A 57,671-nucleotide genomic window follows, 5' to 3' on the forward strand; every position below is an offset into this window, starting at 1 on the left:
TCGCAAACAAATTGCACGATAAAGTCTACAGGAATGAAAAAGTTCGGATCCCTCCCGGACCCAAAACATAAATTTCATTTTCAGTAAATCCCAATTTGTCAGCCTCATGAACTAATTTGACAACATAATCTTCAATAAAGGACTTTTTTCGTTTTTGAATAAGTTTTTCTCTTGCCCCTACAGCTGCAAACACACTAATTCCTCTCTTTGGTTTATAATTGATTTTAGGAAGTATATTTTTACAAATAATCTTCTAAGATAGCCACTCTAAATTTTTCTTGACAAAAAAATTATTTATGCTATAATCTGCATTTATGATATAATAGGATTCTCCTGGCCGGGGGAATCCTATTTTTTTGCAATGAAGGAGTGAATTTGTATGCAAGAAGGCAAGTCCAGCTTAACTTCATTAATTTCTGCTTTTGGTAGAGCCTATCACAGTCAGTTTGATACACCTAAAATCTTTGATGACTACATGGCGAAACGTTTAATTTCACAAAAAGAATGTAATGACATCAAAAAGAACATGGTTCAAGGCATACAGTTCTTCAACAAAGAAATCGCGGAAAAATATAAGGATAATACAGAAGAAATACTAAAATGGATTACACAAGTTCAACTATCACCAACGCCTTTGGCACGGGCGGCGTATTGCGAAAACGTATTACGTCATGAAGTTCGATTGGGGGTAAGGCAATATGTCATACTTGGTGCCGGATTCGATACGTTTTGTTTTCGGCATCCGGAATTGGAAAACATATTGGAAATATTTGAAATTGATTACCCTGCAACACAGGAGTTTAAAAAGAAAAGATTAGAGGAAGTGAATTTCAAAATACCGAGTAATCTTCATTTTGTCCCGATGGACTTCACCAAAACGTTTTCCTATCAAAAACTGATAAATGAGGGCTTTGATAACCAAAAAACGTTCTTTAGTCTGTTAGGCGTCTCCTATTATTTAACGAAAGAAGAATTTTCAAGTTTGATTGATCATTTATTTGCCAAAGTCCCGACAGGAAGTTCCATCGTCTTCGATTATGCTGACGAAAGGCTTTTTAAAGAAAAGGGAATGTCCAACAGAGTGGAAAACATGGTGAAAATGGCTGCAGCTGGCGGGGAGCCAATGAAATCGTGTTTTTCCTAATCTGAAGTCGAGAATCTGTTAGAGAAGTCAGGTTTACTCATCTATGAACATTTAACGCCTGCTAAAATCAATGAGCTTTATTTTAGCAATCGTAAAGATTATCTAACCGCCTTTGAAACGATTCATTACATTCATGCTGTAAAGAAGTAAAACAAAAAAGTGAAGCATAAGACAGCTAGAAACCTTCTGAATGATCCATGGTCTTGTTCAGGATAATAAAACAGTATCCGTAGCAGTTGGTGCAGATGAATGGAAATGGAAATATTGCCTTTGTAGGAAACAAAATCAAACTTCCAAAACTGGGCCTTGTTCGATTGGCCAAAAGCCGATCTAAATTAAAATTCTCTTTGTACTTTTTTATAACTACTTAGGATGCGTAAGTTGAAATAAATACTACTAAATCATTTAGGTAAGAGGAAAATAATATATTGGATTGTATCTATACCTATCATTGGGTGCAATTTTATTTTAATGGAAGAATAGAAAATAAAAATGGAATCATAACTAAGGATGGATAAATAAACAAAAGGAGCGTCACCAATGAGCTGGTATGAAGAATTGAATACGTATTTTCCCGTCGATGAAATGAAATCGAAAAGGCAATTTGATGCTCTATTATCAGAAAAAGAAGAGATATACCGTAAAGACGAGGGACAATATCACGTTTTAATTTACGCAGAGTTCGAAACTTTTATATTTATCGATTTTGTATGGGTCTCAGAAAAATCAAGAGGCAAAGGGATTGGCCATCAATTAATGGCAAAGCTGAAAGCTAAAAATAAACCAATCATTTTAGAAGTGGAACCGATTGATGAAGACGAACGGGATACGGAAAAGAGACTTCGTTTTTATAAGCGGGAAGGATTTAAACATGTACTGCCCATTGTTTATAAACATCAAGATTTTATAAGAAATAAAGAGACCCAATTGGAAATATTGTACTGGGCAAATAGCGAGGTATCTGAAAGGGCCATTTTTGAAGATATGAAGAAAGTATACGAACAGATTCATTCTTATAAAGTGAAAGAAATATATGGATACACCCCAAAACCTACGAGCGACGTTGTACGCTTTGAAGAAAATCGGGGTTTGCAAAATATTCTCCTATAACTGTATATCTTGATCGCAATCAATGATGATCGGGGTTTGTTAGAAAATTTTGTACATAGAAGGTATTACTGTGTTCACTTTTTGCATAATCGCTATATTTTTAAAATCGGAATGACAGGATTTGAACCTGTGGACTCTTGGTCCCGAACCAAGCGCTCTACCAAGATGAGCCACATTCCTAGATGCCGTGGGTGGGAGTCGAACCCACACGAGATGTACTCTCACTAGATCCTGAATCTAGCGCGTCTGCCTTTCCGCCACCACGGCTTGTTTTCGCTTTATTATCATAACATAATCTCTATACATTTGAGTGAAAAACGACTCAGTTTATTAGAGGAATTTTTGGGATTTTTTCCCCAAAACCGTTTTCAGTTGGGCATCTACCTCCCCTCTATTCAAAGTAACATACCAAAGAGAGTGTTGAGCCAAAAGCTATTTTCAAATACGAAACACTTTGAGAGACATGTAGAGCAACCCTTCAGTTCATTGCTGAACAAAATCCATCCTTCAGAATTTAGTCATGAGAGGTTCATTTCTGTGAGATTGAATACAATGGAAAGAAAAACTTTTAGCACTAGCGGATATGTCAATTTTTAAATCGATAACCAACACCCCAAATCGTTTCGATAAATTGAGGATTGGAAGGGTCAATCTCAATTTTTTCTCTAATCTTCCTGATATGAACCGTAACGGTTGTCATGTCTCCAATCGAATCAAATCCCCAAATGCGTTCAAATAGATGTACTTTGCTGAATACGATGTTCGGGTTTGCCGCCAAAAATTGTAATAAATCGAATTCCTTTGCGGTAAATATTTTCTCTTCCCCTTTAATATACACCCGTCTTGAGTCACCTTGAATGAGGAGGCCCCCGATTTGAATGTCACTGCGTTGATGGCCGCGATTGATTAAACGGTTATATCTTGATATGTGGGCTTTTACTCTCGCCACTAACTCATTTGGATTAAATGGCTTTACGATGTAATCATCGGCACCCCGGTCAAATCCCCGAATCTTATCTATATCTTCTTTTCTGGCTGTTACCATTAGAATGGGTATATCCAATGTTTGCCGCAATTTTTTGCATAATTCAAATCCATCAATCCCGGGAAGCATTAAATCTAAAAGAATAAGATCATAGTTGTCAGTCATTGCGAGTTTTAATCCTTCTTCAGCAGTTGTTGCAATATCACTTTCAAAGCCATTTACTTCTAAATAATCTCGTTCCAATTCTGCAATGTTTTGTTCATCCTCAATGATTAATATCTTTTGCATTTATGTCACCTTTTTTAGATTGAAGTATATACTTGTGCCTTTTCCTAATTTACTATCAGCCCAAATGGTCCCGCCATGCTCTTCAATTATTTTCTTAACAATGGATAATCCAAGTCCACTGCCTCCGGTGGAAGAGTTTCTCGAAGAATCTGTACGATAAAAACTTTCAAAAATGAAAGGGATATCTTCTTTGCTTATGCCGCCTCCATTATCCTTCATTTCTACAATCACTTCAGTAGGACTAGATAATAACCGCACCTGGATTTTTTTGTGATTTTTATCCATATACTTCAAACTGTTTTGGAGAATATTTGTTACAACACGTTTCAATTTCTCCCTGTCAGCTTCGACGATATAGGAATCTTCCTTATTAGCTAAAAGGGTTGCCGTACCATTGTCTTTTTCTAAATTGAATGCTAATTCATCAACAAGATCAGCAAAAAAAGAATATAAATCTACTTTTTCAAAATGAAATGGCAGCCGCTGTAAATCCAGCTTGGAGTATAAAAATAATTCGTCTAGTAGGCGATCCATATCATTTGCTGTTTTATGAATCGTTTGCATATAACGTTCTAATTTTTCTGGGGTATTTGCCACTCCATCTTGAATCCCTCTAATATAACCTTTTATTGAAGTTAAAGGTGTTTTTAAATCATGCGAGATACTGGCAATCAGTTCTTGGCGGTTTTTTTCGTATTGTTGCTGAGCCGCCTTTGCGTCTTTAAATTTTAAACGCATCGCCTCAAATGTATTGCTAAGCTCGCCAAGTTCATCTTTTTTATTGGATTTTACGCTGTATTCTAAATCACCTTCACTGATTTTATTTGCCGCAAGGGATAGTTTTTTAATTGGGGTTATGATGCTTTTCGACATATAATAAGTCAGTAATCCATTTGTTATAACCAATATGAGTACCATTGCAACAAATCGAATACTAATAAACAGGGTTAACTCCGTACCTTGAGGGTTTCCTTTAAAAACGACGAACAGTAAGTACCCCAAAATGATTTCTACTAAAAAGAAACCTATAATCGGAATTACAATCATCCCTATATTAGATAAAATTAATCGCTTCCTTATTGACAATGTGATCACCTACATATTGTTTAAAAGTATTGGATAAAAGTTATTGCTTTATTATAATAAAAAGATGATGATCAGTTAAGAAATAAGACCGTCAAGAGTGCTTGACAGCCTTTATGATTAAATGATTTTGGAATTTTCTTATTGGTCCAGATTGGTACGACTATCGCACAGAGAAAAGCAGTGAAATAAGGAAGAAACTTAATGCCGATTGGTTCGTCAAATAAAAACATTCCAAATACGCCAATGAATCCAGATAATACAATTCCGAGAATAAAATCTCCAATGGCCCCCGTAAATACGGCTAAAACCAACTGCATATTTCAGTCCTCCCTTTCTGGTTTTTTCATGATCAAATGCCACGATTTTAAAACGATCGAATACGATAGAACAAATAACAGAATGCCTATAACAGGATGCAAAGCACCCGCCCAAGGTAGCATTACTTTAATATTTGCGGTATAGTACATAAAGAAAATGGAAACTAACACACCGAAGAGTTGCCAGTATGCCCATCTTGGCATAGCTCCGACAACAGCGAAAATGAACATTAAAACGGGTACATTAAACCCGAACAAATGGACAAATATCATGTGCTTCATCCAAGCCCCTGGGTTTAAGAAAATGGCCATTCCAGCAAAAAAAACTTGGGCTATGATGCATAGTGTAAAAATGATGGCTAATGCGAAATAAATGATTCTCCCGACACGAATTCTAGTATTGTTTACCTCCAAGTTCATTACCTCCTGTATTTTCAATATGAGTACATCATACGAGGCAATTCTAAATCTCTTCTTATGAAATTCTTAAATAATTATTAAATCAGAGGGTTGGATGCAGCTCACTATACCCAATAAGTACATCAGCTGGGAAAATCATTTTAACATTTATCCCGGTGCAACCGTCCGTAAGACTTCCATTAATGGAAATCTTGCCTCATCATTTTATAGAACCCTGTACACGATAATGCTATATAATAAAGAATATATTATTGTACAAGGATAGGTTGATAAAAGAAGGTGATTTTTGTGATAAAGCGAACTGATAAATGGACGGTCATTCGGAACTTTGCGATGACAGGGGTGCAGGATGCAGGAAGAATTGCACTTTTAGGTTTTCTCGCCGGGAGGCTTGACCGTATTTCTTTTGTTCGGTCGTTGGAGCATTCGAGAGTTGGAGTGAGAATGTCCACCAAACGATTTGGCTTATGGCCGAGAATCTCGTATATGGGATTCATTCATGATGTGCAGTTGCCCGATCCTTTTCTGTTTATCGCCGGGATGATAGACAGTGATGAAATGATTGATGTCCTTTTAGAATTTGACGGGGCTGACCAGGCAGAGTGGTTTCAGAAAGTATTAGTTGATTCAGCTGCAGACAAGCGTTTGCAACCTGAGGAACAGTTGGCGAACTTGCGCGATCAGATTGACCAAATCCTTGATATTTATTCTGATATCCAGCAGCAATTAAAAGAGGGGGCAGGTGAGCGGGAAAAAGACTTGAAGAAATTCCTGGAGATGGCTGAAAAAGACATGGCCCGCTTGAATAGAGAGATAAATCAAATAGAAAAAGGTGAAAATCCTTAAACAGAGAGGTAGTTATGAATAAAAAATAGACATGAACTAAAACAGGTTTAACATTCGAAAATCAATGTTTTTAACCTGTTTTTTTCTGTTTTTATGTCAAAGTTAGGAGAAAGGTTAAAGCCGCTTTATGTTAATGATTCGATTGTTTAAGGTTTGTTCCTGATGTGCTTTTGAGTCGCTTTTGAGCTGAGATGCGTTCCGCTGTAATGGGGATATGTTTCATTGCTTTGCCTAGACCGTAAAGAGGCATATTCCCATATACCGATTCGTAATTTCCCTTTTTCAGCTCATACGTTTCATGATAGATTCCGACCGCATTATTATTTCCGACTTTCTTATTAAAGTTCTTCCATGCAACCAAATGCTTTTCCCCCTTTGCATAAGCCAATAGATCAGCTATTGAGCGCCAGTATTGGATCATGACAGTTGTTCTAAGGCCAAAATAACTTTCCATCGATAAAAAGCCTAACTCTTCCTTTTTGGTATAAAGCTCCTTAATCATCCCAGGCATCGCGTTAAATACTGGTAGCCATTTGTGCACTGCATATCGTTTGTTAATCCGCATGCCGATAAGAAACACGACAATGTCTTCTTCATTCTCCGTTGTATAACGTCCGGTATAAATTTGTTTCGCCATATTTAATTTCCCCCTTTTAAAAACTGTTCCATTGTTGCGCCACACCATTCAATAGCAGCCTTTGTTATCCGTTTCCCATAATCTAAGGTGAACAGCCAATACGTAGCATCTTCTCTGTCATGCTTGTTGGTGGAAATTATCTGTTCAATACCGCTATACGTTTCGAAACGTTCTTCCAATTTTCGTTTGTAATCCCTAAGGTGCAATAATGTATTCTCCTTCGACCGGTGGCGTCCAAAAAATAATTTAAGCAAAATCTCATTCCGCTCGACAGGTATTTGCTCGACAGGCTTCTCCAACCATTCCTTTAAGGCAATGTTTCCTTTTTGTGTAAGGTGATACTCTTTTCGATCTGGCTTCCCTTCCTGAGAAGAAATATGGACTGTGGCTAACTCTTCCTCCACAATCAGTTTTAGTGTTGGATAAATCTGTCCATAACTAATTTTCCAGAAATGATTTAAACTTTGGTCGATTAGTTGCTTAATTGCATATCCTGATTTGCATTCTGTCGTTAAGATTCCAAGAATTGCATAGGTTGTATGATTATATTTTTTCAAAAGAATCACCCTATCTAATTGATATGTATCTTTTTGATATATAGTACCAAAAAATTCGGAAAATAACAAGGGAAACTTGATGAGTTTAAATACAGCGATTAAGATGGCAGTCTTCCTTCTAAATTGCAATTATGTAAAAAAACATTCGCTAATCCGCCCCTAATTTCGTCAAGATCCCTTTTTGTGGGCTCGTGGTCTTTTTCGTGTCCGATCCTTGTCTTGACTGTCTTTTTTTCCTAGTTATTTGGCGCTTCATTCCTCAAATGACGATTCATCAGTTATTATGACGAACACTTTTTAAAGGAAGACATGCAATTTCATCGTATTGGATATATACAATCATATAGTGGATAATAAACCAATTTCTTGTTCATTTTCTTAGTTTTTTTCGTGTTTATCAAAGAAAAAAATCGGGTATTACATCAAGGGTTATGATTACATAAGTAGGGGGAATGTGGTCATGGGGGATGGCTATCCTAGCCGCGAACAATATAAAAAACAAAGGTATCAAAGAAAAAGAATACTTGGAAAATTGGCCATTCACATTGTGATGGCATTTTTTATCTGCGTCATCTTACTTACGGGTGGCTTTGCGTATACTGCAATATCCTATGTAAAAGAAGCGCCGAAATTAAATCCCAAGCAGTTAATCGCTCCTCAGTCATCGACGATTTATGATATGAATAATAAGAAAGTAACCGATATCTCCGGAGAAGAATACCGTAAAACAGTCCCTTTGGAACAAGTGCCAAAAACAGTCCAGAATGCGTTTTTATCTGTTGAGGATGCGAGATTTTGGGAGCATCATGGCATTGATTTCAAACGGCTTGGCGGTGCGGTCGTGGCAAATCTTAGTGAAGGCTTCGGGGCGGAAGGAGGCAGCACGATCACACAACAGCTAGTCAAGCTCTCCTTTTTATCCCCTGAAAAAACCATAAAGCGAAAGGTACAGGAAGCGTATTTAGCATTAAAATTGGAGAGGCGATACTCGAAAGAAGAAATTTTAGAAATGTACATCAATAAAGTGTATCTTGGCGAAGGTGCGTATGGTGTCGCCACGGCAGCAGAAGTGTATTTCGGAAAGTCGGTGAAGGATCTAAACATCAGTGAGGCTGCATTACTGGCAGGGCTCCCGCAAAGGCCAAGCGGCTATAATCCATTCAAATATCCCGAACTGGCTGAGAAGAGAAGAAATACAGTTCTCTCTTTAATGGAACAGCATGGCTACATATCGGAAAAGGAAAAAATGGAAGCACAATCCATTCCTGTTGGCAAGCTGCTTACAAAACGAGGGGAAAAAACCAAATATAACAGCTTTACGGATCATGTTATCGAAGAGCTGAAAGAAAAAGGAATCGACGAGAAAGCACTTTATACACAAGGACTAAAAATCTACACAACGCTTGATCCAAAAGCACAGGAATTTACCGAAAAAGTATTAACGACAAACGAGTATATTGATTATCCTGATGATAAATTCAAAGCGGGTGTCGTCCTTTTAGATACAAAAACAGGGGAAGTACGGGCAATCGGCGGCAACCGTAATTCAGAGGAAAAAGAAATCCAAAGGGGTTTCAACTATGCCACGCAAGTAAAGCGCCAGCCGGGCTCTACAGCTAAGCCCATTATGGCCTATGGACCGGCGATTGAAAAGTTAAAATGGCCTACCTACAAACAAATAAAAGATGAACAAATTGTGATGAATGGTAAAGTTTTCAAAAACTGGAACAATCGTTACCACGGATACGTATCAATACGGACGGCTTTGCAATGGTCGTATAATATCCCGGCCATTAAAGCTATGCAGGAAGTAGGCGCTGAAGAGGCCAAGCAATTTGCCGGAAAGCTTGGCATTGAATTGGATGAAGTGTATCCACCGTATGCGATTGGTGGGTTTAGAGATGGGATCTCCCCTCTTCAACTGGCCGGAGCCTATGCAGCGTTTGGAAATGAGGGTGTTTTTAACGAACCTCATACTGTACGGAAGGTTGTCTACCCTGATGGCAAGGAAAAAAACCTCCAACCGAAACCTGTACAGGCAATGAGTGATTATACGGCTTATCTGATTACGGATATGCTCAAAACGGTTGTGACAAGTGGTACAGGGCAGATGGCAAACATTCCGGGGCTGCCCTTGGCCGGGAAAACGGGTACGAATCAGCTTCCGGAGGAGATTTCCGGACCGGGAGTAAAGGATGCCTGGTTCGCCGGATACACAACTCTCTACACCGCTGCGGTCTGGACAGGGTACGATCAAACGACACAGGAAACCTTCATCCACTCAAAGGATGATGACATCGCCAAATTAATTTTTAAACAAATCATGTCTCAAGTTTCCGAAGGCAAAGAAACTCCTGATTTTACGATGCCTTCTTCGGTTGTGAGGGTAAATCAAGTTGATTTGGCAGTCAGAGGGGCCGCACCGGAAAAGAATCCTGTAATAGAAAATAAGCCACATAAAAGAAATAATGTGGAAAACAATGTACAGAACAAAGAAGAGGTTGAAAAGAAGAAGGAAGATGCCAAGGAGGAAATGAAAGAACAAGAGAAAAAGCAAGAGCGACAGAACGAACCTGATCCAAAGCAGGAAAATAAAGACCAGAAAACACCTAATAATAACAATCCTGAAAATTCAGGTCGAGAAAAGCCGGGCCAGGACAATAAGCAGCCTGTAGAAGATAAGAAGGAAAATAAACCGAAAGACAACGGGAATAACAAGGATAATAAGGAAGAAAATAAAGAGAACGACAATAAGGGCAATAATGACAAAGGCAATTCAGGAAATCAGCCGCCAGGAAATAAGGAACCCCTTCCTTCCGGGGGAAATGGCGGATCTGGAGGCGGCGGTGAGAAAAAAGGTGAAGCACCCAGCCAACCTCCTCCGTCAAAAAAAGAAAGTGAAAGTCAGAATTAAAGCTTCCTCTGTTTAAAACTAAACTGCATGATGGAAGAGTTGGACTCTCCCTTTCAGTTTAGTTTTTTACTTTTTTTATTCAGAATCCAATTTCTTCAATTAAAAAAACTTGATATAAAAAGTTTGATCGCTGTTGGACGTGGACAAATGGGAGTTGGAACCGTACACCATATTGCGTGGCGAGCAAATAACGTCAAAGACCAACTCGATTGGAAAAAGTATCTTGAAGGTTATGGATTTGGGGTAACTCCTGTAGGGACAGAAATTATTTCCATGCCATTTATTTTAGAGAGCATGGGGAAATCCTGTTTGAGATTGCGACGGATCCTCCTGGGTTCGCGCATGATGAGTCACAAGAGACAATGGGACAAACGTTCATGTTGCCTGAGCAGTTTGAGCCTTATAGAAAACAGTTCGAAAAGACTTTGTTTCCAATTGAGGTAAGAGAATTGGATTAATTTCAAGAGAGGTGGTTTTCGTGCTTTCCGTTGATTCAATAAGACAAACAGAATGGAAAATCCTGAAAGGGGATAAATGATGAAACATCTATTTCACTTCATTCAGCAAAGTCTCTCACTTCTATAAGTTGTGAGTGAAATGCAAATTGGTATTCCATTCAGTGGGGGTTCAAACCCCGGCTAAATAAAGTTAAAGCTTCCGGCGGATGCCACAGATTTTTAGAGGAAATTTATCGAGCAAGGCTCGATAAAATCTGAGCGCAAATACGCCAAGGCGCATTTGATTCAGGGGCAAAATCCAACAAAGCCGACGTTGTTATTGCTCCACGGTACAGGTGGCAATGAATCAGACCTATTGCCTTTTGTGAACATAATCAATTATTGGACAATGGAATGCCCCGGTTTTTGATTGCTGAACAGATTGGATCATTTGTCCCAACTGCAATAAAAACGAACTTCCCCGAGAAAATCAGGTAAATCAATTCCTCTTCGCGGTACCATTGGATGATGTAGGATGGCACCCTTTAAGGCATCTTTAAAGTGAAATAATAAACTTGCAGCAATGTAGCCCCGTTTGAATAACCGATTTCCATCATATTATTCCGATCAAACTTATACTTTTCTGCTGCTTCATCAAGAAATTCATGTAACTCTTTTGTTCTAGTAATAAGGTAGGTGATGCTGTGACAAAGTGGTTGAACAACTCAAAATGCGAGGGGGCTACGAAACTTTATTTTACTTGCACTATTTGTATTGATATTTACTTTTCCAGAACTGGGTGCTTTAACAGATGGCAAAAATAAAGTGGTAGCGAGGCTGCATAAACTGGGGGACTGAGGACTGTAAAATCCCTTCAGGATAATGCGCTGAAGTCAAGACTGTCTAATGGTATCATAGGAGATACACATTAATGCAATACAAGAAAAGAACGAATGAAAGGGTGTGAACGGTTTATGTTCAAGCAATTGCAGGCATTTGCAAATCAAGAGAAAATGGTGGAGATCTATACCGATATTGAAGATGGCGAGAAATTTTCCGTTGCCAAAGTATTGGATGTTTCAGAAGACTATACCATTTTAGCCAATGTTTCACCAAATGGAATGAATGACGGTTTTTCTCTTATTAAAACAGATGATATTTATCAGCTAAATACAGAAACCCGATATATACAAAATATCGAAAAGTTATATAAAGCTAAAAACAAAACCATTTAAAAATCGATATAGACAATGAAGATTTATTGATTGGATTCCTGGAATTCGCCCAAAAAAACCGTTGCGCCACATTGGTGGAACTATTTGAAAGCAGCATTGTGCAAGGCTTTATAAAAGATATTTCAGAAGATATTGTTATCGTATCCAACCTGACCGATGATGGAGATCCTGATGGCGAATCGTTTTTTAAACTTGAAGACATTTCCTTTATTTCTTGTGACAATGAAGCATTAAATTGCCTTAAGATTCTATATGAAAATACCAATATGTGATTTCAAATACTCTTTAACTTAAATAAGTGCATTTCCTGGAAATAAGGGATGCTATTTTTTTTGAAGGGAAGTGTTTTGCCTATGAAATTTCGACAAAAAGATTTCAGTGAAGAACTGAAGGGAAAAATCCGAAATACGGAATTGGCATTAAAGAGCCATGTCGAAAAACTGCTAAGCAGCTACAAGCCCATTTTTGCCGAGAAAAATGTAGATTTTGATGCCGGATTCGATAGAGAGGGAAATGACCCATTTCAGCCAGGATACAGGTCTTCCGTTTCAATTGGAATATCTGAAAATGATGAACTGATTGATTTGCATCTTCTTAAGATATGGGAATGCGATCGTTATATAGTGGGAGTGCCTACTGCAAAAAATATCCCCGGCAGCAAGATCATTGGGGAACTATTGGATGAACCGTTGGAAGAAGTGAAAAAAGAACTAAAGGAATATATTGAGGAAGTATTATATAATCTAGATTAACTCTTGGGGGACAGGAATGATAGCATCTAAAAATTGGAGGTTCATAGATGTTTCCAATTGGAGAACAGCCTGATTTTATGAAAGATTTAGATCAAATTGACGTGATGCCAGAGGAGATTGCTTTACAGGGAAAAACTAAAAATCTTGAACGATTGAAGGATTTCCCAAATATTAAAAAATTATGGTTGTTTACGGTTAACCAAGCTGAGTTTGATCTTATTCTTAAGTATGTAAGACCGAAAGAAATTTACGTTTATGAAATGAAAGTAGAAGACCTATCCGCATTAGAACACTTATCAGATACAGAGCAAATTTATTTATGTTGGAATCCAAAAGCAACGAAGCTTTGGGATTTAACTAAAAATAGAAATTTAAAAAGCTTGTTAATAGAGGATTTTAAGAAATTAAATGACTTGGAAGCTTTGCAACATGGTCATGCACTCGAAGAATTAGCATTATCAGGCGGCATATCGAATCCTTTGAACATTGATACGCTTGCCCCCCTTAAGAATTTGGCTGCTCTTAAGAATTTAAACTTAACGAACATACGGATAAAAGATAATTCTTTAGAACCCTTGGCCAAATTAACTCATTTACTGAAGCTAACCATATCAAATCAGCTTCCAACCGAAGAATATGCAAGATTATCTGTTGCTCTTCCCCATACGGAATGTGAATATTTTAAGCCATATGTAAAACTAGATAGCCCGATAGATGGCAAAGATATCATGGTCGTTGGCAAACGCAAGCCTTTCCTAAATTCATCAACCGATCTAGAAAAGCTGAAAAAATATATAAAACAGTTTCGAGAATACCAAGAAAACTTTAAAAATCAGTACAAAAAATAAAGCAGCACCAAATATGATGCTACCGTAGTTGCTTCGGCTTCTTGATTTTCCCGGGAAGTTTCCATGAGATAAAAGCGACAACAAAGCAAAAGACAAAGGAAACGATCGCGACAATGTGAAAATGAGCATCATCGAGATGGCCTGTAAACGCCATGCCAAGAAAGCTGCCTGATAAAATCGATCCTAAATAGCGGCTTGTTTGAAATAGGCCTGACGCAGCTCCTGTGTCTTCTTCGTCCACATGCTCATAAAGGGCAGTCTGTGCAGAAATATTAGTGAAACCGTTGCTTATCCCAAGGACAATCATAATCATGATTAGCCAAATAAGAAGTGAGTTTTCATTGTAAGTTAATAATAGTCCTGTACCTATTAGAAGAATCACTGAGCCAATGACCATTGCTAATTTCGAACCATTCCGATCAATCATCCGGCCTGCAAGTGGTGTGACAAGAACACTGCACCCTGCAAGGGCAAGCATAATCAACCCGGCATGTTCTTCGCTGTAGCCGCGGACTTGCTGCAACAGTGTCGGAAGGCCAAAAAAGTAATTATAGTAAACAAAATTGATTAGCATAAATTGGAGGTAAACGCTCGTAACATTTATGTTTTTCTTTAAAGATACAACATCGATAAACGGTTCGGCTCGTCTCTTTTCAAAAGCATAGAAGATCACCCCTGCGACCAAAAAGAGCATAAGTGCCCACCAGCGAGTCTTTTCAGTAAACGAAAGCAAGAAAAGAATCAAACCCAATATTGAGATAATGAAAAGCATAATACCAACAAAATCAATACGTTTCCATTCGAAATTTACTTCGCCGTCTTTTGGCAAAATAAAGATAGCCAACAAAATGGCTGCGATAATAACAGGGAAATTGATCACAAAAATGGCGGGCCAATCCCATCCTGCTACGAGAAATCCGCCAATGGTTGGGCCAAAAGCAGCTGAAGTGGAAGAAAAAATCGTAACGATGGAAATGGCGCGAGCTTGTTTCTCGGTAATATGTGAGCGAATCATGCTCATTCCACTTGGAAAAAGTGTTGAACTGCCAATTGCCTGTAAAGCTCGACACCCGAGCAAAAATCCATAATTTGGGGAAAAAGGAGCTAAGGAACAGGATACGCCTACGAGAATAAGGCCAATTAGAAATAATCGCTTTGCCCCGAACATGTCGCTTAGTTTTCCCATGACCGGCTGCCCGGCTGCGCTCGCAAGATAAAAGATGGAAATAAGCCATGATGCATCAGCAAAAGTTAGGGAAAAATCACGTTGCATTTGAGTCAAGGCGACAGAAATCATTGATGAATTCAAAGGATTGAGCAGAATCCCCAATCCAACAGTTAAGATAAGCAGCCAAGCTTTTGGATATGTTTTAGTCATGTTAGTCACCCGGAAAAATGTTTTTCAATAAAACGAGACTTATCAGGAAACCCAGTGTCCGTTAGCGCCCGCTTAGACTTCTTAGATTACTCTCGAAATCTTGTACAGGGTGTCTTGCGGACGGTTGCGGCATGATAAATTATTTCAATAAAAACAATGATACCCTTTTGGAGCTTCCAGATCAAAGATTTCAATGTTTTACCAGAAAAGGACTTACCCGCGTTATATGAAACGGAAAGCGGGTAAGTCCTATTTTTAAGAGCTTTCTTCAGTATTATAAACTACTTCTTAACACTCCCATTTTTCTCGGCTGGTTCATCACTGCCTCTGTAGCGTTCGTATGGCAGAGGATTCCATGTCCGGTATTCCAGATTTTCGGCACGGAGTGTAGCTGGAATTTCTTCGAGAATTTTTCTCGCAACGGCGAGCTCACGCTGTGCTTCTTCTTTGTCCTGGTACATGAATTCATCGGACGCTTTTTCGGGCGCCTGCTGTACTTTCTCTTCCAAATCTTCAATCACCATTTTTTGTTGTGTTCTCATGGAATCACGGGCTTCCATTCTCCATTCAGGCTGAAGGTCGCGATCGGTATCGCCAATCGAGCTGAACTCTTCAAACACTTCACTGTAAACGCGATCTGCGTTAAGCCGAACGTCCATAATTGCGGCTTCTAGGTCACGTTTGTTCAATTCTTCAGGAGTTAATGGGACGTCGCGCTTCGGGCCGCCCAGCCTTGTTCTTTCCAAATAGAACGGGAATGTACCTTTAATGATTTTTCCGACAGGGGAAATTGCTTGGTTATTTTCATCGACGCCTTTCGGTTGGATTCCTTGCATGGCAATTCGTGCAGATTCTGGCCGTACGATTTCTTTTGGCGGCAAAATGCCATGGCGTAGCATTTCGCGGATATTCGTCCCTGAGATGTTGATTCGGAGTGAATCGCTATGCCGGCACGTTTGTACAGTTGCGAGGCTGTCACAACGCAGGCAGTAAAAGACTTCATGGAAGAGACGAATATCGATGCCGAGTTCTTCCTGTGAAAATTCATCAAAAATGGAGTGGCTGGCGTATTTATCATAATAGTCGCCGATTCCCGCATGATCTCGGCCGATGAGCGCATGCGTACAACCATAGTTTTTCATGATGAGGGCATGCAAAACGGCTTCGCGCGGCCCTGCAAAAATATAGGTGACTCTTAAAGGCGCGAGAATTGCCCGTTCTTTTGGATAATAGGTTTCCAAAACACTCCGGTAAGCAAGCATACGAAATTCATGGCGTGTATATTCACGCTTAGCCATCTCAACTAGAGGCTGAAGCAATAAGCCATCGATTTCTTCCAACGCATTTTTATGAATATATTCGTGGCCCCGATGCAATGGGTTTGCCCCAGTAATAAATCCAGCGGCAGAACGAAATTTCTTTTCTTCATAAAAGAGACGCCACGTGTCTTTCGGCTCCAGACGAAGTTTTTCAAAAGGTCCCCAATGAGCACGGCGCAATAACGTAAGGGGGCCACCAAGAGCATAATCTCCCATCCGCCGGTAAATCGCATCGACACCCGGATGGTTGCGGTCGGTCGTACCGAAGAGGTGGGAGGCGCGTTCTTCTTTATTATATGCAAAAATATCTTCAATTTTAAGAATAGCAACAGGCTCTTTCGTTTCATCAGCTAAAGCAACTTCATCTCCAATGGATAGTGATTGAACAATTTCCTTATTGCGTTCCCCAATTGGAGCAAAGCTTAATGGCACAGGCCAAACTAAGCCATTATCCAATCTGCCTTTTTTCAAGACGGATTTGTAGTCAATTTCATTCATAAACCCTTCGTTAGGTGATAAAACGCCAGTGGCAATCATTTCGATTGTGATCACTGCTTCTAAATCAACCATGATTATCGGCAGTTGCTTGGCTCTTGCCAGCTCCTCATCCCTCTCTTTTCCGGTTAACACCTTGTTTACAAGTTTACCGCCATGAGGCTGTTGTGGATAATTTGAAAACGTCGTTTGGTTCATTGATTTTCTCCCCTTTGTATGTTGGTATGTAACTCATATTTGTTGAGTCAACGATGGCCTTTCCTTAATGAATAGGTATGAAAAAAAGCAAGAGAATTGCATGCATATATTTTATGTTCAAAATTTTTTTGATTCACCACACGATAGAAAACGCTTTCGAAGGATTGAATGAGGTTTGCCCAAAGTGCAAGGAAAGGGTTTTGCCTATATTCAAAAAGCTTAAATTTTCCCTCCTTCCTTGAAAGGTAGTCGAAGACTTTAAATGTTTAATTTGATATTATCATTTTTACTATAGTCAGAAAAGATGAAAATTTCTAGAGATAATTTTATAAAAGAAATAGAATGACTAATTTGAAGGAAATATAACGGCTCTTGAAGAAGATATGATGGGCGAGCGATTAAACGAACTTTTTGAAAAAATAAAAGGTGATGAGAAGTGAAATTTTAGTTTTCTTGGGAGGGATAGTATGTACACATACGAATCGTTTGAAAAATTTGGGGTATTTACTTTGTTAAGGCCTGTTTTTGTGACGTTATTAATTGCTGCAGTCATTTTATTTTTAATACTCATTATCCCTAAAGCTAGAAGCAAATTTCTCAATGGTTTTAGCGTCATCAGCTTATCGCTCCTATCAATATTTGTATCTGCTCAAGTGCTTTTTTATGGTGGGATTGTTGTTGATGAGTTAGGATTGGGGGGAGATGCTGTTGCCACTTATATGTTCCTTGCGATTGTAGTTTTTAGTTTACTTAATCCACTTCTCTATTTTGGTAGGTTTAGAAATTGAAGTAACACACGATACTTAAGTTTAAGAAAATAAATAGATTTATTGACGTTGAAACGCTTCCCACCACTGGAAGCGTTTTTTTATGCTATAAAACAAATTTTTTTAAAAAATGAAATGAATTGGGGAATGAACCCGTTATACTTGATGAAGAAATGAACAAGCGAAAGAACATGTAGAATCGGCCAGTCAGGAGGTCAAAATGGAAGAGGAACGGCGTTGGATACAAGAAGTGCTGGCAGGCAATAAGCAAGCATATGCACATATCATTAATAAATACAAAAACCAGCTATATGCCACGATCTTGCGCATGACAAAACATCCCCAAGATGCACAGGATTTAGTTCAGGAAGCTTTTATTAAAGTGTATCAACAGCTAGGAAAATACGATGAAACGGGGAAGTTTTCCAGCTGGATATATCGGGTGGCAATCAATCATTGCATGGATGAATTTCGAAAGAAACGCTACAAAGTGAAACAGGTGGAAATAAACGAAGGCCATATTTTGCATTCGAATCATCCTGAAGTCATTTTCTTGAAAAAAGAGAAAAGCAGACAGCTGGAAAGGTTACTCTCCAGCTTACCACAAGAGGAGCGAATGATAATTCTACTGCGGTATGTCAATGAATTAAGCTACAGCGACATTAGTGAGCTAATTGATGTCCCTCTATCAACTGTGAGAAATAAGCTGCACAGGGCTAAGAAAAAAATGAGAGATGCAATAAATCGCGAAGGAGGGGATTTTCATGAACTGTCCAACGACAGATAAGCTTTCACAATATATTGATGAATTACTTAACGAAGAAGAATCAACCCAAATCAAGGACCATTTGAATGGTTGTGACGCTTGTACGCGTGTAGCCAATGCGTTTATAGAGGAAGAACGTTTTATAAAAGAAACATTGCAAACCCCTCCACTTCCTGATGACTTCACCTCTTTAGTGCTAGAGAAAGTCGAACCTTATGGACAAAACCATACCCCTCGGAAAAAGACGATATGGAAACGCAGCGTTCTGATAGCGGCAGGAGCTGCACTTGCAATTGGCTTCGGTGCAACGTTAAATCCAAGCTTTGCAAAGTGGGTAGGCGGTATGTTTTCAACAGAGCAGGTTGACGAAGGGCTGAGAATGGCTTCTGAAGCAGGTTTGGTTAAACAAGTCGATCTTGAGGCGGAGGATCGCGGGATTACGTTTCGAGTGGAAGATATGGTAGCCGATTCCTCAAGGGTAGCGTTATCTTATCAAATATTAAACAAAAATGGAAAACCGCAAGATACGTATCTCGATTTGCCGGAATCAAAGAATGAAATTTTTGCGGTTGATCAAGAGGGAAAAAGGTTAGATCGATTAAGTGTAGGGTGGCAAGAAGATAGTGATTATGGTTTATTAGAATTTTCATTGCGCGAATTTGAAGCATTGGAAAAAATGACGGTAAAGTTTAATTTGGTTGAGTTAAATGGGGTAAAGGGAAAATGGGAATTAGAGGTGCCTGTTGATTTAAAAGAAGCGTTTAAGTATACAACGAAGCTTCCGCTGCAAGGCAAAAGCACAGAACAGCACGGAGTAGCCATTGATATGAAGGAAGTTCGCTTCGCTCCTTCCTCCAATGAACTGATGTATGAAACTGCGTTTACGAAAGAAGAACAAGCGAAAGTCGAAAAGGATATTCAAAAACTGGGCGAGGAATATGGAAAAGAAATCGTTCATTCGTTTACAAATTATGGAACAGCTATTGAGTATCATTTAGAAAATGAAGCAAAGAAGGCTGTTTATTATCATCATCACAATACGTTTTTTACAGAGCATCCAAGCGATGTAGGATTGCTGCAAAGGAATGGGGAAGAGTCGAATCAAATGGGGCATATTGCATGGAATGAATCATTCATTCCGCAAAAAGAGGATAAAAAACTAACCTTTGTGCTAGACGGCGTATGTAAAACAGTGCCTTCCGACTTTTCAATCAAAATTAAGCCAAAAGAGTTAAAGAAAAATCCCGTTTCGTTTGAGTACGAAGGCAACTTCATAACGATTAAATCGGCAAAAAAACAAAATGAATTTTCACTTCGCAAGTCACTGATTCCTGTCGATAGAGAGACAACTTTTAAAATTAAAATGGAAGGCGGTAAAGAAATGCCAGCCTCCGATTTAGGCGATTGGGTGATCGTCGATGACGAAGGAAAGGCATATGAAACACTTCAAAGCGAGTCTATACTCAATGAAAAAGATAAGAATGGCCGCTATAAAACAACCCTTGAGCTTACATCATACGACCTTGACGAAATTCCTGAAGAACTTACATTACATCTTCTCTCAGTTACACGTTATTATGAAGTCAAAGATAAATGGAAAGTTCCGCTATATTGAATAAATAAATCCTTACTGCGTATGTCAAAAACTGGCATTCGTTTGTGAGGATTTTTAAATAAGGGCATTTTTCCGTCTAAAATGACGTTTGACAGTTAATTTAGATAGAATTGGTCACGGATTAGGTAAACATAAAATAATAAACTCATTGGAGAGAAAATAATTGAAAAAAATTAAATACATTATAAGCCTTATCTTAATCGCCATTGTATTTGGTTTTATTGGAGAAATATACGTATGGCATGTGGACAGTTTTGAATCCACATACACAAACGTTACGATGTATTTACAAAAAGAAACATCTCAAGAGGAGATGATTGAAGATATTTACCATGCAGCTGAAAAAGAAAATGTAGAAATTTTTACAATCGATCAAGAAATAGAAAATATATTTTCCACTACGAGAATCATATATGGAACAGAAGGCGTTAAATCACACTTAAGTGATATGTCAAAAATTAATCCCGGTCATTTTCAAAGTGTTTTTCTAGGAAATGTTCAAGTTAAATTTAAACCACTAGAAGAAATTGATGATCTATCACAGATAGAGTTATATCACGTTATAGGTGATAAAGAAGATATTCTTGAATTTAAGAGGGATTTAGTTAATCAATATGCTGGTAGATTTCCACAGGAAGGTTCTGATAGCCATGAAAATCTATTTATAGTGATGGCTATATGGGGTGTTAGTCTCTTATTCTTATTGCTAATGACACTTTATGAAGTTGCTTTAGTGAAAAAGGAAGTCATGATTAGAATTATTTGTGGTGAAAGCTTAATCCATTTTGTTAATAAAAATATATTGGTTGATTTAGCTGTCTATGTCGTTATGTTTACGACGATCCCGTTTACTTTAAATAGATTTACTACAGCAACTTATTATATGAATGTATCGATTACCGGTATCATTATTTTCTTGCTATTAAACTCAATGATTTACTTGTCCTTATACTTTACTGATTATAAAAAGGATATGGGTTCAAAGGAATCTTCTAAAAGTGTTTTAAATGTAAGCTATATTTATAAAGTAATCTCAATTGTTTCAGTAATCATTGTGATGTCCGGTTGTATCGAACTTATCCATCAAGGTGCAGACTATTACCGGCAGAAAAATTTTTTTGAAGAACACAAAGGATATGCTTACATTGGGTTCGGTTCTCTTCATGATGACATAGAGGCGATATATGCAGACGCCTATCAACAATTCTCCGAAGAAGGAAAGGTATTTTCATTAGTAAATTTGGAAACTTTTGGGGAAACCAATACTGAATATATCTTAGCCAACAGTGCAGCAATAGAATATTTACAAGCAAATATCCTGGACATTGAAAACTTTTCCTTTAAAGAAAAGATATATTTTATTATTCCTGATAAATTGGTTGCTAACCAAAGGATAAATGAGGAAGTTCATGACATATGGTCCTCTTATTATAAAGGGGAATATGATGATGAATTTGTACCGTATAAAGAAAATGTCGAAATTATCAATATGAAAAACTCAGGTAAAATTTCTACCGGATTAATGAAAAACCCCATTATTATTTTGAATAACATGAAAAACTATGACAAATATTGGAATAGTACCTATATTGGCAATTCAAGTTTGTTTAAAATATCAGACAAAGAATGGTCTTCATTTATATCTAAGCATGGACTCGAAAATGAAATGTATTACCAGACAAATGCTTATGATTATTACATGCATCAATGGCAGCTTTTGAAACGAAATATGTTTATCGGAATTGTGCTATTTGCGGTACTTATCATGTTAGAAAGTATGATTATAAGAACCATTATAAGTTATGAATATCGTGTCAGTGCAATGGAAATAGCATTAAAAAAAGTTTTGGGATATAAACTTTTTGAAAGACATAAAAAAATATTACTAACAACTTTGATTTTTGGAATCATTAGTGTGCTGGCAGCGACTCTTATTTTCTATTTTATAGGAGAAGCTTTCACATACATTTTACTTGCCGGGATTTGTATGCTCGTCATAGAAATGGTCATCGTATGCTTTTATATTAACAAAACAGATAAAATGAATATCCAAAAAATCTTGAAAGGTGGAACCTTATGATAGAAATCAAAAACTTATCAAAGTCGTTTGGCGATAAAGTCTTATTTGATCATTTTAATCTGACAATTGAAACAGGTGAATATGTAGTGTTTTCAGGAGTAAGTGGTCGTGGAAAAACAACGCTCTTAAATATGATAGGTTCTTTGGAAAAAGTAGACAGTGGAACAATAGAAGTAGATGGAATGGATATTTCAAAAAGGAAAAATCAACACTATTATTTTAGTAATAAGGTCGGTTTTCTTTTCCAAAATTTTGCACTTATTGAAGATAAAACGGTATTTGAAAATTTGAAACTCATCAAGAAATCCAATCGTTCCGGTGTAACTATAGAAGAAGCTTTGAGAAGAGTGAAGTTAGAAGATAAAAAGAACAGTAAAGTATATACCCTCTCTGGCGGCGAGCAACAGCGAATAGCCCTGGCTAGACTGATAATCAAGAAGTGCGATCTGATTCTAGCTGACGAACCAACTGGTTCGCTGGATAAAGAGAATGCAAATGAAGTGATGTCTATTCTTGAAAATTTAAATAAAGAGGGAAAGACTGTAATCGTTGTCACGCATGATGATAACATTAAAAGAAGGTGTGAAAGGATAATAGAGCTATGAAAAAAAGACAAAAAGGAAAATAAATAGAAACGAATGACATGTAAGGACAAAAGATCTGGACAAATGTCCTTACTGCGTAGCGTGAGCAGCGAAGAATACTTAAAAACAGATCTAATTCATCTCATAAATATTATTTAAGGAATAAGCGAAAACCGAGAACTTCATTTTTTGGTAAATCTGGTCCCATTCCTATAGAACTTGGGCTGCCAATGCATTGAAAATCAATAAGAAATAATGTATAATCAACTTAACATTTCTGAATATTTGAGAATGAACACCTCTGCTTATGTTTGCGATTGGGCCAGGTGTTTCTTTTCATTCTTTCTACAAATCTATATGAAGAAACAGGGGACAAACGATGGCAAAAACAATTGAAAACTTGGAAATTGAATATCAGTTGGCTCCAACAAAGAAACAAAAACCGAATCCTAATGAATTGGGGTTTGGCAGAATATTTACGGATCATATGTTTATGATGGATTATACAGAAGGCATCGGCTGGCACGATCCTCGCATTCTTCCTTACCAGCCGATCACGCTCGATCCTTCGGCAAAAGTCCTGCATTACGGCCAGACGGTCTTTGAAGGATTGAAAGCATATCTTTCACAGGATGATAAGATTTTACTGTTTCGCCCGGAAAAAAACATGCAACGGATGAATCGTTCAAATGATCGCATGTGTATCCCCCCAATCGATGAAAAATTTGCTTTAGAGGCGTTAAAAAGCTTGCTTCGGGTTGAAAAGGATTGGATTCCGAAAGCGGAAGGGACGTCACTGTACATTCGCCCTTTTATTATTTCGACTGAGCCTTTCCTAGGAATTTCCCCTTCTATAAGCTATCACTTTATGATTACCCTCTCGCCAGTAGGAGCGTATTATAAAGAAGGCATTAACCCTGTCAAAATTGCAGTCGAAGGCGAGTTTGTCCGAGCGGTAAAAGGCGGAACAGGCGATGCGAAGACAGGCGGAAACTATGCTGCAAGCTTAAAAGCCCAAATTGCTGCGAAAAATCGGGGATATTCCGAAGTGCTATGGCTAGACGGGAGAGAAAAGAAATACATTGAAGAAGTAGGAAGCATGAACGTCTTCTTTAAAATTGGCGGTGAAGTCGTTACGCCCGCGCTTAACGGAAGCATTCTTGATGGCATTACACGAAATTCAATTATTGAACTGCTTAAATATTGGAATGTACCGGTTGTTGAACGCCAAATTTCATTGGAAGAGGTCATTCAAGCTTACAATGACGGTAAATTGGAAGAAGCATTCGGGACAGGAACAGCTGCAGTGATTTCGCCGATCGGAGAGTTTGCTTGGGAAGGCAAGAAAATGATCATTAATGATGGGAAAACAGGTGACTTGTCAAAGAAATTATATGATACATTAACAGGCATCCAAACAGGAGAATTGCCTGATCCATTCGGTTGGCGCGTTGTTGTCGATTAATCCTATATAAAATCCCACTGCATAATTGTGAACTAATTTAAGCAGTGGGATTTTTGGTTTTATCCCGCATGAACTGGCTGTAGGACCCCACAGATGAAGTCTCACTTTATTCTACAACGGTATAATGCCAAATTCCGTTTGTTTTCTTTTTCTCTACTTTTCCATTCGTTTCCAAATAATCCAAGTGGCCAACAACTTCTGACATGACAAGCGAAAACTGTTTTTCATACGTTTCTTTATAATATTCATGAGCGATTTCGCTTCCTGTCGTAAAGCCGTTTTTTATTAATGCTAAGAATTTCTCAGCTTTCCTTTCAATCCCGTTTAATCTTTTTGTAATTAACTCATGGTGGTTTTTTATGAGGGTGCCATGGCCGGGAAAAATCGTATCGATCTCAAACGAAAGAAATTTTTCCATTGAGTTGTAATGGTCCGTCAACGTATTCATTCTAATTCCAAATGGATCGGGTTCGACCAGTGCGTTGCTTGAAATATGTTCAATTAATAAATCCCCGGAAAACAGCCATTTTTGTTTTCGATCATAGAATGCAAGCTGATCAGGCGCATGGCCCGGTGTTTCAATGACTTCAAAACCCATAAATTTTTCTGCAGTGATTTCACTTAGATCACATTCGATTGCTTGTGATTTGTTTTTTGTGAGCGCCTTTTGCAAATAATGGATTTGTTTTTTGCCGGCTTCGCCGCACCCCATTTCTTCATAAAGCTTTGTATAAAAGTCAACTCTCATTTCCATGAAACGAGGCTCCCTTTTTAAACGTGGGATAGACAATGGGTGACAATACACCGGAATGGGGTGGATTTCTGTTATTCGATTGATAAGGCCGACATGATCAATATGATGATGGGTTAAGATGATTTGTGTTAAATCGCTTAATTTACAATCGTTTTCTTTTAGTGTTTTTTGAAGCGCCTGCCAACAGTCTTCGTCATTATAACCTGCGTCAATAAGTGTTAGAGAATGATCATCTTTCACCAAATAAAAATTAACGGTCTTTAATGAAAATTCTACTGGGGCAATCACTGGAAACACTTCATACTTGTTTGTAGAAATCAAAAATATTCACTCCTTATCCATGGGCATGCTCGTTTCGATATCGTAACGATCGACAGAGCAAGCCTCTTTCGCATGTTGAATTGTTTTTATCTCTTTCTCTGATTTTGTTGGGCATAAAATAAAGACTTCTGTCTTTTTTCCTGATTCCAAAAATCGAAAAGAAACGTCTGTTTCAGCCGAAAGGCTTTGGATTTTTTGGACAAGTTCTGTAATCGGTTGCCACTGTTCTTCAGAATTGGAAAAGCTCTGTTCCAGTTCAAAGTGGGCACTAAGTTCAGCTTTCGCTTCATCGTACCGGGGGATGTTCGGACCCTTCACTTTATCCAGGCTTTGATAGGTGACATAATGCGTTTCGACCGTTTGTAACTCAGGATAGATTTTTTGATAAAAAGGTTTTATGTCTTCTTCGAGTTGGCGGGCCCATAAAACTTCAGGATAAGTATCGACATATTTGTATTCAGCAAACCCCTCTTCTGCATAAAATTCCAGCGTAGAATCGTTTGACGGATAAAAAACACCGCCGTATGAACCATCTTTAAAATTGTAGAAGGATTCCTTTCGTTCGAATTCCTCATTGTATTTTTCCTCTAAGTGGATCTCCAATTTTTTTGCAATGGCATTTTTCTTCCAAGGGAGCCCGTATATTGAACTTGTAAACCAAGCTGCCGCAAGCAAAAGTAAAATCAGAGCAAGAATCATTATCGTCCATTTTTTCGCGGTCAACATTTTTACTCTCCAACCCATCATTATGAATAGCTTTTGGTTACTATTCGATAAAAAATTTGAGAAACCTTCCTACTGGATTCGATTTGCAAAAAAGACTTCATTCCTTTCATCGGCTTTTCTTATATAATAGGTTAGGATTCTTAAAAAGTATACATGATTAAACAGGGAATGGCTTGATTTATTTTTTACAATCATTAGGCGAGAACGCCCTTCATTTCAATGAGGAGATGAATCGCCTTGTTTTTTGTATTTTATTTGTCTTAAACCACTTGCATGTCCGCTTTCTTTTTCATATAATAAATTACGGAAACATATGTTCCGTTTAAGGGGGTGACATCATGGCAACCGTCACCTATTTGGTTAAATTAAAGAAACCTTCAAAAAGGAAACACAAAATGTGGCTGAATGAACAAAAAGTGTTTGTCCATTGTCTAAACGATTGTGTCACCCGCTTGTTGAATGGCGAAAAACTAACCTCGAAGAATGTTCCCTTTCCCTTAAAGAGCGCCATCAAAAACGAAGCCATTCGCCGGGCAAAGAAAGCCGTATCTGACTATAAAAAGAAAGCAGCGAAATCCATCCCTGTTTTTAAAGCAGACACCCCCATCAGTGTTAACAACCAAAACTGGGATACACAATGTAAAAAAGGCCGCTGGTATCTTGGTTTCACAACGAGTATGGGAAAAAAGTATCTGCCAGTCCACGAGACGGATTGGGTGAACACCTATTTCCCATACTTAACAAAACCGAATCGACACTTTCGCGGTACAATACAACTCCTTCGTAAGGGGCGAAACTGGTATGTGGCAATCCCCATTGAAATCTCTTGTGACATTCAGCAACTATCACAATATAAATTGGCACAACGTACACCCATTGGTGTTGACCTTGGCTTAAGGCATCTTGCGGTTATAACGGAATTGCAATCAGGAAAACGCCAATGGTTCAGTGGAAAAGAAGTCGGCTACATCAGGCGCCATTTCAGATCTCTCAGACGTTCTCTAGGTAAAAAGAAAGCACTGCGTGCAATCGAACAAATCGGGAATAAAGAAAGGCGTTGGATCACGGACTACAACCGCAAATTAGCCCATGACATCATCATGTTTTGCCTGCAATTTGACCAACCGATGATTCAAATGGAGCAGCTCGAAAACATCCGAAACACGTGTAAAACAACGAAACAAGCTGATCGGACCATTCACTCCTGGCCTTTTTATCAATTGAAACTGTTCATTAAACAAAAGGCAGCCAAACATAACATTCCAGTCACCGATATCGATCCTTACAAGACAAGCCAAACTTGTTTTCATTGCGGGTATGCGGATAAAAGGAATCGCCATAAGAGCAAGTTCCATTGCAAACAATGTGGCTATGTTTGCCATGCTGATTTAAATGCGGCGAAAAACATTGCAAGAAGCACGAGCCTGGCGGTGTAGTTCAATTGAACGATAGACCAGGTGCCTGCAAGGTATAATCCTATGCAGGAGGGTCGTTGTGGCACGACCTACAGTTGCCATAATGAAGACAGGTCAGAAATGGAACAACGGGTACGAATATTTCTTCATCGTACCTCTGTCAGAGTGAGCAGCTACCTAGTTTCCACAAGGAAGCTCTCCATTTCATATGGAGGGATGATGTCACAGCAATTCCCATCTAGGAGGAACATAAATAAAATGGAAAACACAATATATTCTTTGTTACCTCCACTTCTAGCTATTTTATTAGTGGTTGTAACAAGAAGGGTGCTTTTATCCCTTGCAGCTGGTATCATAGCATCGGCAATTTTGCTTTCCGAATTTAATGTAACAAAAACTTTTTTGATCGTGGGTGATGCAGCAAAAAACATTTTAATTGAAGACGGAGGGCTTAATACTTCTAATATTTTTATTATTTTATTTTTGCTGCTGCTTGGAAACATCACGGCTTTTATTTCTATTTCAGGAGGAAGCAAGGCGTTCGGGGATTGGGCGATGAAAAGGGTTAAGACCCGTGTCGGTGCCCAAATGATTGGCGCCGTCCTTGGTATCATTATTTTTATTGATGATTATTTTAATGCGCTCGCTGTTGGACAAGTGACACGGCCGATTACCGATCGACAGAAAGTATCAAGGGCAAAACTTGCTTATATTATTGATTCGACTTCCGCACCAGTATGTGTAGCCTCTCCGATTTCAAGCTGGGGCGCCTATATCATTACGTTGATTGGTTCCATTTCATGGGGTCAGTGAATACTCTGCGTTTTCAGCGTTTATCCAAATGATACCGATGAACTATTACGTTTGGGCCACGCTTGGGATTGTGTTTATCGTTGCTTTCCGAAATTTCAACATTGGAGCTATGAAAGTCCATGAAGAGAAAGCAGTTAGAGAGGGACAACTTTATGATCCAAATAAAATCATTCCGGGTGAGCTAAAGAATGGGTTTCCGATAAGCAATTCAGGGTCGGTAGGCGATCTGATGTGGCCCATTATTTCCCTTGTTGTTGGTACGGTTGGAGCAATGATGTGGACTGGATTTCAAGCGACAGATGGAGACGCCTCGTTATGAACAGTCTTTGAAAATACCGAGGTGGCAAAGTCGTTAGTAATTGGTGGGTTTCTTGGATTAATTGTGACATTGGCGTTGTTCTATAGACAAGCTTTCATTTTAAAAGGCGTTCAAAAAGATGTATTTGGAAGGGGTATATTGGAAGGGATGAAATCCATGCTTCCTGCCATTTACATTTTACTATTCGCGTGGACCATTGTTGATTTGATTGGAAGGCTTGGCACGGGTAAATATCTAGCAGGTTTAGTCGAGCAATCAAGCCTGAATGTTTCTTTTCTGCCGATTATGATGTTTATCATCGCCGGGATTATGGCTTTTTCAACAGGAACATCATGGGGTTCTTTCGGTATTCTTCTCCCCATAGCAGGGGATATTGCAGCTGCGACAGATATTGGCATGCTACTGCCTTCGATGGCAGCTGTTCTGGCGGGTTCAGCCTTTGGTGACCATTGTTCACCGATTTCTGACACCACGATTCTATCTTCAACTGGAGCGGGTTCTAACCATATTGATCATGTGATGACACAGTTGCCTTATGCGTTAATTGGTGCCGTTATCTCCGCAATCGGTTATATAGTACTCGGTTTTACAGGAAGTTCAATATTGGGATTAGGGATTGTCTTCGTAATACTTGCGCTTATTCTTTTCGTAGGAAAACCAAAAAACAGCTTGTTTCACTTGAAAAAGGTGTTTTTAATCTAAAAAAGATTTTCATCCTATTTTTTAAATTATTTATCGATCGTCTTTCTTCTGATGATTATCGTAATATTGCCCCCATTTGGTTAAAAAAGCAGGAGCCAAAATTTGGTTCCTGTTTTTCATGTTAACGTGAAGTATCTTTTACTGGATGGAAGAAACCCGTTTAAGCTAAATAGATTGAATAGTAATTAAAATGGGAAAAATGTGATACGATGTATTTACTAGAAAAATATATAAATGGGGGATATTCATGGCTGAATTACCGGTACTTCAAAAAAAGATAAAAAAGCGAAATTGGAAAAAAATACTTTTCTATGGTTTAGCAATTTTAATTATTTTATGCTTGGGTGCTTTCTTTTTTATAAACAATTTCATAAATAAGTCCCTTCCACAGATTGAAGGCACGATTGAACTTCCACTTTTGGAAGACGAAGTTACTGTGGTGACCGATGGTAGCGGTGTGCCGCATATTAAGGCAAAAAACGACCATGATTTATTCGTAGCGCAAGGATATATGCAGGCGCAAAACCGGATGTTCCAGATGGAATTGTCACGAAGGCAAGCTTCGGGAACATTGAGTGAAGTCGTTGGCGACGCGACCGTTGAGCAAGATAAATATTTCCGTGCGTTGGGCTTGAGGCGGGCTGCAGAAAAATCATACGACAGCTACTCAGACGATGCGAAACAAGTTCTTGAATGGTTTGCAGAAGGCATTAATGCATATATTGATGAAGCGACGAATAACAACAGTTTACCCGTTGAATTTTTATTAATGGGCGTAACTCCTCAGAAATGGACGCCGATTGATTCTTTGACGATTGGAAAGTATATGGCTTTTGACCTTGGAGGACACTGGGAGAGGCAGGCTTTTAACTATTATGCACTGAACCATTTTTCAGAAGAAAAAGCGTATGAATTGTTCCCGCATTATCCGAAGTCACGGTCAACGATACTTCAAGAGGATGAAGTGGATATCGCTGCGAACCTCGCGCATGCTGTGATTCCACATTCTTTTAATGGCAGCAATAATTGGGTTGTCAGTGGTAAAAAAACAAAAAACGGTTTGCCATTACTTGCTGATGACCCACATCTCGGCCTCGCGACGCCATCAATCTGGCTGCAAATGCACTTGGAAACCGATGAAATGAATGTGTCTGGCGTTATTTTTGCAGGTGTTCCCGGAATTATTCTCGGGCATAACGATAAGATCGCATGGGGTGTAACGAATACGGGACCGGACGTTCAGCAGCTCTATTTAGAAAAGCGCAATCCAGATAACGAACAGGAATTTTTATTTGAAGACAAGTGGGAAAAGGCGGCTGTCATTGATGAGCCGATCAAAGTAAAAGATGGAGAAACAATCGAGTATCAAGTTGTGGAAACACGCCATGGGCCGGTCGTTTCAGAATTTGCGAAAGAGAGTGGGAAGGATGTCGTACTGTCTTTAAGATGGACAGCACTTGATCCGACAACAGAACTTGAAGCCATTTTGGATATAAATCGGGCGGAAAATTGGGCTGAGTTTGAAAAAGGCTTGGAAAAATTCCTTGTCCCGGCTCAAAACTTTGTTTTTGCAGCGAAGGATGGCACAATTGCTTACAAAGCGAATGGAAGAATACCGATTTATGAAAACGGAGACGATGCGTTACTTCCGCTTCCCGGCTGGGAAGCGAAATACGAATGGAAGGATTTTATACCGTATGATAAGTTGCCGCGGGTCGTTAACCCGGAAAAAGGATTCATTGCGACCGCGAACAACAAAGTAGCTGGAGAGAACTATCCTTATCATATTTCAAACGTATGGGCACAGCCGTATCGGTATGAACGAATTGAAGAGGTTCTTGCATCCCGCGACGATTTAACAGCAGAAGATATGAAAGCATTCCAAATGGATACGATGAATCTCAGAGCACGAGAGTTTGTTCCGATTTTTTCCGATATACTATCGGAAGCAAAGCTAGGTGATATCGAAAAGCAAGCATTGGCAGAGCTGGAAAAATGGGATTTCAAGGATGAGGCGAATGCATCCCAGCCGCTTATTTTCCATCACTGGTTCGATGAAATCGAAGCGATTTTGTATGATGAGATTCCGGATACGATGATGAAACTATTTGGAAGCCGCGGGCAGACGACGGATGAGTTATTGCGGAAAGCTGCAAGTGGAGAAGGCTCAGAGTGGATTGACGAAAATGGGGGACTTGAGCAAGTGCTCGGGCAATCGCTTGAGCGGACAGTTGTGAAGTTGAAGGAAGAATATGGGGAAGACGTAACCGCTTGGAAATGGGGAGAGTATCACAAAGTCCAGTTTACCCATCCTTTGTCAGGAATCAACCCTATATTGGCATACTTTTTTAACCATGAAAAACCGATGCCAGTAGGAGGAAGCGATGTGACTCCGATGGCAGCCAGCTATAATAAGGAGACTGGCGAGGTTGATCACGGTGCATCATGGCGATTTGTTATCGATCTAAACAATTCAGATGTAGGCTACCATATCGTGGGGCCTGGTCAGGAAGGCCATTTCAAGAGTAAGTGGTACCACGATCAGATGGACGATTGGGTCGAAGGAACCTACCACGAAACGAAGCTAAGTGATGTAAAAGGCAAGAAGCTGCTGCTAACACCTGCTAAGAAGTGAACGAGGCTCCGAAAGGAGCCTTCATAGCAAATCATAGGAGCAGTTTCATTCGTCTTTATTAAGAAAGTAAAAAATGCATTTCACTAAGCGGGGCATAACGCCAAAAGCTTTTTAGGTATTGGCATCTAAAGAGTTTATAGAAAAAGATGATATAATGATGGATAATAAATCTTGGGTTATGGGGTGATCTTAGTGTCATTACCGAAAGAGGATCGCATATACACATACGCTGATTATTTATCATGGAACGATGATGTTAGAATTGAAATTATTGATGGCACCCTCTATCTTCAAGCTGCACCTTCACGGGTTCATCAAGAAATATTATCTGAGTTGCATCGGCAAATTGCTAATTTTTTAGTGGGGAAGGAATGCAAGGTGTATCCTGCACCTTTTCATGTGTTATTAGATTTGGAAGAAGAAATTGATGATGACAAGGAGCGGAAGAATGTCTTTGAACCCGACATTTCGATTATTTGTGATCAATCAAAATTGAATGATCACGGATGTAAAGGAAGTCCAGATATGATTATTGAGATCACCTCCCCTTCGACTGCTAGAAAAGATAAAATTGAGAAATTCAACAAATACGAAAAAGCAAAGGTAAAAGAATACTGGATTGTTGAACCCCAAGAAAAAATTGTAAGTGTGTTTACTTTGCAAAAAAATCAAAGATATGGCCGTCCTGATTTATATACAGACGAAGATAAGGTGGAGGTTTCTATTTTTAAGGATTTAACGATTGATTTGTCTTTGGTCTTTTCCTAATGCTTATGCTATTCCGAAAGGTGAAAAATGGAATACATTGATAATGTTCTCATAGTGGGAATTTTATTTCCTAAGCCTTAAATCGAATTAGGCGTATAAATCATGTTACAATAAAAACACAGTCTATTCTTCTTAATGTGACTTTGAAGGGGTGATTGAGCATGAGCACTGCGAAAGAACAATTATTAAAAATAATTAATGAGATTCCAGAAAGTCAATTAGCAAAAATATTAGATTTTGCTGAATACCTTCGTGATAAACAGAAGGGGAAGCTACAGGCTGATTTATCAAAAGCAAGTGAAAGCAGCCTGGATTTTTGGAATAACGACGTTGATGATGAGGTTTGGAATGACGTATAAACATGGGGATATTCTACTAATATTTGTCCCTTTCACTGATTTATCTACTAGCAAGCAGCGCCCCGTGTTAGTTGTTTCAAACGATTTATATAATAAATATTCGGATGATTTACTCGTAGCAGCAATCACTTCGAACTTGAAAAATATTGATTATTCAGTTATTATTCAAACCCAAGATTTAGATAATGGTGAATTGAGAAAGACTTCTGCAATACGAGCGGACAAGCTTTATACGCTTTCAAAACATATTGTTAAAAGAAAGTTTGGCAATGTTAAAAGTAAAATTTTAAATGAAGTCATTTTAAAGATTAATGAAATATTTTAAATTCCTACTACATAACAATTTTAGCTTGTTGTACCATAGTAGGTTTTTTGCGTGTTTAGCACAATGTGAACAACGTATTAAACCATCCCAAACATAGTAAATGATTTTGAAATTAAAAACTAAGTTTATTTTTTCAGCCCTTTGACCATAAAATAGCTAACAGCTACGTTGGTCAAAGGGTGATTTTTTTGCAGAACTATGGCATTTATTTTATGATTCATTCAATTGGTGTTGTTAGAGGCGGGATGACACGGGCGGCATTGCACCGGGCTCATCTTTTAAGTGATGATTACGAAGAAATTGGTTTGGTTACGTTTGATTTTAATCCGGATTATGCGGAAGAAATTCGCCAGCTTGAAGAGATTGGACTTTGGAATGAGAAAATGAAACATTATAATGTTTATGAATTTCTTATGGGGAAGCAAGCAGAAGGAGAAACGTTGAAATGCCAAAGTCCAGAGGAATATGTTATTCAAAAAAGCAGCAAACACCCCGAATTGTATCATTGTTTTCAAAATGGAAAGCTCGTGAAAAATAAAATTTATGAAAATAATCAATTGCGGTATGTTGATCTGTTTGATGATAGAAAGAAGCTTACAAAGCGCCTGTTATTTGATAGAAAGGGGCAGGTAAGGAAAGAAACGTTTTATGATAGAGAGACGCAGACTGTGACGAAAGAGCGCTTTCTCACACCAAGCGGAGCGTGTTTTTTGGAACAGTCCTTTGATCGTCTGACAGAAAATACGTTAAGCTGTATTTGGTATAACGAGAAAGGCGAGAAGAAAAAAACGTTTAAAATCATTAAACATTATCGCAATTATTTTATTAATTCATTAATAGAAAACAAGGAAGCGGCTGTGTTAGTGTCAGACGGAAGATTTTCCGATCGCATCATATTTGGCAATAACAACCCAAAGATTGTTAAGGTAGCCGTGCTTCACAGCAATCATCTCAAGTATCCGTATCATTATGGGAGTGCCCTTGTCGAAAGAAATAAGCAGCTGATTGGCAATTTACACAAATTGGATGCGTTTGTTACACTAACTGAACGCCAAGCGGACGATATTAGAAATCGCTTTGGACAATTATCTACCATCCATGTCGTAGGACACGCAGCACCCACAGTAAAAATGAATCAAATTTCACTTGATGATGAACTGTATACAGCTGTCATGCTTGCGCGTTATGTAGGAATAAAGCAAATTCCCCATGCCATTAAAGCGTTTAAAAAGGTTGTTAAACAAGTACCCCAAGCCAGACTAGAAATTTACGGATTTGGCAAAGAGGAAGAAAAGTATAAAAGACTTGTCAAAAGGTTAAAACTCGAAAACCATGTGTTCATTAATGGCTTTGCAAATGACATTACAAAGATATACCAACGGGCAGCCTTTTCAGTGATTACGTCAAAATCAGAAGCATTCGCAATGGCAATTGTGGAAAGTTTGTCTCAAGGAACACCGGTAATTAGCTATGATTGCAAATATGGCCCTTCGGAAATGATTCAACATGGAGAAAATGGGCTGTTAGTCAAGACCAATGATATAAACGGCTTAGCTGCCGCCATGGTGGAACTGTTTCTCAATAAAGAAAAACGCAATGCTTTAAGTCGTGAGTCGAAAAAAGTAACTGAAAAATATGGGCAAGAGAGCATTGCTGAAAAATGGAAAGAGGTTTTTGTAAAAGCGTTAAGGCAAAAAGAACAACGAGTGCATTTAAAAGAGATAAATGCAGGGCTTACGAACATCTCCTATGATGAAGAAAATGCGGTTATAGTAGAAGGAAATCTTTATATAAAAAAAGATAAAAATATCAATTCCCTTGTACGCCAACATTTAACGCTCTCTTTACAGCTTAGAAGACAAAAGGAGTTAGAAGATTTGTATGTACCGCTAAACGTTAGATGGGTGGATGACAACGTTTTGAACTTTAATGGAAAGGTAGCCAATATCCAAGAATTGTCGAAGGGTAAATGGAATATGAATATCAGTTGTGTTTGTTTAAATTGCCATCATTTTATTCAGGCAAAGGTATCACAAAATCTCATTTTTGATTCCAGAAAAAAACGGATAGCGAAGACAATGGTTAAACTGATTCGTGATAAACAACATGTTTGGATTAAGGTCATTCGCTCAGGTAGGAAAGAAAGGTACCATCTCAATCAACGATTTCAAAATTACAAAGCGAAAATACGAGACAAATTAAATCTAGTCAGGTAAGTAAATAGTATGTCACAAAGAAAGCACCTTCTAAACCCAGTAGAGTTTGGAAGGTGCTCACTTATTTTTTCATTTTCCATGCTTCAAATGAATATGGGATTCCAATCATTTGAGCAGTTAACCATTCGTGAGACACTAAATCTTGCTTAGACAACTCTTTTAAAGAACGTTTCCCCATCGCCCGCAACGCCATTTTCATTTCTTCAGTACTAGACGTTAAAAATTTTTCCGCCGTTTTCACTCCTTCATCAACTTTAAATTGATCTTTAAATTTTCCTTCATTCCAAACAATTTGTGTAGGAGGTTCAAAAGGCAAGGCCTTTGTTGTTTGGGTATGCGAAACGGCAAATAAAATGGTGGAGCCTAAATAAACGGCATCAGCTCCAAGAGCAATAACTTTTAAAAAGTGTCCCGGAACTAGAAGTCCACCCGAGACAATTAAACTGATTTTTTCTTTCATTTTTCTTTTTTCTAAATGATTCACAGCTCGAACAACCGCATGCAACGTCGGTATTCCAAAGTCATCGGCTAAAATTGGTGGAGTGCCGTGGGTTGCTCCTTGTCCTCCGTCAACCGCAATATAATCCACGTCCATCTCAATTAAATGATCGATATCTTCCTCAATTTTGCCGCCGGCACCTATTTTTGCACCAATGGGAACTCCGCCTGATAGGTCTCGAAGTTCTTTCACAAGGTTTTTCAAATCTTCTAATGTTTGATTATCAAAAAAATGTTCAAATATGACAGCTTGTTCATTTTCCTTAAGACCCATGATTTCACGAGCGCGTCCTGTTAAATTATTTGGCGATATTTTTCCGCCCATTCCAAATAACGCGCCTTGCCCAAATTTAATTTCAATCATGTCTGCCCGCTTTATCGTTTCTTCTTCTTTGCCCCACTCGGTTTTAGAGAATTGCAAAATATATTTTCCTGCTGCATCCAATTCTTCAGGCAGAATACCGCCTTCACCTGAATTAATCGCTGTCCCCACATTTCTCGCTGCCTTGGCCAAAGAAAGCCTAACTTGTTCGCTAAGTGCAACTCCGTAGGCCATCCCACTGATCATGAGAGGAATTTTAATTTTCATTGGTTTTTTAGCTTTTGGCCCAATCGTAACGCTCACGTCTACTTCTTCTTCACCATCAATTGGAAATGGGGTTGTCTGGGCAGGAATAAAAGTGATGGGATCCAAATGCGGCCATTTTTTGGCAGAAGAGCCAATTGGGCGGTGTAGCACATCTCCTGTTTCCGCACGCAAGCTATTCTCAAGCGAATTTTGAATCCCCATATGCCGAAAGCCTGGAATCATTTCAATTAAATTTTCTTGATAACTGTCTGTTAAAATGATTTTTCCCATTTGCTGAACGATTTTTTTCATTAGCCAACGCCAGCGAAATAGTAAAAATAAAATAACAATCAACAATAGCAAAGTCATAATAAAGGTCGAAACATATAAAAAAGTTAACATTTCTATTCTCCGTTTTTAACATAGGTTTTTAGATAGTATTTGCTTCATTGGGAAGAAATATGATTTTTATCATAGTTCATTCGGCCATTTTTATTACAAGCACTTACAAATTTTCCAAATGATTACTTTATAAGTAATCACTTTCATAGAATATATTTAATAATTAAAACAGGGGAGGTTGCTATGATGAAAAAGGTTTTCAGCAATTTGTCAATGTTTATTTTATTTTCGATATTGATTCTTGCACTTGTTGCTTGTGGTCATTCAGAACCAACACAAAAAGAGGAAGCGTCTGAAGGAGAAAGCAAAGAAGCGGCGAGTCAAGGAGAAACAATTAAAATTAAAATTGCTGATTCTTTTCCCAATTCACATACGATTTCTAAATATGCAACATTGCCTTGGATTGACAGAATTGAAGAGTTGGGCGAAGGGAAAATAGAAGTTGAATATTATCCTGCTGAACAGTTGGGAAAAGCGGACAGTTTACTAGATGTTGCAAAGAATAAAGTGGCTGATATCACTTATGTAGGCCCGCTTTATGTAAGTGACACGATGCCATTAAGCGGAGTGGTGGGTAACCCAGGTCTTGTTAAGGACGCAATCAGCGGAACGAAGGCTTATAACAAGCTGGTTCATGAAGATTTGTATGAGGTTGAATTGAAACCACATGGTGTAAAACCATTATGGGCAGCTGCGCTTAATCCTTATCAAATTGTCAATTCAAAACATCCAGTTAAAGAAATTAAAGATTTTAAAGGATTGAAAATCCGAACATCAGGCGGTTTACAAGAGCAATTGATGCAAAACTGGGGAGTGACACCTGTTTCCGTTCCTGCACCGGAAATTTACACAGCGTGGGATCGCGGTACTCTTGACGGAACGCTAATTTCCTTATTCAGTTGGCCCGGATATCAGATAGAGAAATTAGCGAAATATTCAACGGTTAATGCGAAACTATCAAGCTTTGGTGTGATGTATGTTGTAAATGAAGAGGTTTGGGAAAGCTGGCCGGAAGAAGTTCGGCAAGCGGTAGAAAAAGCAAGCAATGAAGCCAGTGACATGATGGCTCAAGCCATTGTTGATCACGAAAATGCTCTAATGGAAGAATACAAAGAGCAAGGTGTAGAATTTTATGAGTTGCCTGAAGAAGAGCTTCAAAAGTGGGATGAAGAGTTGGAGCCATTTAATCGAAAATGGGCTGAAAATCTAGATGCTAAAGGGATGCCTGGTACAGAAATTTTAGAAAAATTTACCCAATACAACGAGGAGTTTAGTAAATAACAGTTTAGTAAATGTATTTATGGAGCTACTGATGCTTCCGTCTCCAGTAGCTCTTTTGTTTCTTTAAGAAAATTATTGCGTTCACATTTTACGTTGAAAGCGAGGGTGTGAAAATGAAAAAAGTCGTTCAATTGTTTGACAAAGTTGATTATGTATTTTTCTTCGTAGCAAAAATTGCAGTTCTGATCATGATGTTCATTACAACGGCCGACGCCGTTATGAGGTATCTATTTAACCAAGCTTTAGTGGGAGCCTATCATTTTTCCGAAAAATATTTAATGGTCATTATTGTTTTTTTCAGTTTAAGTTACGTGATGAAAATGAAAGGTCATATAAGCATTGATTTATTTATAAAGTATTTACCGAAAAAACTAGTAAAAGTATTAGACATGTTTTATACGTTACTTGCGGCTATTCTCATGTTTTTTATTGGCTATCAAGCGATGATGATGACGCAAGAAGCTTATGTAAATCATTATGTAGCGACCGGCATTATTTCTTGGCCAACATGGCTTTCATGGATTTGGGTTCCAATCGGGGCATATCTCTTTACTTTGCGTTTGCTTTTCATTTTTCTACAGCTATTATTCAACTTTAATCAAGTAGAAACAGAAGAAGATCGTGTAACTGAGTAAAGTTACAATAAGGGGAGGAACGGCCGATGACGATTGCAATTCCTATGTTCTTGTTATTAGTCCTGCTTGCGACAGGAATGCCAATTGCTTTTTCAATGGGAATCGCTGGGGCGGTTGGTTTGCTATTTATAGGAGGAACAGATTTATTCCTAGGGATTATTCAAACGACACCATATGATAGTGTCGCGGTCTTTTTATTTACGACGATTCCGATGTTTATCTTAATGGCAGAATTAATGACGGCTAGTGACATGACGAAAGATATTTTTAATGCCTCAAATAAATGGATGGGGCATCTTCCAGGAGGGTTAGGCATTGCGACTGTCTTTGCAGGAGCCGGATTAGGAGCTGTGAGCGGATCAAGTACTGCATCAGCAGCAACGCTTGCTACTTCAGCGGTTCCCGAGATGAAGAAATATGGCTATAAATCGCATTTTGCAATGGGAGTATCAAGTATATCTGGAACACTCGCAATTATGATTCCTCCCAGTATTGTCTTGATCCTTTATGGCATCTTGACGGATACGGGAGTCGGATCATTGTTAATCGCCGGCATTATTCCTGGCATTATTACTGCAATAGGTTATGTCATTACCATTTTGTATTGGGTGAAAAGAGATCCGAGCGTTGCACCGAAAATTCCACAAAAAGTGCCATTGAATGAGCGTTTACAGTCCATAAAGCCGATTTGGCCTGTATTAATCCTTATGTCAGTTGTCATAGGCGGTATTTATGCAGGTATCGTAACTGCAACAGAAGCAGGGGCATTGGGAGCATTTGCGACTTTTGTGATTGCATTATTAATGCGCAAATTAAAAGTGAAAGGAATTTCAAAAGCGTTAAACAATACGCTGCGTTCAACCGCTATGATCATGCTCATTATTATCGGGGCGATGATTTTCGGTTATTTCCTAACGGCAACGCAAGTGACACAAAAAATGATTGGCTTTATCGGTGATTCTGGAATGTCGAAATGGGTTGTACTTTCCATTGTTATTATCCTTTATTTAATACTAGGCGTGTTCATGGATCAGGTAGCGATTCTTATTTTAACATTACCGTTAACATTTCCTTTAATTGTGTCTTTAGGCTTCAATCCAATTTGGTTTGGCATTATTGTGACGAAGACAGCAGAAATTGGATTGGTGACACCACCTGTAGGGATGAACGTTTTTGTCGCTTCAGGGGCGGCAGGGATCGATACAGCCGTCGCCTTTAAAGGGGTAACTCGTTTCGTGGTTACTGATTTGATTATTCTGTTGATTCTAATACTGTTTCCGTTTATCTCTACTTGGCTGCCTTCTATGATGCTTGGCAGTTGACTGTAGCGGGTAAAAGCTTGCTAAAGATGAAGTTGGATTTTTTAAAGGTATGTTACTTAGAAAAGAGGGATATGATGAACGGACCGCTGTCTGGGCTTCGAGTAATCGATTTAACATCAGTGCTTATGGGTCCTTATTGTACGCAATTATTAGGTGATATGGGAGCAGATGTCATTAAGATCGAAAATGAGAAAGGTGACAGCACTCGCTATCTCGGTCCTGCAAGAAATGAGGGGATGAGCGGAACTTTTCTTCATGTGGGACGAAATAAACGGAGTCTTGTTTTTTCGTAGTAATTATAGATATTTAAGACTTTATCGATCAGAATCGAAAATTAGTGTCGATGAAGTTTTTTTTACACCAAATAAACTGTTACGCTTTCAGAAATACACCTTCAGATAGCATTCCAAGGTTCATACATTCACTGTATTTTTCCAGTATATTGTCCCTATCTTTCCGTGAGTTTTGTGATGAAGTAAATGAACTTGATTAGGCTGTCGCTTTGCAGCAATCGAGCTTCTTGAGGATACCCTTAAAATAACAACAAGAAAAGCCAAAAACTAATCAAAAGTAACAACAGTTGGCTCACTGGTCTTCCCAATTATATTTACCAAATTCACCCTTTGAGTTATTTATATCATTAAACTTCATAAACGAAGGACAGAATTAGAATGAACCATTTTTATCCAGCACAATCAACACCATTATTAATGGTCTACGATGGAAAAAGCTTTACCGTCCGAGACGTTGCGCAAATGGGCTTTGTCATGACATTTTTATTAATCGCAACACTCATTACGAGTATTCTTCCATATTGGAATTGGCTGCCAATTGTTCAGTAATTCTTAGTAGTTTCATCTATTTTCAAACGTAACTCCGCTTTCTAGCAAACTATCAATTGCCTGTTCTGAATAGCCGGCTTCCTGCAAAATTTCTTTGCTGTGCTCCCCTAACCGTGGAGCAAAATGATTCAACTTCACAGGTGTCTTTGAAAACGTTGCAGGAAAACTCATATTCCAATAATCCCCTTCAGAAGGATGGTTCATTTTTTCAAAAAAATTGATTGCATTAAGATGTGGATCACCTAATAGATCTTCCGGTATATTCATAGGCATTGCCGGGATATCTGCTTTTTCAAAAATTTCTAGCCATTCTTCTGTCTTTTTCGTGAGTATTACCTTTTCCAGCAGTTGGTAAAGCTCATTAATATGCTTCGTTCGAGAAGCAAGATCCCGGAATCGTATGTCAACCGAAAATTCTGGGTAAGCAGATATTTCAAAGAATTTCTTCCACTGCTTGTCATTGTAAACAATGACGCTAATGAAACCATCTTCTGTTTCATATGGCTTACGGTACTTTGAAGTAAGACGCGGATAAAGGGATGAACCAATGGGGGGAGTGAATGTAGCCCCATACATATGTTCCAACAACGTAAACGAGGCTATCGTTTCAAACATCGGCACCTCAATATATTGTCCCTCCCCTGTCTTTTTCCGATAATAGGCTGCAGCCAAAATCGTATTTGCCATCATTAAGCCGGTTGCTTTATCCGCCAAAACAGTAGCCATATATTGGGGTTTTCCCGACGTTTCACTTTGTGCCGCAGCTAAACCGGATGCCCCCTGTATCATGTCATCGTAAGCCGGTTTCGATGCGTAAGGACCTTGCTTGCTAAAACCGTAACCTCCGCAATAAATAATTGCCGGATTCACCTTCGCTACTTCTTCATAGGAGAATCCTAATTTTTCAATCGCCTGATGGCGCATCGAATGAATGAAAACATCAGCACTCTCAATTAATTTGAACAATGCTTTTTTCCCTTTTCTTGTTTCAAGTCTAAAGGGTAGGCAGCTAGTGAATAACTTTAAACTTTAACTTACCCTTCTATTTCTAATTTTTCATCCCCTAGTTAGATCCCCTTCATCCCCAAAGAAACACAATGTCTTCGAATGGTAAAAATCTTGATTTCACTATTTCTTCATTCATGAATTTACGCATGGATAAACAGCATCAACTAACTTCCTATGCATATCAATTATTTTCACTTCTGCTTATTCTTCACTCATTTTCTTTAACGGGAATAGTGTGAGTTTTGATTTCCATTATCAGTACTTTTTTCTCTTTTCTCTTTTTTAAAGAATACCCTAAATTCCTTCTATTTTTGGGAGATTAAAAACGTTCTGTTGCTCTATCACAGATTTTGCTCAAATTCTCGTATATATTTAGTTATGAATTTCTCAATTTTTTTAAGCTACTATTGCATATGTAAAAGCTATTGTGGGTTTAATGTCTTCTAGTTATACATGTTTAGCCAACCTAGCCCTCTTTAATCTATTCTCAATAGTTTCCAGTTTGAACAGTTGATCTTAAAAGCTTCAGAAAATCTCGAGCTCCGGTAGAGTAATATCTTTTTTTAGAGCGTATGAATCCATAAGTTAGGTTTGCCCTCTCATAATCAACTAATGGTATAGCAACAGTATCTCCACTTAGTATAGCAGGCTCATTCTTTATTACTAAATCAGAAAGAATTGTGATTGCGAGCCCATTACAAACCATTTTCATAATGATTTCTGAGTTGTTTGATTCCAATAAAATCTTTAAAGAGCCATATTCATTAATTATGTCTGTATAAACCGCCTTTATAATTGTATAGATGGCATGGGGATGGTGATATAAATCATCCGGAGATAGGCTGTCTTTGAATGCGAGAGATGAATTTTTACTTGTACAGACATAAAGCTTTCCTTGAAGTATTGTTTCAAAATGTAAATCATTTTTATATAAATTTATTAACTTTAACCAGGTTTGTGGGCTAGCTGCAACGAGGCCAATATCGAATTCCTCGAGATTGATCGGTTCTGTAATATCCAAATGTTCTTTAAGAACAATATCAATATTAGGATGGGTTTTTTTAAAGTTTGCTAATGCACTTGGCAAGAATGATTGGAGGGGACTTGGATGGCTTACTATTTTTAACTCTTTCGATTCTAGTGTTGTTTGTAATTCAATTTCTCTTTCTAATGCAACTAGTTGATCCTTTATTTTATATGCTTCTTCAAGAATTTTTTTTCCCAACTCCGTTGGTTCTGTACCATGACGGGATCGATTAAATATTTTTATCCCGTATTTTTTCTCAAGATTAGAGATAGATTGACTAATTGTAGCGGGAGAGACATGAAGATTTTGCGCGGCATTAGATATCGATCCTGCTTTTCTAACTTCAAGAATATACTCCAATTGATTCATTTGCATAATTTTACCCCTTTCTTTAGGAAAAATTGAAAGTGTATTCAATAACCCCTTCTTTACTTAATTTATTCTTAATTATACAATAATTCTAGTAAATTTGTAATATTAGAAAACTTAATTGAAGGAGAGAAATTATGGATTTTTCGCTAACTGATGAACAAAAAATGGTACAAAAGACTGTTCGAGAATTTGTGGAGAAAGAGTTAGTTCCTCTTGAGCAAGATGTATTGCGAAATGAACGTGAAGGCCGACCTGGGATTTCCAAAGAGAAAATTCGTGAACTCCAGGCAAAAGCAAAAGGAATGGGTTTTTGGGGAATTTTGACTCCTGAAGAGTACGGTGGTGCTAATCTTGGTCCTATAATGAGTGCCTTGATTGAAATGGAGCTGTCAAGAACATTTGTTGATTTTAAATTTGGTGGACATGCAATGAACATTCTTTACACATTAAATGAAGAACAAAAGAAGAAATATTTGTTACCTGTACTAGAAGGAGAACGTAAGGAATGTTTTGCATTGACCGAACCTGGAAGCGGCTCGGATCCACGTAATATGACCACTACAGCTGTAAAAGATGGAAATGAATGGGTTATTAATGGTGAAAAGACGTTTATTTCATATGGCAACGAAGCAGACTTTGCCATTCTGTTTGCAAAGACAGGCCAAGAAAAAAGTAAGGATGCAGAAATCACTTGTTTTCTTGTTGATCGAGAAATGGGTTGGAAATCGGAAAATATAGAAACGATGGGGGGATGGAATCCGGCTTCTCTGATTTTCGACAATGTTCGTGTTCCGGAGGAAAATATTGTTGGAGAGATAGGTGAAGGAATTAAATATGCCATGTATTTTATAAATCATAATCGTGGTTGGGTGATTCCCCCTCGGTGTGTGGGAGCTTCAGAAAGATTGTTACAAATGGGAATAGAGTTTGCAAAAACTAGAGTCACTTTTGGTAAACCTATTGTAGATAGGCAGGCCATCCAATGGATGATTGCTGACTCTGCAATCGAAATTGAAGCAGCAAAAGGAATATTTCTCCGAGCAGCATGGATGGCGGAGAAAGACGGTATTTGGGCAAATTCTCAAGACAGCATTCAATTTCGTCATCAAGCTGCGATATCAAAGTTTTACGGAACAAATATGGTAAATCGCGTGGTTGATAGGGTCCTACAGATTTATGGGGGAATGGGTGTTACAAAAGAAACTCCTGTGGAACGTTGGTATCGCGTTGTGAGGGTATGGCGTATTTTTGAAGGATCTGATGAAATGCAACGTCGTACAATCGCTGATAATCTAATTAAAGAAAAGGTGAAAATCGGTGAACTTTTATAAAAATTTAAGATAAAGAATTATAATTTAATTATTTGAAAATTGGGATTACCGTCATGTTTTAGCTATATAGAAAGAGTGTCCCTTGGTTAAAGATATGTTAATGAAAGGAATGCATTTATGATATCGCATATGGAGTCGTTAAAACATTTAATTGAACCGAAAAGTATTGCTATTATCGGCGCATCTTCTGATTTTAGTCGTATCGGTGGACGTCCGATTAAAAGCTTGCTTGATTTTCAATACAAGGGAAGGATATTACCAGTTAATCCAAAATATGAGGAAATAGCAGGGCTTCCCTGCTTTTCAACCATTAAAGAAATTTCTGAAGAGGTAGATGTGGCTATCCTTGCGGTACCTAATTCTAAGGTTTTAAAAACTGTAGAGGAATGTGGTGAAAAAGGGGTTCGTTCAATCATTGTTATAAGTGGTGGTTATGAGGAGGTGAACGAAGAAGGAGCAAATCTACAAGAAGAAATTATTAAAATAGCGGAAAAATATCAAATGAGGGTGTTAGGACCAAATACTGTTGGTATGTTTAATGCCTTAACAGGTGCCTTTGCCAATTTTGGAATTACTAAAGCCCATGGAGAAGTTCCCAAAGGAAATATAGCGATTGTTACTCAAAGCGGAGCTTTTTGTACCTATTTATATACTTTAGCCGTGCAGAACCAGATTGGATTAAATTATTTTATTGGCACTGGTAATGAAGCGGATATAGATGTTGCGGAATGTATCGCTTATTTAGCGGAAGACCCCAAAACAGATGTAATTGCATGTTATATAGAAGGTATTAAGGATGGAGAAAAATTCCTTAAATCTTTGGATTTAGCCAAACGTTATAAAAAACCAGTCATTATTTATAAAGTAGGCCGTACGGAAATAGGGAGAAAAGCAGCACTTTCTCACACTGCTTCGTTAGCTGGTACAGAGACTGTTTGGGAGGCTGTTTTTAAGCAAACTTCAGCATATCGTGTTGATAGCATTCAAGAATTACTCGATGTTGCCTCGGCCTGTTCGTACAGTTTATTCCCACAAGGAAAACGCGTTGCTATTTTCACTATATCCGGTGGCGCTGGAGTTATGTTAGCAGATCATTTAACAGAGCTTGGGTTGGAGCTCTCTCAACCAAGTGAGGAAACTAAAAAACAGCTATTGCAAATTTTGCCACATGCTTCAGTAATGAATCCGATTGACCTTACGGGTCAGTTAGTTAACAAACCTGAACTAATGCTAGATTTTATGAAAACGACACTAGATAAAGAGAATTATGATCTTATAATAACATTTATAGCTGCACAAGGTTACATTAAATCAACCTTAGAGAAACATATTGAAACGTTCAAAGAAATCCGAACTGCCCATTCACATATTCCACAACTTTTAACAACGATCGTGACACCTGAAACGAAAAAAATGATAAATGACGCAGGAATCGCAGTTTTCAATGATCCGCTTCGGATAGCTAAAGTTGCAAAAGCTTTGTGTCAGATCGGAGCCAATTTTACAGACTATGAAAAACCTCGATCAAAATGGGAGAAAAAGACACGAAAATTTAATTGTTTTTCTGATGGAATATTAACCGAATATAATAGTAAACAAATTTTACAGGATTACGATATTCCTGTTACACGTGAAATAATTACCATGACACAAAAGGAAGCGATTAAAGCTGCAAACGATATTGGATATCCCGTTGTTTTAAAAGGATTATCTCCTCAAATTCCGCATAAAACTGAAATGGGTTTGGTACATCTTAATGTTAAAAATGACGAAGGAATTGTTAGAATTTATGAAACACTAAGAAATAATATTAAAAAAGTAGAGGGCGCGGATTTTGAAGGAGTATTGGTACAAGAAATGCTTGAGCCTGCAACAGTCGAAATGATTATAGGCTCTAAAACTGATCCGCAATTTGGTCCCGTGGTTATGGTGGGTATTGGTGGGATTTTTGTTGAAGTGATTAATGATGTATCGGTCCGCATGGCTCCCGTAAACAACGAAGAAGCAAGAAATATGATTTTAGAATTAAAGAGTGTCTCGTTACTTCAAGGGGCGCGTGGTAAAGCGCATGCAGATATAGAAGCATTGTGCGAAACAGTAGTGGCGCTAAGTCGACTAGCAGCAGATTATAAAAATCAAATTGAAGAAATAGATCTAAATCCGTTAATGGTCTACCCGCAAGGAAAAGGAGTAAGAGCAGCGGATGCTTTAATAAAACTTAAAAGGTCGACGTGAATATTTTCGTTTAATTATTTTTAATTTTATTAATATTCAAATTAAGGGGAATGCGATTATATGAATTAAAGATAATTACTTTCTTTTAAACAAAAGTTTATTGACAAAGCTGTAATTACCGCATATGCAACTTAATTTCCATATTATTAAAGGAGGGTCCAATTTGAATTTTAAAAAAGCTTATTTAAATCTTATCATTTTATTGGTGGGAACTCTATTAGTCGGTTGTGGAGGAAAAAGTGCTAGCAGTAATGAAAATGAAAGTAAGAAAGAACAAGAAAATGACTCAGTTAAAGCTATTGAACTAAACGTAAATAATTTTGCACCATCAACCGGGCACTTAGCTTACAACGTTTTTGAACCATGGAAAGAAATCGTAGAGGAAAAAACGAACGATCGTGTAAAAGTAAATCTTTACCATGGAGCATCATTAGGTAAGGCCAATACAGTTTATCAAGACGTAGAAGGGGGATTATATGAGGTCGGCCTAGTTGCTACGAATTATTTTTATGATACGAAATTTTTTCCATATACAATTGGAAACTTGCCATTTGCTCTCGTTGAAGAACCTGAAAAAAGTAAAGCTGTTTTGAAAAAATTCGGAGAAAAATATGCGAATGAAGATTTATCAGATGTTATCCTTATGCCTCCTACAATAACTGATCCTTATATTATGTTTTCATCAAAACCAATTAAATCGGTAAATGATTTGAAAAAGAAAAAAATGCGTGCAAGTAGTACAAGTGAAGCAGAATTTGTAAAAGCATTAGACGGTGTTCCGGTCTCTATAACATATGAAGACACCTATGAAGCGCTCCAAAAAAATACAGTTGAAACATCGTTTTTTTCGCCAATTGCAGCAATTGGTCCGAAATTCTTTGAACCTGCACCTTATATTTCAAAACTGAATATTTCAGTAATTCCGTTTGTTCCAATTATGAATAAGACCTTTTATGATAACTTACCTGAAGATTTAAAGAAAATATTCGATGAGGAATTAAATCCAAAATTAACTGAATTAGTAACTGAAAGCTATAAATTAGAACTTGAAAAATCCTATGAAAAATTAAAAGACGAGGTAGCTAATCGTGGAGAAATTATTACACCTACGGAAGAAGAAGTAAAAATTTTTAAAGAAGCTGGTAAAGCTGCTTGGGATAATTGGATCGAGACCGCAGACAAGAAGGGGTACAATGGCCAAGAAATGGTTGATGAATTTATTAAATTGTTAGAAGAAGAAGGATTGCAAACACCGTTTTAAAAATAGTATGAGAAACTTCTAATCCGAATTTCAGGATATGAAGTTTCTGTTTTTGAAGGTGAAATAAGTGTTTACATGTTAACCAACACGATACCGTTTTTAACCAATGTGACGAGATGGATTGCTTTAATGTCACGTTCAAGATCATCATGGCTTCATTATATGTAGGAAAGTTTGGTTGGCATTTTAGGTATTGTTATCGTTTGTGTTTATTTTTTAAAGGATCTCCATCTGGATTCCGATGGCCATTATAGCCTTTCTTCAGATTATTTATCTTAAATATTGAAATACGCTGACGGTTGCAGCTGGTCCATCCGCCTTGTTCTCTGCTCGTTCAAGTTGGAGAATACGACGAGCATGGGGATTATCGCTTCAAATGAAATGATTCGCTTAGGGTGTAAAAAGCCAGTCGTTGGGGTCCATTATTGTGGGAGGAACCTTGGTCCATTAATTTCACCGAGCACATCTCTTTATTATCGACGATATGATTTTATGTCACTATAAACTGTAATCATCTTTAGGAAAATTTGAATATACATTAAAAAATGCTTTCTTTACTTCACTTAAATTAAATTATAAACTAAATTTAGTCAATTGGTAATATTGAAGAAAATGAAATGAATTCTCCCATTAAGAAATTTAAATATATTAATTTTGCCGTTAACAACGTGCAAAAAAACACATATCAAATTGGCTATTATAAATTCAATCTAATCGCTTAAGTAGTAAATAAATTAATAAATGCCAAAAGACTTACAGGTCTTATTTGTTGAATAGGTAGGTGAAATTAATGATTGACTTGCATACCCATGTTATTCCTTCTAAATTTCCGAAAATGCAAAAGCGAAAGGGCGATTCACGCTGGCCGCAGATTGAGAAAGCAGAAGAGGGTTTCTCAAATATAGTCATATCTGGAAAAGTATTTAGAACAGTTACTGATCATTGTTGGAATCCTCTTTTGCGTATTCAAGATATGGATAAGGAAGATGTTCAACAACAGGTTCTTTCAGTAATGCCAGAACTAATGAGTTATTGGGCTGAACCAGAAGACGCTGTTATCTTTTGTCGGTATTTGAATGAATCAATTAGTAAAATGGTGGAAGCCTACCCTGATCGATTCATAGGATTAGGAACGGTTCCCTTACAAAACCCAGAATTAGCAGCCAAAGAACTAGAATTGATAAAAAAAGAATATCGTTTAACAGGAGTACAAATTGGAACACATGTTAGAGGAAACCCTATTGGAGATCCCGCATTCCATGTTTTCTTTGAAGAGGCAGAGAAATTGGGCTTAGCTATTTTTGTACATCCTTTACATCCTCTTGGGGAGGAACGGATTATTGGTCCACCTGTCTTAAAGAATTTTGTCGGTTTCCCCTCGGAAATTGCTTTTTCAGTTGCTTCTGTTATAACAGGGCTTGTTCTTGAACATTTTCCAAACCTTCGCATTTGTTTCAGTCATGGTGGTGGTGGATTTGGCCTCGTCTTACTAAGACTTATACAAGGTTGGAAAACTAGAAAGGAGTTACGCGAAGAACTCCCCCAGTCCCCTCAATTATATGCGGAAAAACTATTTTTCGATACACTAGTTTACGATAAACGGGTCTTTCGATATGTTAAGGAAATCTTTTCAGTAAACAATTTGATTGTGGGGTCTGATTATCCTTTTAGTATAAGAGAAAGTCCTCCAGGAAAAGTGGTTAGCGATATGTCGGATTTATCGATTGATGAATTTGAGTTATTGCGAACAAGAAATGCTCAACGCTTTCTTTTTGGATAGTCCTTGGAAAAATATTTATTTAAAGGGGGTTCTTAATTGATAGAAAACCAAAGTAAGATAAAAACGTTTGCTGAACAACTTATTGAAGCCGAAATAAATAACTATAAAATAGAACCATTTACAGATATCGATCCGAAATTCTCTACTGAGGAGGCTTACCAAGTTCAATCTATTATTATTCAGCGAAAATTACAGCAGGGAAGAAAAATTCTTGGAAAAAAAATCGGATTAACCTCGATAGCAATGCAACAATTATTAGGTGTAGAGGAACCCGATTATGGTCAGCTTCTTGACAGTATGATGGTGGAAAATGAGGGAGTTATCCCAATGAATAGAGTTTTACAACCTAAAGTAGAGGCTGAGATTGCTTTTGTTTTGAAAAAAGATATTGTAGGACCAAAAGTTACACTGATAGAAGTTCTAGAAGCAACAAATTATGTATTGCCTGCACTTGAAATTGTTGATAGCCGTATAAAAGATTGGAGAATTAAACTTCCTGACACTATAGCTGATAATGCATCTTCAGGTTTTTATGTCCTAGGGAATAATCCTATAGCTATTGACGAGATTGATCTTGTTAACGAACGAATGGAGCTTTACAAAAATGAGATTTTGATGAATGTCGGAATCGGGGCTGCAGCACTAGGGAATCCAGCTATATGTGTTGCTTGGTTGGCTAACAAAATGTCTGAGTTTGGCGTTTCTTTGAAAAAAGGAGAGGTTATTCTTTCTGGGGCGTTGTCTGCAGCCGTTGAAGCAAAACATGGAGATTATTTTACAGCCTCTTTTGCACAATTGGGAGAGGTTAGTGTTCAATTTGGATAAGGAGGGATCAGATTGACAAGGGTTAAAGTAGCTATTCTTGGTTCAGGAAATATTGGTACTGACTTAATGATGAAATTAAAGCGATCTAGTGTATTACAATTAACTACAATGATTGGAATCGATCCAAAATCTGATGGTTTACGACTTGCGAAAGAACTGGGGTATGAAGTGATTGACACAGGTATTCAAGGTTTTCTGAAACGCCCGGAATTAGCTGATATTGTTTTTGATGCCACTTCGGCAAAGGCACATATTACCCATGCTAAACTATTAAAGGAAGCCGGAAAAGTTATCCTGGATCTTACGCCTGCGGCTATAGGAGCATTAGTTGTTCCGCCGGTTAATTTAACGAAGTGTATTGAGGAAAAGAATATCAATTTAATAACATGTGGTGGACAGGCAACTATTCCAATTGTTCATGCTATTAATCGTATAAGCTCTGTCGAATATGCTGAAATTGTGGCGACCATCTCTAGTAAAAGCGCAGGACCAGGAACGCGCGCTAATATTGATGAATTTACTCAAACGACAGCAAGAGGCATTGAAGCGATCGGGGGTGCGCAAAAAGGAAAAGCTATTATTATTTTAAATCCAGCAGAACCTCCAATTCTCATGAGAAACACTGTCCACGCATTACTTAAAGAAGATAATATTGACGAATCGGAGATCAAGCGTTCAATTAGAGAAATGGTTGAAACTGTTCAGTCCTATGTTCCAGGTTATAGATTGAGAAGGGAACCAATTTTTGAAGGGAATCGAGTCACAGTTTTTTTAGAAATAGAGGGAGCAGGTGATTATTTGCCGAAATATTCAGGAAACCTTGATATCATGACTGCCGCTGCAGTTAAGGTAGCGGAAGAGCTTGCAAGAAATAGACTGGTGACTGTATAAAGGAGAGAATAATTTCCATGACAAAAAAACACGATATTTTTATAACTGAGGTAGCATTACGTGATGGAAGTCATGCAATATCTCACCAATTTACTGTGGAACAAGTGTTGAAAGTTACTAAAGCCTTGGATGAAGCTAAAGTACCTTATATCGAAGTGTCTCACGGTGATGGGTTAGCGGGTTCTTCCTTGCAGTATGGTTTATCACTTACCAATGAATTTGACCTTATTGAAGCAGCTGTATCTGCCTGTGAATATTCAAAAATTTCTGCGTTACTGTTACCCGGGATTGGCACTCTACAGGAATTAAAACAAGCAGCACGTCTAGGTATAAAGATGGCACGTATTGCGACGCATGTAACTGAGGCTGATGTCTCGGCACAACACATTTCTTTATCAAAGGAGCTAGGACTTGAAACGGTAGGATTTCTTATGATGTCTCATATGGCTCCAGTTGAAAAACTAGTGGAACAGGCAAAGTTAATGGAAAGCTATGGAGCGGATATAGTGTACGTGGTGGATTCCGCAGGTGCGTTACTTCCCTTTGAAGTAAGGGAGAGGATTAGTGCACTTCGCCAAAACTTAAGCGTGGAGATAGGATTTCATGGTCATAACAATTTGTCTTTGGCGATGGCAAATACATTGGTAGCGATTGAAGAAGGAGCTACTAGGATTGATGGCAGTATTCGTTGCTTAGGAGCAGGCGCCGGAAATACACAAACGGAAGTATTAGTCGCGGTTCTTGAGCGTTTAGGTATTCAAACGGGTATCAATGTTTATAAAATGATGGATCTGGCAGAAGAAGTTGTGGCTCACATTCTTCAGAAGCCTCAAGAGATTGATAGGGATAGTCTTGTTCTTGGGTACGCTGGAGTATACTCCAGTTTTATACTACATGCACAGAAAGCTGCAAATCATTTTGGTATAGACTCGCGCGATATTTTAATAAAATTAGGTGAACTAAAGGTTGTAGGTGGACAAGAGGATATGATAGTTGATATAGCGGCTGGAATTTCAGAAAAGAAATTGTTATCTAAATAATCGGAAACTACTAAACTTTCATTGTGTAATAAGAAAGTTTGAACTCTAGGAGTTTGGTAGTTTTGACCACTAATTTTTGAGTGTCATTATTATAAAAGGGTGAAAGGCAATTTCAGTTATCAGGAGCGATGAATAGTACTAGGTTAAATATAGATCGTTTTTCTTTAGTAACTTCAAAAAAATGAATATTAAGTTAATAGATAAGGTTGAAATTTCTTGATTGCTATCCCTTTTAATTATATGGTGCAAATTATCATTCAATGGAGGTCTTATAGGCATGGAAACAATTATAAATAAATCTGAACAATCTTTAATTCAGGTGAATAAAGAAGAGTGTGAATTTAAAGTTTCGAGAAGAGCTTTTCTAGATCAAGATATATTGGAATTAGAAAAAAGAAAAGTATTTGATAAATGCTGGCTGTATCTCGGCCATGAGTCCGAAGTTGCTAATAATGGTGATTTTATCATGCGTGATGTTGGAGGGCGTAATCTAATATTCAACAAAGACAGTAATGGCGAGATTCATGCTTTTCTAAATACATGTCCTCATCGAGGTGCTTTAGTTTGTCGTGATCGCAGGGGAAATTCTAAGACTTTTCAATGTTTTTATCATGCATGGACTTTTAATAATAAAGGACAATTAATTGGTCAACCAGGTGCCCGTGATGGGTATCCAAAAGACGTGAATTGTGATGGTTCGCTAAATTTATATGAAGTACCTCGTCTCGAAAGCTATAGGGGAATGATTTTTATTAACTTTGACATCAATGCAGTAGGATTAGAGGAATACTTAGCTGGGGCAAAAGAGTATATTGATTTAATTATGGATCAGTCGGAAGTAGGGATGGAAATTTTGGGAGGAACGCATGAGTACAGTGTCCGAGCAAATTGGAAACTACTTTGTGAGAATAGTGCTGATGGTTATCATGGATTACCAACACATGCAACTTATTTCCAATATTTGACAGAAACTAATAAAAACGGAAAAATGCCAGCACCTGGTACTAATTATAATGAAGCAAAAGACTTGGGTAATGGACATTCTGTAACTGAAAAAAATATGCTACCTTGGGGCAGGCCTGTGGCTAGATGGGTACCTTCAATGGGAGAAAAAGCTAAACATGATATTGAAAAAATTCAGCAACGTTTGATTGAACGTTTCGGTGAGAAACGCGCGAAACGAATTTATGAAAATGATTACAATATGATCATTTTTCCTAATCTAGTAATCAACAATATTATGGCAATTACAATTAGAACATTTTATCCTATAGAACCTGGATATATGGAGGTTAACCAATGGGCATTGGCACCGAAAGAGGAGAATACTGAATTTAAATCTCGACGATTGAATAACTATTTAGAATTTCTTGGTCCTGGAGGGTTTGCCTCGCCAGATGATAACGAAGCACTTGAATTGTGTCAACAAGGATATGCGAATGCCAATGAAGTGAAGTGGAATGATATTTCTAAAGGAATGAATAAAGAATTAAGAGGGGAGGTACCTCATAGTTCAGATGAATACCACATGCGTGTATTTTGGACACGGTGGAATGAAATGCTGACAAAATAAATTAGGAAGGCTGTGACGAAGTGTCTGATATTACTAGATTAGAAATAGAAGACTTTTTATATTATGAAGCTTCTTTACTCGATGATTGGAAGTTAGAAGAGTGGGCATCATTATTCACTGAAGATGCATTATATCTTGTTCCGCCAACAAATAAATTGGATGGTGATCACAATGTAGATTTATTTATCATTGCTGATGATCAGTATAGGATTACTCAGCGGGCGAAAAGGCTATTAAAAAAGGAAGCGCATGTTGAATATCCTCACTCCCGAACCCGCCATCTTATTAGCAATGTAAGAATTAAATATACAAGAGATCAAGTTTACTACGTAACGTGTAACTTTATCATTTATCGTTCAAAAAGAGAAATATTTGATAATTACGTTGGATCTATGGAATATAAGATTATCAAGCAGAATGATGAACTGAAAATTCAAGAAAAAAGAGTTATTTTAGATTTAGATGCGTTAAGACCACAAGGGAAGATAAGTATAATTTTATAAAATGGAGGAATCAGAAAATGATACGTTATCAAAAATTAGGTTATGTTGCATTAAATGTTTCCGATATGGATAAGTCTTGTACTTTTTATGAGAAAATCGTAGGGTTGCAGTTGGTAGAAAGGGTTAAGGATGGTCCTGCTTTTTTTAGATGTAGCCGAGACCACCATAATTTAGTTCTATATCCTAGCGAAAGACCAGGTTTAAAGAGAGTCGGTCTTGAAGTGGAGAACCCAGAGGCTCTAGAGCAAGCTTTTGAGCATTTTACTAAAGCAGGTCTAAATCCAAAAGAATTAAATAAAAATGAACAAAAAATGCTTGCACAGGGAAAGACATTTAGATTTAAAGATCCCAATAGCTGTATTACATTTGAATTTTATAGTGATATTACGCAAATGGCAACAGAGTACAAACACACTGTAACCAAAATAGCTCGTTTAGGTCATGTTGTAGTAAAAGTTCCTGAATTTGAAAAAACAATTAAATTTTTAAAGGAGGTTATGAATTTTAAAACCTCTGATTACTTAAGTGAGTCAATAGAATTCTTACGTGTATTTCCAAATTCGTATCATCACAGTTTTGCTGTTGCTCGTGCAGCAGAGCACCAATTTCATCATGTTAACTTTATGGTCACCGATATCGATGATATTGGGATTGCTCGTAATCGAATGATTAACAATGGTGTAACAATTACAAACGGACCAGGTCGCCATCAACCATCAGGCAGTATTTTTCTCTATTATCTAGACCCTGATGAATTAACAATAGAGTATAGTTTTGGAATGGAAGAGTTTCCAGAAGAGGGCGCTAGAAAGGCAAAAATGTTAGAAAGAAATCGTCTCACATTAGACTTGTGGGGAGGAAAACCAGATCCAAGAAATTGCGCATTTGGTTATATTGAAGGAGCCGAATCAAAAGTACAAGTATAAAAGGACACACATATATCTGGATTTTAAAACCTATCAAAGCCAGAGAAAATATGTTAACTCACTACTTTTTTAGTTAAGAATTAATTATGGGTGAATATTAGAAATATGAATCGAGGGTTATATAATGCCTAAATTAGATAGTAGTCAGCCATTAAGTGGTAAGAAAGCTATTATTACAGGTGCAGCCCAAGGAATTGGTTTACAAATTGCTTTCCAATTGGCTTTAGATGGCGCAGAAGTCTTGATTGCCGATGTTTTAGAAAATGAAGCACAATTAGCATGTGAAAAAATTATTGGCGAGACAAAAAGATCAGCTTCATATTTTGTGGGTGACTTGAGCATAGAAGAGAATTGCAAATCAATGATTGATAAAGGCATTAATATGTGGGGGAAAGTGGATATTCTTGTTAATAATGCTGGTAGTGGTGTTATTGCTCCTTTTTTAGAACAAACTTCGGAAACATTAAGAAAAACAATTGATCGTAACCTTTGGACGACGATTTGGGCATGTTATTTTGTTTTACCACATATGAAGGAACAACAATACGGAAGAATAGTTAATATAGGTGCAGATTCTGTGCGGAACGGTTTATGGAATCATGCAGCTTACAATGCAGCAAAAGGCGGAGTTCATGGATTAACAACTGGTCTTGCCAGAGAGTTTGCCGAAAATGATATTACTGTTAATACAGTCGCCCCATGTATTGTAGCTACAGATCGGGTGAAAAAATTGACGAAGACATCAAGTGAGATGGTACAAAAATATTTAAGTGTTATTCCTAAAGGTCGACCCGCAGAAATGGAAGAGGTGGCATTAGCCGTTAGCTTTTTGGCTTCGGATAGTAGCAAATTTATTACTGGCCAAGTCATCAGTGTTAATGGTGGCAGTGCAATGCTTTAGATTAATTAGAAAGGAGATAAAAAATGAACACTATTCAAGAAAAATATATTGATACAAATGGATTAACAACGCATTATTGGGAGGTCGGTGAAGGAGAACCTTTAATCTTAATCCACGGTGGAGGTGCTGGTGCAGATGCTTGGATAAATTGGCGTAAACTTTTAGAGAGATATTCCAAAAATGGTTTCCGTACAATAGCTTACGATTTAATTGGATATGGCGAGTCGAGTAAACCTGATCCTGAAAATTTTAAATATGATCATGAGGCCCGTGCAGAACAGTTGATTTCATTTATTAAGGCTCTAGGGCTAGAAAAGGTTTCTTTAATAGGTAATTCCTTGGGAGGTGCAACTTCAATAGTAGCTACTCTTAAAGAACCCGATAAAATTAATAAACTTGTTCTGATGGGCACGGGTGGTCGTAGGCGACCAGGTGAAACGTCAGCTTCTTTCAAATCGTTACATTCATTTGGGAATGAAAGGGATGAAATGCGACAAATCATTCGAAATTTAACAAACCCCGAATTTGAAATTGAAGAGGAAATGATTGAGTATCGTCTCAAGTTGGCAAACGATCCAGAAACAAGTAAAGCATACAGTGCAATAATGAAATATTTGAAAGAAGGCAACTCATTTATTCCAGATGAGGAAATTAAGAAAATTAAACATAAAACACTACTTGTACATGGTAGAAATGATAATCAAGTCCCTGTAGAGAAGTCATTTGAACTTGAAAAGTTAATTGAAAATGCTTGGTTATACGTTATTCCACATTGTGGACACTGGGCTATGATTGAACGCACAGATGAATTTATAAAATTAACAACTGACTTTTTAAAAAATTATTAAATATAG

Annotated in this window: 48 protein-coding genes, 2 tRNA genes and 6 pseudogenes; 40 read left to right on the top strand and 16 right to left on the bottom strand. The window is 37.8% G+C overall.

Translation table 11 applies throughout. The features are described 5' to 3' along the window. The first annotated feature begins 379 nt into the window (after positions 1 to 379). From DCC39_RS08255 to DCC39_RS08260, 3 genes and pseudogenes are all read left to right on the top strand, one after another. Positions 380 to 1,294, top strand: a pseudogene (locus DCC39_RS08255) (class I SAM-dependent methyltransferase). A gap of 104 nt (positions 1,295 to 1,398) precedes the next feature. After that, a pseudogene (locus DCC39_RS19415) lies at positions 1,399 to 1,473 on the top strand (RNA-guided endonuclease TnpB family protein); the annotation flags it as partial. A 211-nt stretch (positions 1,474 to 1,684) separates the two neighbouring features. Further along, a complete protein-coding gene (locus DCC39_RS08260; protein WP_116554424.1) occupies positions 1,685 to 2,254 on the top strand; it encodes a GNAT family N-acetyltransferase in 570 nt (189 codons plus the stop codon). A gap of 106 nt (positions 2,255 to 2,360) precedes the next feature. Here the strand turns inward: DCC39_RS08260 and DCC39_RS08265 are convergent. The 6 genes from DCC39_RS08265 to DCC39_RS08290 form a co-directional block, all read right to left on the bottom strand. Next, positions 2,361 to 2,434 (bottom strand) — tRNA-Pro (locus DCC39_RS08265). Positions 2,435 to 2,437: 3 nt separating this feature from the next. Continuing rightward, a tRNA-Leu gene (locus DCC39_RS08270) sits at positions 2,438 to 2,521 on the bottom strand. A gap of 319 nt (positions 2,522 to 2,840) precedes the next feature. After that, on the bottom strand, positions 2,841 to 3,527 hold the full coding sequence (locus DCC39_RS08275) for a response regulator transcription factor (protein WP_116554425.1): 687 nt from the start codon (positions 3,525 to 3,527) through the stop codon (positions 2,841 to 2,843). Next, positions 3,528 to 4,613, bottom strand: a complete 1,086-nt coding sequence (locus DCC39_RS08280; protein ID WP_116554426.1) for a sensor histidine kinase — start codon at positions 4,611 to 4,613, stop codon at positions 3,528 to 3,530. 71 nt (positions 4,614 to 4,684) lie between these two features. After that, complete coding sequence (locus DCC39_RS08285) at positions 4,685 to 4,930, bottom strand: DUF5957 family protein (RefSeq protein WP_116554427.1); 246 nt, start codon at positions 4,928 to 4,930, stop codon at positions 4,685 to 4,687. 3 nt (positions 4,931 to 4,933) lie between these two features. Then, positions 4,934 to 5,344, bottom strand: coding sequence for a DUF6220 domain-containing protein (locus tag DCC39_RS08290; protein ID WP_240613581.1), 411 nt, complete (start codon positions 5,342 to 5,344; stop codon positions 4,934 to 4,936). A gap of 294 nt (positions 5,345 to 5,638) precedes the next feature. Here DCC39_RS08290 and DCC39_RS08295 point away from each other — a divergent pair, with 294 nt between their 5' ends. Then, positions 5,639 to 6,196 carry a hypothetical protein gene (locus tag DCC39_RS08295; protein ID WP_116554429.1) on the top strand — a complete coding sequence of 186 codons (558 nt, stop codon included), beginning with the start codon at positions 5,639 to 5,641 and terminating at the stop codon, positions 6,194 to 6,196. 130 nt (positions 6,197 to 6,326) lie between these two features. Here the strand turns inward: DCC39_RS08295 and DCC39_RS08300 are convergent, their stop codons facing one another. Together DCC39_RS08300 and DCC39_RS08305 are read right to left on the bottom strand one after the other, a co-directional pair. Next, positions 6,327 to 6,833 (bottom strand): DUF4188 domain-containing protein, encoded by a 507-nt coding sequence (locus DCC39_RS08300; protein WP_116554430.1) that lies wholly within the window; start codon positions 6,831 to 6,833, stop codon positions 6,327 to 6,329. Between the two features lie 2 nt (positions 6,834 to 6,835). Next, the gene (locus tag DCC39_RS08305; protein WP_116554431.1) at positions 6,836 to 7,390 is read right to left on the bottom strand and encodes a PadR family transcriptional regulator; all 555 of its coding nucleotides are present in this window, start codon (positions 7,388 to 7,390) and stop codon (positions 6,836 to 6,838) included. A 460-nt stretch (positions 7,391 to 7,850) separates the two neighbouring features. Here DCC39_RS08305 and DCC39_RS08310 point away from each other — a divergent pair, with 460 nt between their 5' ends. Further along, a complete protein-coding gene (locus tag DCC39_RS08310; protein WP_116554432.1) occupies positions 7,851 to 10,304 on the top strand; it encodes a transglycosylase domain-containing protein in 2,454 nt (817 codons plus the stop codon). A 108-nt stretch (positions 10,305 to 10,412) separates the two neighbouring features. Next, positions 10,413 to 10,762, top strand: a pseudogene (locus tag DCC39_RS19420) (ring-cleaving dioxygenase); the annotation flags it as partial. Positions 10,763 to 11,163: 401 nt separating this feature from the next. On the opposite strand, the pseudogene DCC39_RS08320 reads toward DCC39_RS19420, so the two are convergent. Then, positions 11,164 to 11,433 (bottom strand): annotated as a pseudogene (locus DCC39_RS08320) (alpha/beta hydrolase); the annotation flags it as partial. A gap of 282 nt (positions 11,434 to 11,715) precedes the next feature. Here DCC39_RS08320 and DCC39_RS08325 point away from each other — a divergent pair. The 4 genes from DCC39_RS08325 to DCC39_RS08340 all read left to right on the top strand — a co-directional run bounded on the left by DCC39_RS08325 (position 11,716) and on the right by DCC39_RS08340 (position 13,576). Then, the gene (locus DCC39_RS08325) at positions 11,716 to 11,976 is read left to right on the top strand and encodes a hypothetical protein (protein ID WP_116554433.1); all 261 of its coding nucleotides are present in this window, start codon (positions 11,716 to 11,718) and stop codon (positions 11,974 to 11,976) included. Between the two features lie 26 nt (positions 11,977 to 12,002). Further along, positions 12,003 to 12,248 (top strand): hypothetical protein, encoded by a 246-nt coding sequence (locus tag DCC39_RS08330; RefSeq protein WP_116554434.1) that lies wholly within the window; start codon positions 12,003 to 12,005, stop codon positions 12,246 to 12,248. An 81-nt stretch (positions 12,249 to 12,329) separates the two neighbouring features. Next, on the top strand, positions 12,330 to 12,728 hold the full coding sequence (locus DCC39_RS08335; RefSeq protein ID WP_116554484.1) for a hypothetical protein: 399 nt from the start codon (positions 12,330 to 12,332) through the stop codon (positions 12,726 to 12,728). 47 nt (positions 12,729 to 12,775) lie between these two features. Next, entirely contained in the window at positions 12,776 to 13,576 is an 801-nt protein-coding gene (locus tag DCC39_RS08340; protein WP_116554435.1) for a leucine-rich repeat domain-containing protein, read from the top strand. Positions 13,577 to 13,595: 19 nt separating this feature from the next. On the opposite strand, the gene DCC39_RS08345 is transcribed toward DCC39_RS08340, so the two are convergent. Both DCC39_RS08345 and DCC39_RS08350 read right to left on the bottom strand, forming a co-directional pair. Then, positions 13,596 to 14,954 (bottom strand): MFS transporter, encoded by a 1,359-nt coding sequence (locus tag DCC39_RS08345; protein WP_116554436.1) that lies wholly within the window; start codon positions 14,952 to 14,954, stop codon positions 13,596 to 13,598. A gap of 281 nt (positions 14,955 to 15,235) precedes the next feature. Beyond that, a complete protein-coding gene (locus DCC39_RS08350; RefSeq protein WP_116554437.1) occupies positions 15,236 to 16,966 on the bottom strand; it encodes a sulfate adenylyltransferase in 1,731 nt (576 codons plus the stop codon). Between the two features lie 467 nt (positions 16,967 to 17,433). Here DCC39_RS08350 and DCC39_RS08355 point away from each other — a divergent pair, with 467 nt between their 5' ends. From DCC39_RS08355 to DCC39_RS08380, 6 genes are all read left to right on the top strand, one after another. Further along, positions 17,434 to 17,754: a hypothetical protein gene (locus DCC39_RS08355; protein WP_116554438.1), complete on the top strand. Its 321-nt coding sequence runs from the start codon at positions 17,434 to 17,436 to the stop codon at positions 17,752 to 17,754. 199 nt (positions 17,755 to 17,953) lie between these two features. Beyond that, on the top strand, positions 17,954 to 18,520 hold the full coding sequence (locus DCC39_RS08360; protein WP_116554439.1) for an RNA polymerase sigma factor: 567 nt from the start codon (positions 17,954 to 17,956) through the stop codon (positions 18,518 to 18,520). Continuing rightward, a complete protein-coding gene (locus tag DCC39_RS08365) occupies positions 18,498 to 20,114 on the top strand; it encodes a DUF4179 domain-containing protein (protein WP_116554485.1) in 1,617 nt (538 codons plus the stop codon). Before DCC39_RS08360 ends, DCC39_RS08365 begins: the two co-directional genes overlap by 23 nt. Before the next feature lie 163 nt (positions 20,115 to 20,277). Then, positions 20,278 to 22,194: a DUF1430 domain-containing protein gene (locus DCC39_RS08370; RefSeq protein WP_116554440.1), complete on the top strand. Its 1,917-nt coding sequence runs from the start codon at positions 20,278 to 20,280 to the stop codon at positions 22,192 to 22,194. Further along, positions 22,191 to 22,799 carry an ATP-binding cassette domain-containing protein gene (locus tag DCC39_RS08375; RefSeq protein ID WP_116554441.1) on the top strand — a complete coding sequence of 203 codons (609 nt, stop codon included), beginning with the start codon at positions 22,191 to 22,193 and terminating at the stop codon, positions 22,797 to 22,799. Before DCC39_RS08370 ends, DCC39_RS08375 begins: the two co-directional genes overlap by 4 nt. 358 nt (positions 22,800 to 23,157) lie before the next feature. After that, positions 23,158 to 24,243 (top strand): branched-chain amino acid aminotransferase, encoded by a 1,086-nt coding sequence (locus tag DCC39_RS08380; protein WP_116554442.1) that lies wholly within the window; start codon positions 23,158 to 23,160, stop codon positions 24,241 to 24,243. Positions 24,244 to 24,349: 106 nt separating this feature from the next. Here the strand turns inward: DCC39_RS08380 and DCC39_RS08385 are convergent, their stop codons facing one another. Next, the gene (locus tag DCC39_RS08385) at positions 24,350 to 25,318 is read right to left on the bottom strand and encodes an MBL fold metallo-hydrolase (RefSeq protein ID WP_116554443.1); all 969 of its coding nucleotides are present in this window, start codon (positions 25,316 to 25,318) and stop codon (positions 24,350 to 24,352) included. Between the two features lie 6 nt (positions 25,319 to 25,324). After that, complete coding sequence (locus tag DCC39_RS08390; RefSeq protein WP_116554444.1) at positions 25,325 to 26,044, bottom strand: YfjL-like protein; 720 nt, start codon at positions 26,042 to 26,044, stop codon at positions 25,325 to 25,327. A gap of 338 nt (positions 26,045 to 26,382) precedes the next feature. Here DCC39_RS08390 and DCC39_RS08395 point away from each other — a divergent pair, with 338 nt between their 5' ends. The 7 genes and pseudogenes from DCC39_RS08395 (at position 26,383) to DCC39_RS08425 (ending at position 35,596) form a co-directional block, all read left to right on the top strand. Beyond that, positions 26,383 to 27,480, top strand: coding sequence for an RNA-guided endonuclease TnpB family protein (locus DCC39_RS08395; RefSeq protein WP_116554445.1), 1,098 nt, complete (start codon positions 26,383 to 26,385; stop codon positions 27,478 to 27,480). A gap of 237 nt (positions 27,481 to 27,717) precedes the next feature. Then, positions 27,718 to 29,293: pseudogene (locus tag DCC39_RS08400) on the top strand (Na+/H+ antiporter NhaC family protein). A gap of 247 nt (positions 29,294 to 29,540) precedes the next feature. After that, positions 29,541 to 31,928 carry a penicillin acylase family protein gene (locus DCC39_RS08405; RefSeq protein ID WP_116554446.1) on the top strand — a complete coding sequence of 796 codons (2,388 nt, stop codon included), beginning with the start codon at positions 29,541 to 29,543 and terminating at the stop codon, positions 31,926 to 31,928. A gap of 192 nt (positions 31,929 to 32,120) precedes the next feature. Continuing rightward, positions 32,121 to 32,696 carry a Uma2 family endonuclease gene (locus DCC39_RS08410; protein WP_116554447.1) on the top strand — a complete coding sequence of 192 codons (576 nt, stop codon included), beginning with the start codon at positions 32,121 to 32,123 and terminating at the stop codon, positions 32,694 to 32,696. Between the two features lie 161 nt (positions 32,697 to 32,857). Next, positions 32,858 to 33,055: a DUF2281 domain-containing protein gene (locus DCC39_RS08415; protein ID WP_116554448.1), complete on the top strand. Its 198-nt coding sequence runs from the start codon at positions 32,858 to 32,860 to the stop codon at positions 33,053 to 33,055. Continuing rightward, positions 33,045 to 33,380 (top strand): type II toxin-antitoxin system PemK/MazF family toxin, encoded by a 336-nt coding sequence (locus DCC39_RS08420; protein ID WP_116554449.1) that lies wholly within the window; start codon positions 33,045 to 33,047, stop codon positions 33,378 to 33,380. The genes DCC39_RS08415 and DCC39_RS08420 overlap by 11 nt, the downstream gene beginning before the upstream one ends. A 188-nt stretch (positions 33,381 to 33,568) precedes the next feature. Beyond that, positions 33,569 to 35,596 carry a glycosyltransferase gene (locus tag DCC39_RS08425; protein WP_116554450.1) on the top strand — a complete coding sequence of 676 codons (2,028 nt, stop codon included), beginning with the start codon at positions 33,569 to 33,571 and terminating at the stop codon, positions 35,594 to 35,596. 61 nt (positions 35,597 to 35,657) lie between these two features. Here DCC39_RS08425 and DCC39_RS08430 read toward each other — a convergent pair whose 3' ends face one another. Further along, positions 35,658 to 37,031, bottom strand: a complete 1,374-nt coding sequence (locus DCC39_RS08430) for an FMN-binding glutamate synthase family protein (RefSeq protein WP_407071847.1) — start codon at positions 37,029 to 37,031, stop codon at positions 35,658 to 35,660. Positions 37,032 to 37,247: 216 nt separating this feature from the next. Here DCC39_RS08430 and DCC39_RS08435 point away from each other — a divergent pair, with 216 nt between their 5' ends. The 5 genes from DCC39_RS08435 to DCC39_RS19075 all read left to right on the top strand — a co-directional run bounded on the left by DCC39_RS08435 (position 37,248) and on the right by DCC39_RS19075 (position 41,144). Beyond that, positions 37,248 to 38,345 carry a TRAP transporter substrate-binding protein gene (locus DCC39_RS08435; protein WP_116554452.1) on the top strand — a complete coding sequence of 366 codons (1,098 nt, stop codon included), beginning with the start codon at positions 37,248 to 37,250 and terminating at the stop codon, positions 38,343 to 38,345. 113 nt (positions 38,346 to 38,458) lie between these two features. Further along, complete coding sequence (locus DCC39_RS08440) at positions 38,459 to 38,980, top strand: TRAP transporter small permease (RefSeq protein WP_116554453.1); 522 nt, start codon at positions 38,459 to 38,461, stop codon at positions 38,978 to 38,980. A 26-nt stretch (positions 38,981 to 39,006) separates the two neighbouring features. Continuing rightward, positions 39,007 to 40,302, top strand: coding sequence for a TRAP transporter large permease (locus DCC39_RS08445; RefSeq protein ID WP_116554454.1), 1,296 nt, complete (start codon positions 39,007 to 39,009; stop codon positions 40,300 to 40,302). A gap of 74 nt (positions 40,303 to 40,376) precedes the next feature. Continuing rightward, the gene (locus tag DCC39_RS08450; RefSeq protein WP_276309902.1) at positions 40,377 to 40,595 is read left to right on the top strand and encodes a CoA transferase; all 219 of its coding nucleotides are present in this window, start codon (positions 40,377 to 40,379) and stop codon (positions 40,593 to 40,595) included. Positions 40,596 to 40,973: 378 nt separating this feature from the next. Next, positions 40,974 to 41,144: a hypothetical protein gene (locus tag DCC39_RS19075; RefSeq protein ID WP_165820808.1), complete on the top strand. Its 171-nt coding sequence runs from the start codon at positions 40,974 to 40,976 to the stop codon at positions 41,142 to 41,144. Positions 41,145 to 41,156: 12 nt separating this feature from the next. Here DCC39_RS19075 and DCC39_RS08455 read toward each other — a convergent pair. Together DCC39_RS08455 and DCC39_RS08460 are read right to left on the bottom strand one after the other, a co-directional pair. Then, positions 41,157 to 42,125, bottom strand: a pseudogene (locus tag DCC39_RS08455) (CaiB/BaiF CoA transferase family protein); the annotation flags it as partial. 514 nt (positions 42,126 to 42,639) lie between these two features. Beyond that, on the bottom strand, positions 42,640 to 43,554 hold the full coding sequence (locus tag DCC39_RS08460; RefSeq protein ID WP_116554456.1) for a LysR family transcriptional regulator: 915 nt from the start codon (positions 43,552 to 43,554) through the stop codon (positions 42,640 to 42,642). A gap of 131 nt (positions 43,555 to 43,685) precedes the next feature. On the opposite strand from DCC39_RS08460, the gene DCC39_RS08465 reads away from it, so the two are divergent. The 12 genes from DCC39_RS08465 to DCC39_RS08520 all read left to right on the top strand — a co-directional run bounded on the left by DCC39_RS08465 (position 43,686) and on the right by DCC39_RS08520 (position 57,665). After that, on the top strand, positions 43,686 to 44,882 hold the full coding sequence (locus tag DCC39_RS08465; RefSeq protein ID WP_116554457.1) for an acyl-CoA dehydrogenase family protein: 1,197 nt from the start codon (positions 43,686 to 43,688) through the stop codon (positions 44,880 to 44,882). 117 nt (positions 44,883 to 44,999) lie between these two features. Further along, positions 45,000 to 47,117, top strand: coding sequence for an acetate--CoA ligase family protein (locus DCC39_RS08470; protein ID WP_116554458.1), 2,118 nt, complete (start codon positions 45,000 to 45,002; stop codon positions 47,115 to 47,117). A gap of 163 nt (positions 47,118 to 47,280) precedes the next feature. Continuing rightward, positions 47,281 to 48,378, top strand: coding sequence for a TRAP transporter substrate-binding protein (locus DCC39_RS08475; protein WP_116554459.1), 1,098 nt, complete (start codon positions 47,281 to 47,283; stop codon positions 48,376 to 48,378). A gap of 790 nt (positions 48,379 to 49,168) precedes the next feature. Further along, on the top strand, positions 49,169 to 50,158 hold the full coding sequence (locus DCC39_RS08480; RefSeq protein WP_116554460.1) for an amidohydrolase family protein: 990 nt from the start codon (positions 49,169 to 49,171) through the stop codon (positions 50,156 to 50,158). A gap of 36 nt (positions 50,159 to 50,194) precedes the next feature. Then, the gene (locus DCC39_RS08485) at positions 50,195 to 50,983 is read left to right on the top strand and encodes a 2-keto-4-pentenoate hydratase (RefSeq protein ID WP_240613582.1); all 789 of its coding nucleotides are present in this window, start codon (positions 50,195 to 50,197) and stop codon (positions 50,981 to 50,983) included. A gap of 12 nt (positions 50,984 to 50,995) precedes the next feature. After that, positions 50,996 to 51,874: an acetaldehyde dehydrogenase (acetylating) gene (locus DCC39_RS08490; RefSeq protein WP_116554461.1), complete on the top strand. Its 879-nt coding sequence runs from the start codon at positions 50,996 to 50,998 to the stop codon at positions 51,872 to 51,874. Positions 51,875 to 51,891: 17 nt separating this feature from the next. Next, a complete protein-coding gene (gene dmpG, locus DCC39_RS08495) occupies positions 51,892 to 52,914 on the top strand; it encodes a 4-hydroxy-2-oxovalerate aldolase (RefSeq protein ID WP_116554462.1) in 1,023 nt (340 codons plus the stop codon). A gap of 277 nt (positions 52,915 to 53,191) precedes the next feature. Further along, entirely contained in the window at positions 53,192 to 54,487 is a 1,296-nt protein-coding gene (locus tag DCC39_RS08500; RefSeq protein ID WP_116554463.1) for an aromatic ring-hydroxylating oxygenase subunit alpha, read from the top strand. Between the two features lie 20 nt (positions 54,488 to 54,507). Further along, positions 54,508 to 54,990, top strand: a complete 483-nt coding sequence (locus tag DCC39_RS08505) for an aromatic-ring-hydroxylating dioxygenase subunit beta (RefSeq protein ID WP_116554464.1) — start codon at positions 54,508 to 54,510, stop codon at positions 54,988 to 54,990. A gap of 17 nt (positions 54,991 to 55,007) precedes the next feature. Then, on the top strand, positions 55,008 to 55,916 hold the full coding sequence (locus DCC39_RS08510) for a VOC family protein (RefSeq protein WP_116554465.1): 909 nt from the start codon (positions 55,008 to 55,010) through the stop codon (positions 55,914 to 55,916). Between the two features lie 124 nt (positions 55,917 to 56,040). Further along, positions 56,041 to 56,817, top strand: coding sequence for an SDR family NAD(P)-dependent oxidoreductase (locus DCC39_RS08515; RefSeq protein ID WP_116554466.1), 777 nt, complete (start codon positions 56,041 to 56,043; stop codon positions 56,815 to 56,817). A 23-nt stretch (positions 56,818 to 56,840) separates the two neighbouring features. Further along, positions 56,841 to 57,665: an alpha/beta fold hydrolase gene (locus DCC39_RS08520; protein ID WP_116554467.1), complete on the top strand. Its 825-nt coding sequence runs from the start codon at positions 56,841 to 56,843 to the stop codon at positions 57,663 to 57,665. Positions 57,666 to 57,671: the final 6 nt, after the last annotated feature.

It is taken from the genome of Pueribacillus theae (assembly GCF_003097615.1).
GTDB lineage: Bacteria > Bacillota > Bacilli > Bacillales > UBA6769 > Pueribacillus > Pueribacillus theae.

Coding starts and splice junctions, on each gene's coding strand:
- DCC39_RS08335 (WP_116554484.1), top strand. CDS start 12,330: ATGAAATTTCGACAAAAAGATTTCAGTGAAGAACTGAAGGGAAAAATC.
- DCC39_RS08275 (WP_116554425.1), bottom strand. CDS start 3,527: ATGCAAAAGATATTAATCATTGAGGATGAACAAAACATTGCAGAATTG.
- DCC39_RS08260 (WP_116554424.1), top strand. CDS start 1,685: ATGAGCTGGTATGAAGAATTGAATACGTATTTTCCCGTCGATGAAATG.
- DCC39_RS08470 (WP_116554458.1), top strand. CDS start 45,000: ATGATATCGCATATGGAGTCGTTAAAACATTTAATTGAACCGAAAAGT.
- DCC39_RS08515 (WP_116554466.1), top strand. CDS start 56,041: ATGCCTAAATTAGATAGTAGTCAGCCATTAAGTGGTAAGAAAGCTATT.
- DCC39_RS08325 (WP_116554433.1), top strand. CDS start 11,716: ATGTTCAAGCAATTGCAGGCATTTGCAAATCAAGAGAAAATGGTGGAG.
- DCC39_RS08375 (WP_116554441.1), top strand. CDS start 22,191: ATGATAGAAATCAAAAACTTATCAAAGTCGTTTGGCGATAAAGTCTTA.
- DCC39_RS08420 (WP_116554449.1), top strand. CDS start 33,045: ATGACGTATAAACATGGGGATATTCTACTAATATTTGTCCCTTTCACT.
- DCC39_RS08445 (WP_116554454.1), top strand. CDS start 39,007: ATGACGATTGCAATTCCTATGTTCTTGTTATTAGTCCTGCTTGCGACA.
- DCC39_RS08340 (WP_116554435.1), top strand. CDS start 12,776: ATGTTTCCAATTGGAGAACAGCCTGATTTTATGAAAGATTTAGATCAA.
- DCC39_RS08390 (WP_116554444.1), bottom strand. CDS start 26,044: ATGTTGACCGCGAAAAAATGGACGATAATGATTCTTGCTCTGATTTTA.
- DCC39_RS08360 (WP_116554439.1), top strand. CDS start 17,954: ATGGAAGAGGAACGGCGTTGGATACAAGAAGTGCTGGCAGGCAATAAG.
- DCC39_RS08310 (WP_116554432.1), top strand. CDS start 7,851: ATGGGGGATGGCTATCCTAGCCGCGAACAATATAAAAAACAAAGGTAT.
- DCC39_RS08365 (WP_116554485.1), top strand. CDS start 18,498: ATGAACTGTCCAACGACAGATAAGCTTTCACAATATATTGATGAATTA.
- DCC39_RS08405 (WP_116554446.1), top strand. CDS start 29,541: ATGGCTGAATTACCGGTACTTCAAAAAAAGATAAAAAAGCGAAATTGG.
- DCC39_RS08380 (WP_116554442.1), top strand. CDS start 23,158: ATGGCAAAAACAATTGAAAACTTGGAAATTGAATATCAGTTGGCTCCA.
- DCC39_RS08460 (WP_116554456.1), bottom strand. CDS start 43,554: ATGCAAATGAATCAATTGGAGTATATTCTTGAAGTTAGAAAAGCAGGA.
- DCC39_RS08465 (WP_116554457.1), top strand. CDS start 43,686: ATGGATTTTTCGCTAACTGATGAACAAAAAATGGTACAAAAGACTGTT.
- DCC39_RS08520 (WP_116554467.1), top strand. CDS start 56,841: ATGAACACTATTCAAGAAAAATATATTGATACAAATGGATTAACAACG.
- DCC39_RS08350 (WP_116554437.1), bottom strand. CDS start 16,966: ATGAACCAAACGACGTTTTCAAATTATCCACAACAGCCTCATGGCGGT.
- DCC39_RS08480 (WP_116554460.1), top strand. CDS start 49,169: ATGATTGACTTGCATACCCATGTTATTCCTTCTAAATTTCCGAAAATG.
- DCC39_RS08355 (WP_116554438.1), top strand. CDS start 17,434: ATGTACACATACGAATCGTTTGAAAAATTTGGGGTATTTACTTTGTTA.
- DCC39_RS08345 (WP_116554436.1), bottom strand. CDS start 14,954: ATGACTAAAACATATCCAAAAGCTTGGCTGCTTATCTTAACTGTTGGA.
- DCC39_RS08450 (WP_276309902.1), top strand. CDS start 40,377: ATGAACGGACCGCTGTCTGGGCTTCGAGTAATCGATTTAACATCAGTG.
- DCC39_RS08500 (WP_116554463.1), top strand. CDS start 53,192: ATGGAAACAATTATAAATAAATCTGAACAATCTTTAATTCAGGTGAAT.
- DCC39_RS08415 (WP_116554448.1), top strand. CDS start 32,858: ATGAGCACTGCGAAAGAACAATTATTAAAAATAATTAATGAGATTCCA.
- DCC39_RS08440 (WP_116554453.1), top strand. CDS start 38,459: ATGAAAAAAGTCGTTCAATTGTTTGACAAAGTTGATTATGTATTTTTC.
- DCC39_RS08510 (WP_116554465.1), top strand. CDS start 55,008: ATGATACGTTATCAAAAATTAGGTTATGTTGCATTAAATGTTTCCGAT.
- DCC39_RS08285 (WP_116554427.1), bottom strand. CDS start 4,930: ATGCAGTTGGTTTTAGCCGTATTTACGGGGGCCATTGGAGATTTTATT.
- DCC39_RS08430 (WP_407071847.1), bottom strand. CDS start 37,031: ATGACTTTGCTATTGTTGATTGTTATTTTATTTTTACTATTTCGCTGG.
- DCC39_RS08395 (WP_116554445.1), top strand. CDS start 26,383: ATGGCAACCGTCACCTATTTGGTTAAATTAAAGAAACCTTCAAAAAGG.
- DCC39_RS19075 (WP_165820808.1), top strand. CDS start 40,974: ATGAACCATTTTTATCCAGCACAATCAACACCATTATTAATGGTCTAC.
- dmpG (WP_116554462.1), top strand. CDS start 51,892: ATGACAAAAAAACACGATATTTTTATAACTGAGGTAGCATTACGTGAT.
- DCC39_RS08435 (WP_116554452.1), top strand. CDS start 37,248: ATGATGAAAAAGGTTTTCAGCAATTTGTCAATGTTTATTTTATTTTCG.
- DCC39_RS08300 (WP_116554430.1), bottom strand. CDS start 6,833: ATGGCGAAACAAATTTATACCGGACGTTATACAACGGAGAATGAAGAA.